Here is a 57,671-nt window from a genome sequence, read left to right on the forward strand (position 1 = left end):
TCGGGGCTGAATGGCAAGCGAACCGTAAGGCATTGTCGGCAATTTTTTCGCAAAGTACAGATGGTGGACAAGCAGGTGTTCGTCTTGATTGGTCGCAATGGTTAAACGACCATTGGCAGTATCAATTGCAATATGACAGTCAGGCTAATATTCCCCTACAAGCAATTGATGCTGGTGAAGATGGACAAGCTTACCGTGCTGCTTTGACATGGCAAAAAGATGAGTCACGTCAAATTGGGGCAAGTTATGGTTTAACCGATATAAGCGACGGTAATAAACAACAAGAATTTTCTACTTTTTGGCGCGAGCGATTATTTGATGCGCCTCACCATATTACTTACGGAACCGTTCGTGGATTTTATGGTAGCAATAGCCAAGATCAGACAGCTTATTTTAGCCCAAGCAATCACTACAGTGCTGAGTTGAATTTAAGCCATGACTGGATCACTTGGCGAGAATACGAGCGCTCATTTAAACAGCATTTTGAAGCTGGAGTCGGGCTTTATAAACAAGCAGATTATTCAGCTCGACCAACATATTCTTTGCAATATCAACATCAATGGCAGCTCTCACGGACTTGGCAACTCAATTATGGAATTGGTTGGCAATACCATCCATACGATGGTCATGATGAACAACATACCTACGGTATTTTCGGATTTGAAGGGCGTTTTTAATGAATAATATGATGTCAAAAATGTTGAGTTGTGTGTTTGCTTCAACGTTATTACCCATACAATTTTCTCATGCCCGAATTGAAACTGAACTACCAAAAAACCATACGGTTTCTTTAACTTTTCATGATGTGCGTGATGACGTACTCAAAGAAGGAGATCGGGATGTTTATGCGATTCAGACCAATAATCTGGCACAGTTTTTAGATTGGCTTAGTCAATCTGACTGGAAGCCGATTCGTTTAAAAGACATTGAAGAGGCGCGTAAGCAAGGTAAAGAATTGCCTCATAATTCTATTCTGCTGACTTTTGATGACGGGGCTTTAAGTAGTTATAGCCGAGTATTTCCATTACTTAAGCAATATCAGATTCCTGCAGTTTTTGCTCTTCCTACTAGTTGGTTAAATGGCAATACACAGGCAGGTTATGAAGCCTATGGTCAAGGTAACTTGGTGAACTGGGCTCAAGTTCGTGAAATGCAAGCCTCTGGTTTAGCAGAGTTTGCAAGTCACAGTGATGATTTACATCATGGCGTATTGGCCAATCCCCAAGGTAATGAAAAACCCGCTGCGACTTCGTATGCATATTTAAAATCTCAATCACGTTATGAAACAGATGCAGAATATCAACAACGTATTTTGAAAGATTTGAAAAAATCTTACTCAGTTTTGAAAAAAGAATTAGGTGTTAATCCTAAAGCAATTATTTGGCCTTATGGCGCCGTGAATGAGCAACTGGAAAAACTGGCGCAGCAGGCAGGGTTTGAGTTTTCATTTAGTTTAGGTCGTGATGGGATGAATCGCGTAAGTGACTCAACTTTTAAGCGTAGCTTAGTTATAAATAACCCTACAGCTGAACAGCTCACTGAAGGCATGTTAAATATTTTAAATTTTGAAGAGTCTGATTTATTTAAACAGCCTCGTCACTTTGTGACTATGGATTTAAAGCAATTAGCAGCCCCACAAAATACCCAAACAGATGAAAAGTTAGGGCAATTATTATCAAAACTGTATAGCTTAAAAAATAATGCCTTAATCTTAAAACCATTGGAAGATAAAGAGGGAGATGGTCACTATGATGTTGCTTATTTTCCTACCGATAAAATGCCTGTTCAACAAGATATTTTAAACCGTACTTTATGGCAGGCTCAAACTCGTGCGGGTCAAGCGGTAATATTAGAGTTGCCCGGTTATCCACAGAAAGATAAACCATTTTTAACTGTAGATTTGGCAAAAGATATTGCACGTTTTAACAGTAATTTAAGTGGTATTCAGCTTAATGCAGGCAATTCTTTAAATTGCGAAATGCAAAAAGTAACTGCGCTAGAAAGTAGTTGCATAGAGCAATCAAAACAGATTGCGCAACTTAGCCAGCTTACTAAAAAAGTGGTAAAGCCCTATTTAAATATGAGTAATCAGGCACAGTTTAGTTTATTACTTACACCTGATTTAGACCATATAGACAATTTACCAGAGCTTTTGACCACGCTTTTATCACAACATGAACTAGTCAATTTGAAGTTCAATGTGATTGGCAAGAAAAAGCAATTTAGTCATTTGTTAGCACTATTAAATACGCTTAATGAAAAAGATAAGCAAAAAGTTATGCTGACTTTAACATTGCCGGAAAACTCTCAAAAGGCCAGTTGGGAAGAAGTACAGCAAGGGCTCTTTTCGATTCAGCGAATAGGTATCCAGAAATTCGGTATTGATGGCTATAGTTTTGAAAAGTCAAAAGATGTCCATCAATATTTATATAATCCGATCAGTCTAAATGCTAGTCCTGTCATGTATCAGCCATTTGCTGGATTGGTAGAGGGGAAAAAGTAATGAGAGTATTACTCGATATTCTATTTGCTTTTGCTTTTTTATATCCCTTACTCATGGCTTGGACATGGATGGTAGGAGGACTTTGGTTCTTCTTTAAAAGGGAATACCGTGAACAAACTCTTCCTGAGCCAACGAGTGAAGCATGCAGTATCATCATTCCATGTTTTAACGAAGAAGCTCAAGTACGACAAACGATTCGTTATGCACTGCAAACGAAATATCCTAATTTCGAAGTGATTGCCGTCAATGACGGAAGTAGTGACAGAACAGCTGAAATTCTCGATGAATTGTCAGCGCAAGATTCACGACTTCGCGTTGTACACTTAGCAGAAAATCAGGGCAAAGCCGTAGCTTTAAGATCGGGCGTATTAGTTAGTAAATACGAATATCTCGTTTGTATTGATGGCGATGCATTGTTACATCCGCATGCCGTACTTTGGTTAATGCAGCCATTTATAAACTTCCCGCGAATTGGTGCTGTAACGGGTAATCCACGAATTCTAAACCGTTCTAGTATTTTAGGAAAATTACAGGTTGGCGAGTTTTCTTCGATTATTGGTTTGATTAAACGTGCGCAGCGTACATATGGTCGTATTTTTACCGTATCTGGTGTGATTGCCGCATTTCGTAAAACAGCACTCGTTCGAGTCGGTTTTTGGTCAGATGATAAAATTACCGAAGATATTGATATTTCATGGAAGTTACAGCTCGACCATTGGGATATTCAGTATATTCCACAAGCGCTTTGCTATATCTATATGCCTGAGACATTCAAAGGTCTATGGAAACAGCGTCTTCGCTGGGCACAAGGTGGGGTAGAGGTCCTTATAGAATATATTCCACAAATGTTCAAACTGCGTGTTCGCAGAATGTGGCCTGTCATGATTGAAGCTCTGGTCAGTATCATCTGGTCTTATGTCATGATTCTAATCTTCACATTATTTTTTGTTGGTTTGTTTATTGAGTTGCCTCAGCAATGGCAGATCAAAACCCTTATGCCACAGTGGTACGGCGTAATATTAGGTGGAACATGTTTAATCCAGTTTTTGGTGAGTTTGTGGATTGATCAGCGTTATGACCGTGGTCGCTTCTTTAAAAACTATTTCTGGGTGATCTGGTACCCGTTATTTTTCTGGTTACTTACTTTATTTACCAGTGTTGTGGCGGTACCAAAAACTTTATTTAACACTAAAAAACGTGCCCGTTGGGTGAGCCCAGACCGGGGATTCCGTGGAGATAACCCATGAAACCTGAGGAAAATAAGGATATAGAGGCTTTAGATATCCCTGAATATATTGACCAGCCGGAATACGTCAAAAATAAAGCAGCAAACTATACATTACAAACTATTGGGTGGTTTTGTTTGATGTGGTTATTGTTTCCACTAGTTTCACTGTTTCTATGGGTTTTTGAAGGGCACTTAATTTACGATTATGTCTGGGTTGACCATATATCAGAAGTTAAAACCTTGCTCCATTTAGCATTACTCATCGGGATTAGTGCCCTCATTTTAATTCTGTGGGCGAGTTATAACTGGATTAGGTTCAGTGGTGAGGACCGGCGGACTAAGGCCCCTAATAGTTCAGTTGAACTGCTCGCAGCCCAATTTTCGGTTAGTCCTGATATGTTAGGTGAATTGCAACAAAAACAACGCATCACTTTACATTACGATGATCATGGTAATTTGCAAAAATATGAGTAAATAATAAAAAAGCATGGCCTAAAAACCATGCTTTTTTTCTTTTTATAGTGTTGTTCTAATAATCACATCGATTGACTGTTCGATACCATCCATGCTGTGAATTGATTTATGGTTAACTTTAACAATGGGCCAAGTTTGTAATTTACAATTGGATTTTTGGAGTGCAGCATAATAACTATCGGACTTAAAAAATACCTTTTTAGTCGTAGCAATATTAGGTGTTAAAAGGCGCTTAAGCCATGTTTCACTAACCTGCGTATCAAGAAAGCGTAAGGCCAAAAGACTTTTAATGCGATTGTTAAATAATCTCCGGTTTTTGATAATAAGAGGGTGAGTAATTAACTTATTTGTGCCCATTTGACTATGAGGCAAAATAAAGTGAGGCGTAATTTGAAATACAGTGACAAATTTTGCTTGTTGGCAAATTTTTTCAAGGTGAGTTACGGTTTCTTGATTTGTACCGATAATCGCGACACATAAACGTGAAAAATCAAACTCTTTAATTGAAGTTGATGGAATAACTTGCCCAGAAAATTCTTCAAAATCTTGAGGCATATTTTGAAAAATTACTGATTTTGAAGCGTTATTTTTAATATTAATACTCATTTTCCAAAAGTCCTTTTGGTTTTTCAATCATGATGTTTTTATCGTTTTAATATAAATAACCAAGCAGGAAGTTGGGGTAAAGTATTTTCAGATAGATGGTCATCCCATACTCGAAATCAATTCAAGTATGGGAACATGGAACAGAGTTTAATGTGCTGTTTTTACGTTCATTAATTGCGTAAAACTTTCTAGACGTTTAGCTGTATCGTATATATCACATGTAAAAATAAACTCATCAACATCGTATGTTGCTAAAAGCTTTTGTAAACCCGAGCGCACAGTTTCAACCGAACCTATTTGTGCCATTGCATAGAAGTTTTCAACAGACAGCTGTTCTGCTGTATTCCATAGTCCCTGCATCGATTCAACTGGAGGTTTTAGCTTTAAGCTTTCCCCACGGATTAAACCTAATACACGTTGGTAGGCGCTGGTTGCTAAAAATTGTGCTTCTTCATCTGTATCTGCTACCACAACAGGTACACCCATTGAAACATAAGGTTTATCTAAGTACTCAGAAGGTTCAAAGTTCTCGCGATAGAGTTGAATGGCTTGGCCTAGCATACGTGGTGCAAAATGTGAGGCAAATGAGTAGGGTAGTCCAAGTTTTGCTGCGAGTTGCGCGCTAAATAGGCTAGATCCAAGTAACCAAACAGGAACATGGGTATTTTGTCCTGGCGTTGCAATAATCTTTTGTCCTGCTTGAGGGGCGTCAAAATATTTTAGAATTTCGACAACATCTTTTGGAAATTGGTCTTCCGTTTCTTGATGCCCACGACGTAAAGCTCGCATGGTAAGTTGGTCTGTACCAGGAGCACGGCCTAAGCCAAGTTCAATACGGTTTGGATATAAAGTGGCAAGCGTTCCAAATTGTTCTGCGACAACTAAAGGAGCATGGTTAGGAAGCATAATGCCGCCTGAACCTAAACGAATATGCTGTGTATGTGCGGCAATAAAACCTAACAATACGGCTGTAGCAGAGCTCGCGATTCCATCCATATTGTGATGTTCTGCAAGCCAGAAACGTTCATAGCCTAGTTTCTCTGCATGCTGTGCTAATTCTAATGCGTGACGTAATGAAAATTCGATGGTTTTATCATTACGAATAGGAGCAAGTTCCAAAATTGAAAACTTGGTATCTTGAAGTGATCGCATGCGATATTCTCGAATAAGGGTATATCGAAATACTACGATATATAAAGATCGATGTATATCGTTTTTTTTCGATATTAAGTTTCATCTCTCAATAAAAAAGCACCCGAAGGTGCTTTTTCATGTATATACAAATTAGCGATTTTTGTACCAGCCGCGGTGTAAACCGTTGTCATGACGGCGATGACCACCTTTACTATAGTAACGACGGTCGCCATCGTCATATCTACGATCATCTCGATCGTAACGACTACCACGATCATAACGATCATCGTAGTTACGATCTTCGGCAACTTTACGACCTAACGCTGAACCACCTGCCGCCACCTACTGCTGCACCGATGTAACCGCCGTTAGTACCGCCCATATTTTTACCGACTGTATAACCAGCACCACCACCTAAAGCACCCCCAATGGCAGCTTCAGTACGATTGCGACGGTCACTAGCTGCTGCTGCACCACCAGCACCACCTAAAGCAGCACCAATTGTTGCGCCTGTCGTACCGCCCATGCTTTTACCAATTGCTGTACCAACAACACTACCTAAAGCAGAAGTTGCAGCAACACGCGTACCATTATCTGCGTGTGCAACCGTCACTACAGACGATGTTGCAAGTAATGCACTAGCTAACCAAATATTCATTTTCATCTTGGAACTCCATGTCCTTTTTTACTGAAAGGACAGTATTTTTATCTTGAGGTAAATGTAATAAAAAATTTCGTGATAATTATGGAGAACCCCGAAGGCGATACGATAGTTTTGTGTCTGTTTGTACTGTTTGTATTAATCTGTGGATAAATCATGAACAAAAGCAAAAAAGCGACTATTTGCTTTCCACAATAAAAAAGCACCCGAAGGTGCTTAGAGTCGTTTCATCAAATTTGATTAGTGATGACGACGGTGTTTTTTCTTCCAGTGTTTAGAAGATCGATCATAATCGCGGTCTTTAGAAATTTTATTACCTAAAGCACCACCACCTGCCGCACCTAAAGCAGCACCGATGTATCCACCATTTGTACCACCCATGCTTTTACCAACAGTATAACCAGCACCACCACCTAAACCACCGCCAATTGCAGATTCTGTACGGTGACGACGGTCACTTGCAACTGCTGCACCACCAGCACCACCTAAAGCAGCACCAATTGTTGCGCCAGATGTACCACCCATGCTTTTACCAATTGCAGTACCAGCGACACTACCTAACGCAGAAGCGGCTGCTACATGTGTTGTATTGTCAGCATGTGCTACAGTAACCATAGAAGTTGCTAAAACAGCGCTACATAACCAAGCATTTAATTTCATTTTTTACTCCGTGTCCCTAGCAGCAGGACCCTAATATCTTTTGTTACGGCAAATGTAACAAAACACGTCTCTTAAAATATGGAGAACCATCAATTCATTATTGTAGTTTAGTGTCTGGTTTGTATGTTTTCTATTAAAATAGAATATTTAATACTCATATAGATAAACATGCGACTCATTTAATTTTAATGAGCTTATTACTGGTGATCTGAACATAGAAAATTGATTAAAGCTCTGGTGGCAGAAGACATATGTTTATGTTGTGCGTACAGTAAAGAAAAGGGACGTGTATGGCCGGCATAAGCCTCAAGTAAAGGTTGTAATTTTCCTTGTCGAATTTTTTCATTAACAATAAAGCTATAACTCTGACATATCCCTAATCCACTTTCGGCAAAAGAAACTACACCTAAAATATCTTCTTTTACCAAAATTCGATTTGTTGGTATCCATTGAATTTCTTCATCTGCATTTTTAAAAAACCAAGGGGTTATCTTGCCACTACTCGGTAATTCAAAAGCAATACATTGGTGATGATTTAATTCTTCTAGGTTTTTTGGAATACCCATACGTTTTAAATAGTGAGGTGAGGCAACGACTTGTAACGGGGCAAGTTCAAGCGGTCTGGCCACAAGCGAGCTATTCGGGAGATGTCCTTGACGAATGGCTAAATCAAAGCCCTCAGCAATTAGATCGACATTTCGGTTAGAGATGCTGACCTCAATTTGAATGTCCGGATATTGCAAAAGAAATTTTTCTAATAAGGGTGGTAAGCGATAGTGTCCATAAGTTGTAGGAACGCTTAATTTGATTTTTCCAGAAATTTGTAGTTGTTCACCTTGAATCACACGTTCTGCATGGTCAATTAACTGAAATGCATGTTGCATTTTTTCGTAATAAAGTTGACCTGCTTCCGTCAAACTTAGATGACGAGTCGTTCTTCTAAAGAACTGGATACCTAATCTTTTCTCTAGCCGTGTAATTGTTCTACTAATAACTGAAGGGGTCGTGGACAAATAAATTGCAGCGGCACTAATAGAAAGCTTTTCAGCCACAATTAAAAACACTTCAACATCGGCAAGATGGTCAAATTGACGAGACATTTTGTCCTCAAACGCAAAAAAGATTTGTAAATGTGGTTGTTTTTCTACCTTACTGGCAAAAATAGAATATATCCATCCCAGTTATAAATCCAGCACAAGGCTGGAATGAAGGTCGAATGATGAAAACACTCAATAAAATAATGCTTGCAGTGATTGCAACTTCAGCAGCATTAAGTGCAAATGCCGCTCATGTATTAGTTGTATTATCTGATGAAGGGCAGCTAGAGCTAAAAAATGGTCATATTTTTAAAACAGGCTTTTATTTAAATGAGTTGATGCAGCCTACAAAAATACTTTTAGATGCAGGGCACACAGTAACTTTCGCTACACCAAAAGGGAAAGCGCCAACATTAGATGAGTCATCAAATAGTGCGATGTACTTTAATCAAGATGAAAAAGCATTAAAGCAATATGCAGGTTTATTGCACGATCTAAAGTTAACGTCTGCGCAAGATTCTCCAGTTTTGAGTCTATCTCGTATTGAGCAAATTGGTATTGATCAGTTTGATGCTATTTATATTCCAGGCGGACATGCGCCTATGCAAGATCTTTTAAAAGATAAACAGCTTGGAAACGTTCTGACTGCTTTTCATAAAGCTGGAAAGCCTACAGCACTGGTTTGTCATGGCCCTATAGCTTTGATGTCAACATTACCGAATGCTTCGGAAGTCGTTAAGCAACTTGAGCAAGGCAAACCTGTAAAAACTGGTGAGTGGATTTATAAAAATTATCGGATGACTGTGATTAGTAATCAAGAAGAAGAGCAAGCGAAGGCTTTATTAAAAGGTGGTGAAATGAAGTTCTATCCCCAAACGGCTTTACAGTCAATTGGAGGTAAATATCAAAGTAATACGAATGCTTGGTCTCCAAATGTAGTAGTGGATCGTGAACTGATTACAGGGCAAAATCCAGCCTCAGCCATTCTTGTTGGTAAAGCATTATTAGAAAAATTAAAGTAAATAGTAAGGGTAAAGAGGTTTTATGAATAAAGCCTCTATTACCAGTTGAGTGAAAAAGGTGACGTATTATTTCCTCTAGAAGAAGCTAAATTATAGGGGAGTAAATAAATCTCATCTGAAAATCATTATATTTATAAGTGGCTAGCTACAGTGAAAGTTGATGAATTGGCTGATTATATATGTCATTTAAGCGGCATAATCTGTAAACTATGCGCTATTTTTACGATTTTGCTTATCTTCTATATTTACATAGCATTCGATAAGCTTTTTGGACTTTTGAGATATTTCCTTTTATGAAAGCGTCACTCCGTTTACGACTTGATCAACTCTGTGATCGACATGAAGAACTTACCGCGTTGCTTGCAGATGTGGAAGTCATCTCCGATAACAAACGTTTCCGTAAATTGTCTCGCGAACATAGTGATTTATCTGAAATTACCGAAGTTTGGGGCAAATACCGTCAAGCAGAAGAAGATATTGAAACTGCTGAAATGATGAAGTCAGACCCTGACTTTAAAGATATGGCAGAAGAAGAAATTCAAGCAAATAAAGATTTGCTTGTAGAGTTAGAAAGCCAGCTCAATATTTTGATGATTCCAAAAGATCCAAATGACTCTAATGCAGCTTATTTAGAAATTCGCGCCGGAACTGGTGGTGATGAGGCTGCAATTTTCTCTGGTGACTTATTTCGCATGTACAGTAAATATGCCGAGACACAAAATTGGCGTATAGAAGTGCTTTCTGAAAATGAAGGTGAACATGGTGGCTTTAAAGAGGTCATTTGCCGTGTAGATGGCGATGGCGTTTATGGTCGCTTGAAGTTTGAAAGTGGTGCGCATCGTGTGCAACGTGTTCCAGCAACTGAATCACAAGGTCGTGTTCATACTTCAGCGTGTACAGTTGCAATCTTGCCTGAAATTGATGTTGATACTAACGTTGAAATTAATCCGGCAGATTTACGTATTGATACTTACCGTGCGTCAGGTGCGGGTGGTCAGCACATTAACAAAACCGATTCGGCCGTGCGTATTACCCACATTCCAACAGGTACAGTAGTTGAGTGCCAAGAAGAACGTTCACAGCATAAAAACAAAGCCAAAGCGATGGCCTTGTTAGTATCACGTTTAGAAAATGCAAAACGTGCGGCAGCCGATGCAGCGACTTCTGAAATGCGCCGTGATTTAGTGGGTTCTGGTGACCGTTCTGAACGTATCCGTACTTATAACTACCCACAAGGGCGTATGACGGACCATCGTATTAACCTCACTTTATATAAGTTAGACGCGATTATGGAAGGTGATTTAACTGAACTACTTGATAGCTTACATCGTGAATATCAGGCAGATCAGCTTGCGATGCTTGCACAGGAAAATGGCGGCTAATGAATATTGCTCAAGCGCTTGCAATTCGTGGTGAGCCTGACAGTTATGAACGGCAAGAAAATGCTTGGTTGCTTGAGCATTTTCTAAAAATCAATTCGCTTGAATTAAAGTTTAGACTTGAGCAAGAGTTAACAGCCCAACAAGAGCAAGACTATGTAGCTGGTCTTGAACGTATCCAAAAAGGTGAGCCTTTAGCTTATGTAACGGGTTCACAACCATTTTGGACGCTCGATTTAAAAGTAACATCTGATACTTTAGTGCCACGTCCGGATACTGAAATTTTAGTTGAAACCGTTTTAAATCTAAATTTGCCAAATACTGCAAATATTGTTGATTTGGGAACGGGGACAGGTGCAATTGCGCTTGCGTTAGCGAGTGAGCGTCCAGATTGGTTCGTCACAGCAACTGATATTTATGCGCCTACTTTAGAAGTCGCAAAAGAAAATGCCCTAGCTCATAATTTGCAACGTGTAAAATTCGCTTGCGGCGCTTGGTTTGAAGCACTAGAGCCACAAAAATTTGATTTAATTGTTTCTAATCCGCCGTACATTGACCCAGAAGATGAACACATGCAAGCTTTGGCAACAGAACCACGCCGTGCATTGGTTGCAGATCGTCAGGGACTGGCTGATATTGAAATTATTATTGCTCAAGGGAAAAACTGGTTAAAACCACAAGGCTGGATTGCACTTGAACACGGTTATGATCAGGGGCAAGCTGTTCGAAATATATTTGCTGAGCATGGTTTTAGTGAGATTAAAACCATTCAAGATTACGGCCAAAATGATCGAGTCACTTTGGCATGCTGGATTTAAGGCTATTTTGAGTGCGTATCGCGCCAGCGTAGGAACCAGTTTTCTAAGAGCTTCATTAAGCCATCGGTCACTTTACCCAAGAGAGCCAATAAAATAATTGCAATGATAACAATATCAGGTCGAGAAGTTTCTCGGCCATCACTAAGTAAATAGCCAATCCCTTGAGTAGCTGCAATCAGTTCAGCTGCAATCATAAACATCCAAGATAAGCTTAAGCTGTTACGTAAACCAGTTAAAATTCCCGGAGATGCTGCCGGTAAAATGATAGATACAATCCGCTGAAAAGCATTAAGCCGATAAACTTTTCCAACCTCAATAAGCTTTCTATCTACATTATGAATTGCTGCAACTGTATTGGTGTAAGTTGGAAAAAATGCTCCAATTGCAATTAATGTAATTTTAGAACCTTCATCAATTCCTAACCAAAGCAGTAATAATGGAATCCATGCAAGACTTGGAATTGATTTAATTGCTGAAAAAGTTGGTTCCAAATAAGCTTCGGCTTCTTTACTTAATCCAACCCAAATCGCAAAAAATAACCCTAAACCACTCCCTATAATGAAACCTACTAAAACACGCCATGTACTAATATAAATATGGGCAAACAGGTCACTATGAGCTAAATCTAAAAAAGATTGCCATAAGCTGCTAGGTGCGGGGAGTAAATAAGCATCGACATAACCATTCCTGACTAAAAACTCACAAGTCGCTAAAAAGATGAATGGAATGAGTAGCGCTTTAAACCACCGTGTAAATTTATTGTTTAGATGCTTTTTCTGCGATTTTAAAGCCTGCTGAGCTAAGAAATGATTTAGCTCAGCTTTGTTAAATGAATCACTCATATACTACTTCTTCACGACTTTTTGAGCAAAACGTGGGTCTAATAACTGATCAACCACTTGGTTGACATTGGTACCTTTTCTGACCAAGTCTTCTTCTGTCAAAATTTTTCCAGAACGTTTTAGGGCTTGTGCTTGAGTTGCCGATGGAATGCTTTGATCAAAGTTGGTTCTGCTCAGTTGTAGTTTAGCTACAGGTAGAGGAAGCTTTGATTCTTGCGCTAAAAGTGCTGCCACTTTATCTGGATTGGCTTTTGCCCATTTTCGAGCTTGTTCGTAGGCTTTAATAACGGCTTCTACCGCTTCAGGACTTTGTTTTGCAAAATCTTCTTTAACACTCAGTACGCTATAGCTATTAAATCCAACATTACGATAAAGCAGTTTTGCACCTGATTGAATTTGAGCTGAAGCCATTAATGGGTCAAGCCCCGCCCAAGCATCTACTTGGCCGCGTTCTAATGCAGTTTTTCCGTCTGGATGTTGTAAATGTACCAGCTGTACATCACGCTTACTTAAGCCGACTGTATCTAGTGCCTGTAGAGTAAATAAGAAAGGATCTGTTCCTTTAGTTGCTGCAATTTTCTTACCTTTTAAGTCTTTTAAACTTTTAATGGGTGAGTTTTTTGCGACAACAAGCGCGGTCCATTCCGGTTGGCTTTGTACATAAACGGTTTTAATTGGACTACCATTCGCTCGGCTTAATACAGCGGCTAAGCCAGCAGTAGATGCAAAATCGACACTGTTACTGTTAAGGTATTCTAATGAGCGGTTACTACCTTGACTAAAAACCCATTTAATTTGAGTATTTGGTAGAGCCTTCTCAAGAAGTTTTTGATCTTTTACGACTAAGCTGGTTGGTGCGTAGTAAGCATAATCAAGTTTAAGTGTGGTCGGAACTGCTGCAAAAGCAGATGAAGAAAATACAAACCCCAATGTTGATGCCAACAAAGTCTTTGATAAAGAAAATTTTGATTTTAAAGACATGATAAAAATAGAACCGGAATAAAATAATAGAGCATCCTTACACGGGTTTGATGCTCTACAAACGTAGTTATTTTGATTTATAAATCAGATTGAAAGATAAAAGTTTGGATAAAATTATAAAACACTGTTTTTATGAATATTATTAAGCTTTAAATGATACATTTATCTGAAATATTGAATTTAAAATACATAAATATCATAAGCTTAATCTCTAACGCCTTAAGCTTCATTCGATGTATATGTTATTGCTTGTGTCCAGTTAAATTATCACGATATGCACCAGGGCTAACGCCAGTCCATTTTTTAAAGGCACGGTGAAATGCACTTGAGTCATGGAAACTTAGATCTTCACTAATATCTTGAATTGAGTCATTCGTTTTACTTAAACGTTCAACCGCAATATCACAGCGGATTTCATTTTTAATTTGTTGGTAACTGACACCTTCATGTTTTAGTCGCCGTTGAACTGTAGCTTCTGAAATACTGAGCTGTTGTGCTACATCTTTGAGCTCGGGCCATTGTGCAGGATGAAGTTTTAATAAATGACGACGAATAAGAAGACTCAATGCATTTTCATTTTTAAAGCGGACTAAAAGATTTTGTGGGGTTTGCCCTAAGAAATCATACAGCGCTTTTTTATCTTTCTTGATTTTAATATTTAAGTAGTGAGCATCGAATTCAACTCGATTGATCTCGGCATTAAATTGAATGTCTTCACAAAAGCGTACCAGATAATCCTGAATATCTTGGGGTTTAGGACAGCGTACTGATATATTGTTTAAACCAATTCGCTGGTCTACTAACCAACACATCAGCCCATGTACTAACATTAAAAAGGTCGCGTAGGTAAACATGCGTTTAGCTTGTTCACGATCATGAATCACTAAATAAGCTTTTTCTTGATCTCGAATTAATTCGCCACGTATATCATCAAAAACAAAGTTAAAAAACTTCAAAATATCGTAGAGGGCCTTTTCTAAAGTTTCGGCCGTACTGACAAGTTTAGTCAGTAATTTATAGCTACCTCGTCGCATGGGATGGCTATCCATACCAAAAAACTCATCGTTCATGGCGTTGGCAAGTTCTATCCATAATTGAGCATATGTCGTGACTCGCACACGGGCCTTTGGAGACAGTAGCAATTCTGTCGGAATACCTGCTTTATTTAGAATTATTTGTGTATTTAACCCTTTGGCATAAGCCGCACTGAGCGCTTCATGTACCAGTGAAATCGAAATTGTGCCTTTACTTAAAGAAGATTGGACAACCATGTCAAAGACTCATATTTTCTTCATATATTTCAATTGAAGTATTTCATATTTAAAATTTGGATTGATCAAAAGCTGCAAACATTTTGAGGCTTTTTGAAATTGTATCGGAAAACAACAACTTTTACTCTCACTACTAAGTTTAAAGAACATTTCTATAGGACATTCCATAATGAAAATTCAAGGGAAACATTTCGTAATTACGGGTGGTGGCTCTGGTTTAGGAGCTGCAACAGCTGAATACTTGGTACAACAAGGTGCTTCAGTCACATTGGTAGACATGAATGTAGAAGCAGGCGAGCAACAAGCGCAACAATTAGGACCAAAGGCTGACTTCATAAAACTTGATGTAACCGATGAAGCTGCTGCGGAACAGTTCTTTAAGGATGTTTTGGTAAAACATGGCAGTTTGCATGGATTAGTTAACTGTGCGGGTATTGGGCCTTCTGCAAAAGTGGTTGGCCGTGACGGAGTACATGATTTAGGGCTATTTTCAAAAACGCTGCAAATTAATGTCACAGGTACATTTAATATGCTACGTTTTGCAGCGGATGCGATGAGTAAAAACACGGTCGAAGCAGGTGAAGAGGACCGTGGAGTAATTGTGAATACCGCATCTGTTGCAGCATTTGATGGCCAAATTGGTCAAGCAGCTTATTCAGCATCTAAAGGTGCTATTGTTGCGATGACTTTACCGATTGCACGTGAGCTTGCACGACATGCCATTCGTATTATGACCATTGCACCGGGAATTATGGAAACCCCAATGCTTAAGGGGATGCCACAAAATGTACAGGATGCTTTGGGACAAATGGTGCCGTATCCGTCTCGTTTAGGAAAACCAGAAGAATTCGCTCGTTTGGTGGCACATATTGCTGAAAACTCTTACTTAAATGGTGAAGTCATTCGTCTAGATGGTGCAATTCGTATGGCAGCAAAATAATAAGAATTTTAAATGATTGCTCGCGAAGTAACCCAAGTTTAAGTATGAGATTTTTAAAAAATGTCGTTAACTGCAAAAAACCGCAATTGTTATGCGGTCTTTTGCCATTGAGCAATTTTCTAGTTTGAATTCGATTCGATGAAATTCAGAAAGTTAAGTAAAGCCAGTTTTTTGTTGATTAAAGCTGAGCTTTGACTTCTTCACCAATTAAATAAAAGGTTCCTCCAGCAATATAATGCAAGCTTCGAAGTTCTTTCGGTGCATCTTGAAAATGCCAGTGCCCATCTCTAAAGACGCGGCTATCTGCCCATGCACCTACAACGGAACCAATAAATAAATCATGAGCAGATTGATTATGCGGCTCAGGAATAAGTTTACAGACAAGCCATGCAATGCAACCTGATACAAGGGGGCTAGGAAGACCTTGTTGATAAAATAGTTCAACACCACAATGCTCAAGTTTTTGTGGATCATCTAGCTTACTAATGGTTCCAAGTTGATGAGTCAGATCGAGCTGTGCATAGCAGGGAACTTGTAGGGTGAAATAACCACTTTGTTCCACAAGTTGACGCGTTTTAGTACTTTTGTCGAGAACAACAGTTACTTTGGCAGGGGTGAGCTCTAAGGCACATGCCCAAGCGGCAGCCATTACATTGCGGTCATCACCATGTTGCGCAGAAACAAGGACAGTTGGACCATGATTTAACAAACGATAAGCGTTTTCTAACTCTACAGGTGCAATATATGATTGCGTCATATTTAGCCTAAGTAATAAAGAAAATAGATATTTCTATTCTTGCAGAAAGCTTGAGAGAAGTAATGTGATACGGTAATAACCGAATAAAAAAGTTGTTTCCATTTTATAGCTTTCATAATGACTAACTTAATCATAAAATCATTTAGCTTCTAAGTGAAAGGATTAACGCGTGACCGAGCTTCAAGATATCGATTTTGTAGAGTTAAGTGATGAAGAAATGCATCTCTATAGCCGTCAGATTTTACTTGATGGATGGGATATTGAAGCTCAGGAAAAACTCAAACTTGCCAATGTGCTGATTGTTGGGGCTGGCGGAATCGGGTGTAGCAGTGCAGAGCTACTAGCGCGAGCCGGGGTTGGAAAAATTACTCTGATTGATGCAGATACTATTGAGATAAGTAACTTACAGCGTCAAATTGCATTTGGTCATGAAGATATTGGTCGTTATAAAGCGGAAATTCTTGCAAAGCGTTTACAGAAAATTAACCCTTATATCTGCGTTGAATACTATAACGAACGTTTAGACGAACATAACATTGATAGACTGGTTGAACATCAAGATGTGGTGTTAGATGGCTGTGATAATTTTGCAACACGCTATTTGGTAAATGCAGCTTGTAAGAAGCATCAGGTCGCTTTAATTAGTGCTTCAGCAATTGGTTTTCAGGCACAAATGTTTATGGTTGAAGGAGATTCAGCGTGTTATGAATGTCTTTTTCCAAAAGAACAGCATGGTAATGAAGGCCTACGCTGTGCAGAATCAGGCGTACTTGCAACTACTCCTGTAATGATAGCGTCATTACAAGCACATCACACTTTGCTGTATTTAGGACTCAATTTGACCCCTTTAAAACAGAAACTATTACTGTGGGATGGTTTAAACATGACACAACGTATTGTTAGTTTTGATAAAGATGTAAATTGCCCACTTTGTCAGGCAAGTTAATCAGTAAATGAAACAAAATTTGCTACACTCAACCTGAATGATTTGGTTTTGAAGAAATATGAAAAAAAATATTTTGTTTGATGGGCTGCGTTCAGTCGCCCGCATTGGTGAAACAGCAGTGGTTGCGGCCAAAGCTGGAATTAAATACGCAACTGAAAAACCAAGTAATGCCAAACTCATGCGAGAGACTTTTGAGTCACTTGGCTCAACTTATATCAAGCTTGGTCAGTTTATTGCGAGCACACCATCGCTTTTCCCTCGTGAATATGTAGAAGAATTTCAAGGCTGTTTAGACCAGACCCCAACGCTGCCATTTAGCTATATTCAAGGCGTACTTGCTTCCGAGTTTGAAGGGCGAGATTTAAATCAGATTTTTAGCTATATTGATGAAAAGCCTTTAGCTTCTGCTTCAATTGCTCAGGTCCATGCGGCCAAACTAACCACGGGTGAAGATGTGGTTATTAAAGTACAAAAGCCTGGTGTGGAAACCATTTTATATACAGACTTAAATGTTGTGCATTGGGCTGCCAAGTTGCTTGAACGTGCAGTACCTAAAATTAAGTTTGCTGCTCTTTCTGATATTGTAGATGAAATTAAAACTCGTATGGTCCGGGAAGTTGACTTCATTGAAGAAGCACAAAACTTAGATGACTTTATAGAATATTTAAATATTTCACAAAACCAAGCTGCCACTGCACCTAAAGTTTATCATCAGTTTTCTACACGCCGTGTTTTAACTATGCAACGCCTATACGGTGTGTCTTTGACAGATTTTAGCGTTGTAAAAAAATACGCCAAAGATCCATCGCAAGTACTGATTACTGCCATGAATACATGGTTCGGTAGCCTCATGCTATGTAAGAGTTTCCATGCAGATTTACATGCCGGAAATCTAATGTTGCTCGAAGATGGTCGAATTGGCTTTATCGATTTCGGTATTGTAGGGCAGCTAAACCCAGAGGTCTGGACAGCATGTATGGCCTTTATGGATGCTTTGCAAAAAACAGATTATCAGGCAATGGCTGAAAACATGCTGAAAATGGGCATGACTCATAATAAAGTTGATGTTGATGTATTGGCACAAGATTTAGAGCGCTTATTTAATGGCGTATTAATGTCTGACCCTCAGCAAATACTTGCTTCAAATCCAGCTGATTTAAACGATATTATGCTGGATATGGTGGGTGTTGGTGAGCGCCACGGTATTAAATTCCCTCGAGATTTTGCCTTATTATTTAAGCAAATGCTTTATTTCGATCGTTTTATGCGCGTACTCGCACCATATACTGATATTTATGCAGACCAGCGTTTGAAAATGGTTCAAAATATGGAACCTGCTTCATTATTAAAGCACTAAGGTCAATTTAAATTTATGGATGCCATTATTATTGAAGGCTTGAAAGTTGAGACAGTGATTGGCTGTTTCAACTGGGAAAGACAAATCATTCAACCTTTAATGTTGGATTTAACCATCCATAATGATTTGAGCCGAGCAGCAGAGTCTGACAAGCTTGAGGACACACTCAACTATGCGCAGATTTGTGAGTTATCGGCTCAAACCATTCAACAAGCCAAGCCTGAATTAATCGAGCATGCAGCACATCTCGTTCTGCAATGTTTGTTTGAAACCTTTCCAACAATTGAAAAAATTACCATAACCATCCGTAAGCCCGCCATCATTGCAGAAGCTAATGCTGTAGGAATTCGTCTTGAACGCACCAGAAACAATTTTTGCGCTCGCCCTAGCGAGTAATTTAGACGCAGATCAGCACTTTACTTTTGCTTATATGCAATTGGCAACTTTGGGGAAAGTGCAGTTTTCATCTGTTTATCAAATTCCATGCCGAGATGGTATTGGAGATGATTACTGGAATTCAGCATGTCTATTAAAAAGCACTTTATCGTGTGACCAAATTGAATCTTTTCTCAAGAAACTCGAATCAGATTCTGGGCGTGTTCGTCCATCGCATCATATTTCTTTAGATGTAGATTTGATTGCATGGGGAAGTGATCTGGACCATATGCAATTTAATTCTAAAAAACTACCTTTGGCACTCGATGTCAAAATCCCTTTATATGAACTCTGGCATTGTGAAACCTTAAAGGCTGATAGCATGATTTATCCAGTCGTTAATTTTAAAGTTTAAAGGCTTTCAAACTAGATTTTACGCAAACTTTACGCGGTCTTTAATTTCCTCAATAGAGAATTTACGGGCATTTTATCCATACTGAAATTCACTAAATTAGTGTTATTTCAGGACAATAAAGATGCTTATAAATTCTCAAATGCGCATCTTGCATCAGTCTGGCATTGTCTTATGCGGACTTAAAACAAATGATATTTCTTCATCTCTCCTTATTTCCAGTTTGGCAAATCAAGCCAAGGGGTATAGAGGAGAATAGCCATGTTAGAACTTATACTTGTTTTATTTATTGCTATTTTTCTAGCATGGTGCCTCGGTAAATATCTATCCAAAGTGATGACAAATCAGCCGATGGTGGGCGATGGATTATTTCGCTGGATTGAAAATCCTGTTTATCGCTTGTTAGGTATATCCCCACAACAACAAATGAACTGGAAACAATATTCTCTAGCATTTGTTGTTAGCTGTGTTGTTCTAGCTGTAGCCGTTTTTGCTATTTTTTTGACACAAGCATGGCTACCATTAAACCCCAATCATGCACCAAATATGAGTTGGGATTTAGCATTACACACGGTTATTTCATTTTTAACTAATACCAATCAACAGCATTATTCTGGACAAGCTCAATTATCTTATTTGTCGCAAATGACAGGTATTGTGGGCTTGCAAGTCATTACTCCAATGATGGGGCTGGCTTTAGTTGTCGCGACCTTAAGAGCTTTCTTTTATCAGCGCCCAAGCCATATTGCAGCCGATGTCGCCGAGCAGCCAGACCAAATTTTAATTGGGAACTATTGGGCAGATGTAATTCGCTCTACAGTCCGATTCTTACTTCCGCTCTGTTTTGTCTGGTCTTTATTGCTCAATAGCCAAGGCGTACCAGCGACTTTCCAAGGCGGGCCAGAAGTACAGCTGATTGATAAAGCCAATACAGTTCAAACCCAAAAAATTCCTTTAGGACCAGTTGCACCAATGGTAGCGATTAAGCAATTGGGGAGTAATGGTGGTGGTTGGTATGGTCCAAATAGTAGTGTGCCTTTAGAAAATCCGACACCACTTTCTAATTTATTAGAAATGATTGCGATATTACTTATTCCACTTACCGTGATTTTTATGGTTGGGCATTTTACCCAGCGTAAAAAGTTTGCTTACTTTGTGTTTGGTAGCATGCTTTTCATGTCGATTATTTCAGGTGCGGCGGCTGTCTGGTCTGAGAGTATGTCATCGACAGCATCTCAACTTGCCGTAATGGAAGGTAAAGAACAACGTTTTGGACCAGCCGCATCAGCAGTTTGGGCAGCGATCACTACGCAGGTGAATAACGGTTCGGTCAATATGATGCATGATTCTTCTGCACCGCTTACCGGTCTGGTTGAACTCATTAACATGCTGATTAATGCGATTTGGGGTGGTGTGGGCTGTGGTCTACAACAGTTTATGATTTATCTATTACTTGCAGTATTTATTGCAGGTTTAATGACAGGCCGTACCCCTGAATTGTTCGGACGCAAGATTGAAGCGGCAGAAATTAAGTTGCTCGCGATTATTATCTTGATTCAACCTTTAGTCATTCTTGCATTTACCGCATTAAGCCTCAGCATTCCAGGCATATCTGGAATTAGTAATCCGGGACCACATGGTATTAGCCAAGTGTTCTACGAATATGTTTCTGCATTTGCCAACAATGGTTCAGGTTTTGAAGGTCTTGGAGACAACACTGTATGGTGGAATGTCACTTGTAGTATCGCTCTACTGTTAGGACGTTTTCCGACCTTAATTTTGCCATTAATGATTGCGACACGTTTAGCAGCAAAAAGAAAAGCACCCGAAACAGCAGGTAGTCTTCAAGTTGAAACTCCAACCTTTGCTTTAACGCTGATTACGATTGTTGTGTTGCTTACCTTATTACAATTTATGCCAGTTCTTGTCCTTGGGCCTATTGCCGATCAACTTTTGTTGGTTAAAGGCTAAGGAGGCGAGTGAAAATGAATACACAAACTCATGTAAATAGCCATAAACAAACCATGGCAGTGCCAAATTTTGAAGTTTGGAAAAATGCATTTGTGAAACTGCTACCGCAGCATGCAATTAAAAATCCTGTGATGGCAATCGTATGGCTTGGAACAGTAGTTACTGCAATGAGTACAGTCTTGGGTTACACCACGCTGTTATTTGGTTTCGCGGTTACAGCAATTCTATTTATTACCATTTTATTTGCCAACTATGCTGAAGCAGTTGCAGAGGCTAGAGGTCGCGGGCAGGCATCTTCATTGCGTGCAGCAAGAGAAAATTTAACGGCTCGAAGACTCAACTCTTTGACAGACCGTCAAACCACCCAAATCGCAGCCACTGAACTTCATTTAAATGATTTTATTGAAGTACATGCAGGTGAGCTTGTTCCAGCCGACGGTGAGATTGTAGAAGGCTTTGCCACTATTAATGAATCAGCTGTTACAGGTGAGTCAGCACCAGTGCTACGTGAAGCTGGAACAGACCGTTCAGGTGTTATTGGTGGAACCAAAGTCCTTACAGATCGCATTGTTGTACAAGTGACTGCTGAATCTGGTCAAAGTTTCTTAGACCGTATGATTGCTTTGGTTGAAGGCTCAAATCGCCAAAAAACACCGAATGAGATTGCGCTTGGCTTCTTATTAATGGTGATGACAATCACGTTTTTAATTGTTGTGATTAGCTTGCCATTTATTGCCAAGTATTTGCATATTGAACTTGATCCAGTTGTGCTCGTGGCGCTGTTAGTCTGCTTGATTCCCACAACCATTGGTGGCTTGTTACCTGCGATTGGTATTGCGGGGATGAACCGTGCACTCAAAGCTAATGTTTTGGCAAAATCAGGTAAAGCGGTAGAAGTTGCGGGTGACATTGATGTGCTTTTACTCGATAAAACAGGAACCATTACTTATGGTGACCGTCAAGCGACTTCTTTTTATCCTTTAACTTCGGTAACCGAGTCTGAGTTGAGAGCTGCTGCTTGGGTGAGTTCACTTGCCGATCCAACGCCAGAGGGGAAATCGATTGTTAAGTTAGCAAAAGAACAAGGTTTAAAACAGCAAGAACCTGAGCAAGCCGAATTTATCTCTTTTAGTGCTTCGACTCGAATTTCCGGTGTGAATTTACCGAATGGTGACCAAATTCGTAAAGGTGCTTTAGATGCAATCTTGAAGTTTGTAGATGAAGATTATTCTCAAGATTTAGAGTTAAAAGCACGTGTTGAACAAGTTGCTAAAAAAGGGGCAACACCATTAGTCGTAGCAAATCAACATCATGTACTAGGTGTGATTGAACTTTCAGATGTGATTAAACACGGCATTAAAGAACGTTTTGCTCGTTTAAGAGAAATGGGTATTAAAACTGTGATGGTCACAGGTGATAACCCATTAACTGCGGCCGCGATTGCTGCTGAAGCTGGTGTAGATGACTATATTGCCGAAGCAAAACCAGAAGACAAATTGGCTTGTATTCGCACCGAACAACAACAAGGTCGTTTAGTTGCGATGGTCGGTGACGGAACCAACGATGCGCCGGCATTAGCACAAGCCGATATCGGTTTAGCCATGAACTCGGGTACACAAGCTGCAAAAGAAGCCGGCAACATGGTTGATTTAGACTCAGATCCAACCAAACTACTCGCTGTCGTTGAGATTGGGAAACAGCAGCTGATTACCCGTGGTGCTTTAACAACATTTTCGTTAGCAAACGACGTCTCTAAATACTTTGCCATCTTGCCTGCATTGTTCGCTGCTGCGATTCCACAAATGCAAGTATTGAATGTAATGCACTTAGCAAGTCCAAACAGCGCGATTTTATCTGCATTAATTTTTAACGCGATTATTATCCCGCTATTAATTCCAATCGCACTCCGAGGCGTGAAATTTAAACCTTCAACGGCAACTCAGTTACTACGTCGAAATATGTTGATTTATGGTGTGGGTGGTGTGGTTCTACCATTCATTGCCATTAAGGCGATTGATGTTGTGATTGTTCAATTATTTGGTTTGTAATCTGGAGTTTGAAATGAAAATTTATGTACAAAATTCAGAAGCAAATTTGGGTCAGACCTTAAAAGCATCTTTGGGACTATTAATTTTTACCTTAGTTGGCTGTGGTGCTATTTATAGTGCGATTACTACAGGTGCGGGACAGGTGCTATTTAACAATCAAGCAAATGGTAGCTTGATTGAAATAGGCCATAAAGTCTTAGGGTCAAAGTTAGTCGCTCAGCCATTTGTTGGAGAGGCTTATTTTCATCCACGTCCTTCAGCAGTTGCTTATAATCCGATGGCGATGGCAGGTACAAACTTAGCTCGTACTAATCCTGAACTGAAAAAGCAAATCGACGCTCAGATTATTGCGGTGAAAAAACAAGATCACACGGGCAATACACCGATTCCAAGCGATTTGGTGACTAAATCTGGTAGTGGTATCGATCCGCATATTAGTCCTGAATCTGCTCAGTTACAGGTTACTCGAGTGGCTCAAGCTCGTCATTTAGACCCTCAGATTGTTGAAGGGCTTTTGCAAAAGCATATTGAACCGAAGCAGTTTGGTGTATTGGGGCAAGCTCGTGTTAATGTATTACAGCTCAATATTGCTTTAGATCAATTACAATCTCCACATTAACTTAAAAATAAAGTTGTTAGTTTACCGGATGATATCAAGTGCAAAGCAATCGCGAAAATCAGGCTGAGGCCTTATTAAATCATGTCAACAGATATCAAGCTGGTCGACTAACGGTCTTTTTAGGTGCGGCACCGGGTGTTGGAAAAACCTATGCCATGCTCTCCCGCGCCAAAGAATTATTTCAACAGGGCATAGATGTTGTTGTGGGTATTGTTGAAACCCATGGAAGAATCGAAACTCTAAAAATTTTGGAAGGCTTACCTGAAATTGCTAGAAGGGAAATGCAATATCAGGGGCATACTTTAGAAGAAATGGACCTGGATGCTATTTTGCTTAGGCATCCAGAAATTGTGTTGGTTGATGAGTTGGCTCATCGCAATATACCCAATAGTCGCCATGAACGACGTTGGCAAGATGTCAATGAATTGCTAGATGCAGGTATTGATGTATTTACGACCATTAATATTCAGCATTTAGAAAGCCTAAATGATGTGGTCTACCAGATTACGGGGATTCGGGTAAATGAAACGGTACCAGATCGGGTATTTGATCGTATTCGAGACATTCGCTTAATTGATTTACCCGTCAGTGAACTCATTGAAAGGTTCCACCAAGGAAAAGTCTATGTGCCAGAGCAAGCAAATTTGGCATTACAAGGCTTTTTTAGCATTTCAAATTTAACAGCATTACGTGAACTCGCAATGCAATGCGTTGCAGAACATGTCGATTCAGATTTAAAAGAGAGCTATGCCTCTAAAGGTTTGAAGTCTATATCGTTGCAAAATGAATTAATGATTGCCATAGATGGACAAGGCTCTTCTGAATATTTAGTACGGGCCGGTTGTCGTTTAGCTGAACGCTATGGAGCAACATGGACTGTAGTGAATGTTGCTAAAAGTTTAGACTTTGGACAGAGTTCAGGAAACTCTTATAAAAAAGAATATATCGAGGTTGATCGGGCGTTTGAGCTAGCTCGGCAACTCGGTGGCCGAACAGAGGTTTTATATGGGCCGCGAGTTGCTTCAGTGTTAATGGATGCCGCGGTTGACCGAGGTATTTCCAATCTGGTCATTGGCAAAAGTATTTCGCCGTGGTGGCTAAAGTTATTTAAGAAAAATTTAGCTCAGCAATTATTAAATCAAGAAAACTCGATTGCTTTAACCATTTTGCATCCAGAACAGGGTACCAAAAAGATTAATCAGCTCGAAAAACCTTCATTTTTATCATTAAAAGAAAGTATTTTTGTTCTAGCTGTGACGTGTGCCAGTATTTTTATCGCTCACTTTGCCGAAGTTCTCTTAGGTATTGAAGACTTTTCCGTCATTTTCATTATTTCAGTTTTAATTGTAGCAACCAAAACGAGAATGCTCGCTGCAGTAGTGGCAGCTCTTATTTGTTTCTTAGCCTATAACTTTTTCTTTATTGCACCACGTTTTACCTTACAAATTTCAGCACACCAAGGTGTGGTTACCGTTGTTGCATTTTTTGCGGCAGCTTTAATTGCTGGGCGTTTGGCCTCTCAATTACGTCAGCAGGTTTTATCTTTAAAAGCAGCAAATGCCTACACCACAGTGATGCAAGACTTAGCGCGTAAACTTTCTAGTGCAGTAAACCTTGAAGAAGTCATGCAAACAGGCCGAATGACTTTAGAAACCCAACTTCAAACTAAGGTGTGGATTTCTATTCGAGACAAGGTAATTTCATCCAACATAGAGTTAAACGATAAAGAAAAAGTAGCCGCAGAATGGTGTTTGAAATACAAGCAGCCGTGTGGGCGTTTTACCGATACACTCAGCCAGTCAAACTGGTGGTTTTTACCTCTTTTAGAGCAGAAAAATAGCCTAGGTATAGTGGGAATTTACTTTAAGGACGATGTGGTTTCTCTAAATTTTGAGCAAAAGAAACTGACGGAAAGTGTAATCGAATATATTGCACAGGCAGCACTTCGCACCCAATTGGTCAATGAACTTGAACAAGCAAAAGTCACCAGTGAAACAGAGCGATTACGTTCTGCTTTATTATCTTCGGTATCGCATGATTTACGTTCACCACTTGCTTCGATTATTGGAGCAGCGGACACACTTGCCGATTTTAAAGCTGATATGTCAGAACAAGATCAGCAAGATTTACTCGAAACCATTCATTTAGAAGGCGAACGCTTAGACCGTTATATTCAAAACCTACTTGATATGACACGTTTGGGGCATGAAGGTCTATCTTTAAAAAGAGACTGGATTGGTGTGGACGAATTAATCGGTTCTGCAACCCGCCGTTTAAAGCGCTATAAACCAGATATTCAAGTGGTCGTTCAATTACCTGAACAAACAATTAGTTTATATGTACACCCAGCACTGGTAGAGCAAGCCATTTTTAATGTTTTAGAAAATGCAGCAAACTTTTCACCTTCAGATGAACCAGTCATGATTCGCGCTTCTCTTTTGTCTGAAGATGAAGTGAAAATAGAAATTGAAGATAGGGGTGCTGGAATCCCTGAAGACGAAAGAAACCGCATTTTTGATATGTTTTACACCATGGAGCGCGGAGACCGTGGAAAATTTGGTACAGGTTTGGGGCTAACGATTGTTAAGGCAATTATTGGTGCTCATATGGGTACAATAGAAGCATTTTCAGGGCGCCAAAATAAAGGTACTTTAATTCAAATCAGATTACCCATTCATCCAGTAAAAGAATAAGTTGTAAAGTCATGTTAACTTCAGAAACATCTCCTGTAGAAACACGTATTGTAATTATTGATGATGAGCCTCAAATCCGTAAATTTTTAGACATCGCCTTAAGAACACAAAAATACAAAACCACGCTCTGTGAGACAGGTTACAAAGGCCTAGAAACATTAGCGACCCAAGGTGCTGATTTGGTTATTCTTGACCTCGGCTTACCTGATTTAGATGGCAAAGAAGTACTCCAAGAATTACGTAGCTGGTCGAATGTGCCGGTTATAGTCCTATCTGTACGTGCTGATGAATATGAAAAAGTTGCTTTGCTAGATGCTGGCGCAAATGATTACATGACCAAGCCTTTTAGTGTTCAAGAACTTTTGGCGCGCATACGTGTCATTCTAAGAAATCAACCGATTCAGCAAGAAGCACATGTGTATGACGATGGCTATCTTAAAGTTGATGTCACACAACGATTAGTTTGGGTTGAGCAACAGCCAATTACTTTAACTCGAAAAGAGTTTCAACTTTTGACACTATTAATGCGCTATAAAGGTCAGCTTTTAACACAGCCACAACTTTTAAAAGAATTATGGGGGCCAACCCATCAGGAAGATACTCACTATTTACGTATTTTGGTGGGTAAGTTGCGAAGCAAACTGGGGGATAATGCGATTCAACCACGCTATATTGCTACTGAACCTGGTGTTGGATTACGTTTTTTAGCTCAACAGAAAAATCATTAGATATAAAAAAACCTTAGGGTATTTCTCCCTAAGGGATTGCAAAGTGGTTTATATCTTTTAGTTTTTTTTTATTTAAATATCCCAATGTTGTTCTGCTTCAGTCATTTGGCTGTAAATATTTTGATATTCAGCCTGTTTCACTGTGTGCCAATGTTCTACAAAGTCGGCCCCTAACTATCTTTTTAAAATAAGACTTCCTTTAAATATTTTTTAGGCTTCTGGTTGGTTGTTGGCTAATAAAATATGCTCGTCTTGAAATTTTCTTCTGATTTTATTTTTTTAATTAAACAATATTAAGAATTACGACCTTTCAATTTGGTGAGATGGTCAAACTGATTTAAACTTAAGACTTATCCAGTGAATCACTTATTTTTGAGGTCTTGAATAGAGCAGGACCTTTTAGGGTGTTTACTGGAATTTTATTTTTGCGTTTTTTTTTAATTTATTTTTTGAGTTCTCTTAATATGAAAAATATCGGTTTAGCCATTTTAGCAATCAGCCTTTCAGGTTGTGCTGCAATGAGCGTAGAAGAATGTAAGACTGCGAATTGGTCATTAGTGGGTGAGAAAGATGGTTCAAAAGGTTCGTCACCACGTTTAGATCAATATTATAAAGCGTGTGGAAAAGCCAATGTTGTTCCAGATCAAAAGTCATATGAACGTGGGTATAAAGAAGGTCTAGGGTATTATTGCCAACCAGCGAATATCTTTTATAACGCTTTAGAGGGTAACGGCAATATCAATGTATGCCCAGTTGAGCAGCGTAATCGTTTAAGACCTTATTATCGAGCTGCCTCAGATTACTACAATGCAAAAAATGAATATGACCGTTATGACGAGAAATTTAAGCAATATTCTGATAATGCTTACAACGAAAAAATGAAGCCTGAAGAGCGTGAACGTTATCGTAAGCTTTTAAGAGAGTTACAAATTGACCGTGACCGTATTAACAGAAACTATTGGAACTCAATTCGAGATGTCGAGCGTTTTAAATACGATCATGGATTAAAATAATATTTGAAAAAGGATTGATCCGAATTAGATCAATCCTTTATTTTTTTAAAGATAATAGCTGGTTTTTGTCATAAGTTTTGAAATGGCTGTCATGGTAATTTTCACAGCATAAGGCAATTCAACACCGCCTGCTTCAAGCGCCGTATGACGATGATGTAACTCATCTTCATTCATTTGCTCTAAAATTTTACGAGAGCGATCATCTTGAGCAGGTAACTGGTTCAAATGGTCTTGCAAATGCATGCTTACCTGACGCTCAGTTTCAGCAACAAAACCTAAGCTATATTTATCACCCGCAATACCAGCAAGAGCACCCATGCCATATGAAAGCCCATACCAAATTGGGTTTAATAAACTGGTATGGCTATTTAATTCTTTTAAACGAACTTCACACCACGCTAAATGATCTTGTTCTTCAATTGCTGCTTGTTGCATTTCCTTGCGTACATTTGGCAACTTCGCCGTTAATGCTTGCCCATGATAAAGGGCTTGTGCACACACTTCACCGCTATGGTTAACACGCATTAAGCCTGCGACATGGCGAGCATCTTCTACGCCTAGTTTTGCTTCAACTGATTCGGCTGGATTTTGGCGCTGTGCTGCTGTTGCACCCGGAACAAGACTACGTAATGCTTGATCAAAAGAATTAATAAGCTGATCAATTCCCGTATAGTGGCGCATAAATTAGTCCTCCAAAGAAAGATGTGCTGTGGCAAGCATTGGTTTTAGACGTGCTAGAAGCCAAATACTAAAGATTGCACTAAGTACAGCTGTAATAATAAATAGTATTTTAATATCAATTTTTAAAACACTTAAGATTAAGATTGAAAAAATTGCAGATGAAACCATAAAAACGGCATTTAAAATGTTATTTGCTGCTACAACACGAGCACGATGTGAACGTGGTGAATAAGCCTGCATCATGGCATAAAGGGGAACAATATAAAAACCGCCACTAATGCCCAGTAAAGTCACAGCAATCATAACGTGATAGTAAACCCAACCCTGAGTAAAAATATCTTTTAAAGTAAGTAATGCGCCAGTTCTTTCAGGAACAAAAGCTAGACTGGCAGCAAGGTAGAGCGCGAAAACGGTAAGGCCAATTGCACCAATTGGCACCATTTTAATATTAATTTCTGAACCACCAATTTTTCGGCAAAGAAGAGATCCGACACCAATACCGACTGAAAAGAAAGTAAGCAACAGACTAACTACATTTTCTGATGCATGAAGATTTTGTTGGGTAAGCTGTGGAATTTGCGTTAAATAAGTTGCGCCATAAAACCAGTACCATGAGTTACCTAACAAAATGGTGAACACTAAAGGCAAGCTTTTGGCATATTTAATGGTTTGAAAACTCGTACGAATGAAATTCCAGTCAATCTTTAAATCAGGAGCAGCAACCTTTTGTGGCAAAATGAAGCGACTACATACATAGCCTATGCCAGCAATAATCACCACAGTAAGACTAATCCACAATAAATTCCCATGTGATGATGCAATTACAGCACCACCTAAAATCATCCCAAATAAAATTGCCATTGAAGTGCCCGACTGAAACAGAGCATTACCTGACATTAACTCATGCGGTTTTAATATTTCAGGCAAAATTGCGTACTTAATGGGACCGAAGAATGTCGAATGTGTACCCATCAAAAATAAAGCAAGAAGAAGTAGCCATAAATGGCCCAACATGAAACCAGCAGTACCGATGAGCATAATGATGATTTCTAAGATTTTAATGCCACGGACCAGTTGAGAACGCTCATATTTATCTGCAATTTGTCCAGCAGTGGCTGAAAAAAAGAAATAGGGCAAAATAAACAAGAGAGCTGCTAAATTATTGAGGGTACTTACTGGGGCAGACTGTTGCTGAATCAAACCATAAGTAATCACTAATAATAAAGATTGCTTAAAAACGTTATCATTTAATGCGCCAAAAAACTGGGTAAAAAACATCGGTACAAACCGACGTGATGTCATCAGGTGCTCATCTTGTTTCATCATGTGCAAACTTCATTGTGTTTTATAAAAAAATGTGACCGAGTGTTAATTTGCATCGAAAACCATGTATGATATTTTTAACGCTTGATTAAATGAAAAATCAATGGTTTTGAGTGAGTTTTACACTTACCTTGGTGCGTTTTATTAAAAAATAAGTCTAGAGTTTTCTATGCCTTCTAAAATTAAGTTTAAACAGTCAACTCTCTCTCATTCTATGCATTTAATTTTAAAAATGCAGGGGATTCCTAAACTTATTTGTAGCAGCTTGTTGTTAACAGTTTGTGTAACGCCAAGTTTTGCTCAAACCTCTGTTGAGAATAATTCATCAACTTTAAACCAGACAGTGTCTGATGCGTCAACTGAACAGTCTGATACGGTGAGTCAACAATACGCAGCTCCAATCACAGATATTGCTACACTTGTGACCCAAGCTCAGCAGCAACAAGATAGCTTGGCTATATTGCAACAACAAGAACAATTTCCAAATCAAATTGATGAATTTAAGCCAATTACGCTTGATAATCTTGAAGATTTGCCAGAATTGCCTGTTGATGAAAACATGGCAAATGAAATTTATAAAGTCGCTGAAGAAGCTAAAAATGAAGCGCAGAATTTCCAAAATGGCACTCAGAAGCTACCAGAGGTTACAGTCAGTGATGCAACTCAGTCTGAATTAAATCAGATTAATCAAGCACCTGTAAATATTGACCAGCTGATGCAAGAGATTAAATCTGACAGTAAGATTGTAGTCGAAGCCAATGAAACTGGAAAAACCTTACCTGAATTAACCCCAGAGGCCGAAGAGCCACCTGAGCAAGTTGGTTTCTTTAAGCGTATTTTAAATAAAGTACGCCCACCGCGTGTGATTCCCATGGAGCAAGTGCCACGTATTAGTGCCGAGGTTAATGGTGCTTCAGATGTGTTGGCTAAAAATATTAAAGGTAAATTATCAACATTTACTCAAGAATCATTTGAAGATTTTAATGCTGCCTTACCTCAGCTTAGAACGCTAAGTAATCAGGCTGCTCAAGCAGTGGGTTACTATAATGCAGAGTTCCGATTTGAAAAGTTAAGCCCAAGCCGGGTCCGTGTCAACGTTACGCCAAATGAACCGGTACGAATTAATGAGCAAAATATCGAATTTACTGGTGCGGGTGAAAAACAACCCCAGTTTCAGGTTATTCGTTTAGTTCCTGAACAGGATGTTGGTGATATCTTTAATCATGGTTTATATGAAACCACGAAAGATCGTATTGTTAATGCAGCCTCTGATAATGGTTATTTTGATGCTTATTGGCGTTTGCATGATGTGAAAGTGAGTCAGCCAGAAAATAAGGCTGATATTAACTTGCGTTATGAAACAGGTGAGCGTTACAAATTAGATAAGGTTGAGTTTCGGATGAGTGATCCATCGAAACCATTACCTTTGAACCAAAATATTTTAGAAAGTATGGCACCTTGGAAAGAGGGTGATGACTATGCATTTTGGCGAGTAAATGTATTAGCAAACAACTTAACCAACTCTCGCTATTTTAATTACACTTTAGTTGATTCAATAAAACCTGATCCAATTGAAAAACCACTTGAGTTAGCACCAGATTTACAAGCTTTGGTCGATGAACAAAATATTGATGTGGATGAGTCTAATTTACTTTCACCCGAAGAAAGACAACTTGCTAAAGCACGTCAATTAGCCACCTCTAATAAAGAAGTTACCCAAAACGTAGTAGATGAAAAACAGTTTGCAGGAACACAAAAAGTAAAAGAGGGAGAACCTCAAACAGCAATGTTACAAAGTGCCCCAGGTCAGCAGGATGAAAAAGAAACTGAACAAGATCGTTTGCAAGCTCAAGCACGTGAAACGAAAAGAATTCCAGTCATTGTGACTTTAAATGCAGATAAATTAAACAGTTTGGAAACTGGTATTGGTTACGGAACCGATACGGGCGCGCGTTTACGTAGTCAGTATCGCCGTTCTATTGTCAATAAATATGGACATTCTTTTGATGCAAACTTAGAAGTTTCTCAAATTCGTCAATCTGTGGATGGCCGATACAGTATTCCCTATAAACATCCGTTAAATGATTACTTTAACATTGTGGGGGGATATGAGCGTGAAACACGTGATGATATTGGCCCAGATGTAAGTTTGTTGACTGAGTCTGCCGTGGTTGGTGGAGAGCGCATAATTAAACGTCCATTAGGGAACTGGCAACATACTTTTGGTGTCCGCTATCGTTTAGACCGTTTGACTCAACAGGGTAATGTTGACATTTCTGAGTTACCAGATGCTTTTAAAACTGCTGCATCAGAGCAAGAAGCACTATTATTTAGTTATGAAACCTCTAAAACCTCGAGCAATACACGTTTAAATCCAACGAAAGCTTTTAAACAAACTTATAAATTAGAATTAGGTAGCGAAAGTTTACTATCCGATGCCAATATGGCAATTGCAAGTGCGGGCTGGAGATTTATTTATTCTCTTGGTGAAAATGATGATCATCAATTCGTGGGAAGATCTGACCTTAGCTACATTTTTACCGATGATTTTGACAAAGTTCCGTACAATCTTAGATTCTTTACGGGTGGGGACCAAACAATTCGTGGATTTGACTATAAGAGTCTTTCCCCAGAAGTAGATGGATATAAAATCGGGGGGCAAGCTTTGGCTATAGGTTCTTTAGAATATAACTATCAGTTTAAGGACGGTTGGCGCGCCGCTGTGTTCTCTGACTTTGGTAATTCCTATGATAAAGACTTTAATAATCCAGCAGCTTATAGCGTTGGGGTTGGTATTCGCTGGAAGTCTCCAATTGGGCCAATCCGTTTAGATGTCGCTTCGGGTATTTCAGATGAAAACCATCCGATTCGTTTACATTTCTTTATAGGCCCACAACTTTAAAAATAAAATTTTATTAGGTTTATTTTATGGCGGATGTAGAACAGCAGCCAAATTCGGCACCTAGCTCTCCTAAGAAGCGGCGCATTTTGCGTAGTGTCTTGCTGACGATATTAATCATATTTTTATTATTAGCGTCTTCATTAGTGATCATGATGTCAACAGATCGCGGAAGTCGTTTTTTATTAGATCGGGTTTTAGAAGCTCAGAAAATAATTAAATATGAATACGAAGGCGGAAACTTACTACGCGGTATTATTCTTAAGAATGTTTTGGTGCAATTAAAGGATGTTGATGTTTCCCTAGATCGAGCTGACGTAGGCTTAGGATGGCGCTCTTTATTATTAGAAAAAGAAGTACATTTGAGCCATGCGGATGTGCGTAATTTACGTATTATTAATAAAACTCCCCCTTCTGGTAAGGCGTTTGAATTTAAACCCATTAAGTTGCCATTTGTTCTACGTGTCGATGAAGCTGATGTGGACCATTTAGAGATTAAGTTAGCGACCTCAGATGTAGATTTTCATGATGTTCATTTACAAGATGCGCTCTGGTCAGAGACCAAACTGGAATTTGAAAAATCTAGTATGGATATGGGTTATCTCTCAGTCCACAACGCAACAGGAAAAATGGACTTTAGTGGTAAATATCCATTAAATGCGACAGCAGATTTAAGAATCCCATCTCTAAAAAGTTTGAATATTCAAAATATTAAAGTTGCAGCTCGCGGAAGTTTAGATACTTTAAAAGCGGGTGTTGCAACTACAACTCCCGATTTATTAACGGGATGGGTGGTGTTGCATCCTGTTCGTGATGAAGTTCCAATGCAGGGTGAGTTATTACTAAAAAATTATCACTTACCTTTGCTGGAGGAACAAAAGCTTTTTGCAAAAAATGGCGTAATCAAGTTTCAAGGGGATATTAAACAACTTAATTTAGCACTTGATACAGATTTAAAGGGTGAGAATTTACCTGAAGGTCAGTACAACGCTTTAATGAATACTGATCTGGTCCATCAACTTAATATTACCGATTTTAACGGCCAAGTCATGAAAGGGGCTGTTAACCTTAAAGGCTTAGTGAACTGGAAAGATCATGTTACTTGGGATGTTAAAGGCCGTTTAGACCATATTAATCCGAAAGACAAAGCAATTCCTCAAGTTGTTCAAGACTTTTTACCGCCAAGTCTAGATGCTGCCGTTGCTTCAACCGGTTCTTTAGAAAAAGGTACTGAAGTATTTGCTAATGTCGATTTTGACCGTTACGAGTCTTGGAAACTCAAGTTTAATCAGGCTCCTGAAAAAAATAATAAACCCCAACCAATGCTTATGAATGTGGCTTGGTCGAAAATAGATCGTGCAATGCCTTATATTGGATGGTTAAGCAGTGACAATGGTCAGGTTGATTTAACATTACGTGAGGGTCAGCAAGATATTAAAGTGGCTACAAAAGTATATCAGCATGAAAAAACTTTATTGCCAGCAGGACAATATCTTGCAAATCTCAATGTTAAAGATAATGTTTTAAATGTTCCAAATTTTAGTTTTGCTGCTGAAAAAGGTAGCTTAACTGGACAGGCTAAAGTGTTGCTTCCTACTGAAAAACGTCAGTTGGTTTGGAACGCATTGTTAAATGCAAAAGATTTCAATCCACAAAGTATTCATGCGGCAGCGCCTGTTAATCTTTTAAATGGTTCGATTAAAGCAAATGGTTTTGCTAAACCAAATCAGCAAATCATTCAATTTGAGAAGATAAATTTAACTGGTCGACTGGCTCAAGCGGGTCAGGAGACTGTAACTTTAGGCGGTAAAAGCACAGCAGCATTATTATTCCATGATGTGAAAGCTGGTGGTGGGTTTAAAGGTTTTGCAGTTAATTATGATGGAACTTTAAAAGCCTTAAAACAGGCAAATGGTTTACTGAAGTTTTCTATAGCAGGTACACCTGATTTTATTCGAATTAACCAGTTACAACACGACGGGGTTGCTGGAAAAATCTATGCGACAGGTTCTGTAAATTTAAAAGATCGCATTGCATGGGATATTAATAGTTCATTAGTACGCTTTAAACCTCAATACTTTACCTCAGCTGTAAAAGGTGAAATTTCAGGAAATCTGAAAACTCAAGGGGTTTGGTCAGATCATTTGAAACGAATTAATATTCAGCAATTGAACCTTGCTGGCTTTATAAATAATAAACCTGTTCGTGGTAAAGGTAATTTATCTTTATTGATGGACTCTAATCAAAATGGCTTTTTACCTCAGCAGTTTGAAGCAAATAATTTATTTTTAGTGTATGGACAGAATCAGCTACAAGCGACAGGTAATGCACAAAATCTAAAAATTAAGCTCAATGCACCAGCACTCTATGAGTTATATCCAGGGTTGCGTGGTCGAGCTTACGGCGACCTGAATGTGCAATCACAACCACGTTTAAAAGCTACAGCAAATATCGCAGTAGATAACTTTGCATTTAATACTTTAGTAAGTGTGAAGCGATTGAGTATTCAGGGGGAGCTTCCAACATCGGAAACAACACCGACTCAATTAACAGCAAAACTAGATAACTTGCGTAGTGGAAATAGACTCATTCAGTCTGCTGAGTTGAATTTAACTGGAACAAGGAAAGCGCATTTATTAAAAGTACTTGGCAATAATAGTATTTCCAAGTTCTATGTTCAGTTGGCAGGCGGATTTAACCAAAACAATGATTGGCTAGGCCAGATCCAGAAAGGAAGTTTTGATTCAAAACGAATTCGTCTGGCACAAAATCAAAATGCTCCGGTGATTTTTTCTTCTGCACGATCTGAGTTATATGTAGGTCAACACTGCTGGCAGAGTGCTCATAGCCAACTCTGTTTTGACCAACCAGTACGGGTAAGTAAAGCACGCGGTAATATTTCGTTCGTTACTCAGAACATGGATTTAAGTGACTTCGCGGCATTTATGCCTGAAGGCTTAGCGATGACTGGGCAATTAAATGGTTATGCCAAGGCATCATGGGTAAATGGAGGAAATCCAAAACTTGATGCACGTTTAATTACGCGCAAAGGTGAAATTGGTTTAGCTGCTGAAGATCCTCAAGATCCTCCAACAACGCTAGCTTATGATGAGCTGGGTGTTATTGCAAAAAGTGTAGCTGAAGGGCTGTTGTTCCGTGTTGATGTTAAAACACCTGATATTGGTACAGGATATGCGAATGTTATTATCAATCCATTCCAGCCATCAATGCCAATGCATGGTGAGGTCGCTTTTAATGATGTTCAATTAAAAGTCTTGAAACCATTTATTCAAGATGTCCGCAAACTGAGTGGGACCTTAGCCTTGGCTGGTAAAGTTAATGGTACATTAACTCAGCCACAATTTACTGGTGAAATGCGTCTGAAAAATGGTGCAATCAGTATGATTTCGCTTCCAGTTAATTTGACCAATGTTCAGGTTTACTCATCAATTCGTCAGGACATGGCAACAATTGATGGGGCATTTAACAGTGGACAAGGTGTTGGTCTTCTTAAAGGCAGTTTTGAATGGAAAGATGCACCACGTCTTCAATTAAACCTTAAAGGTGATAATTTACTTGTACGTCAGGCGCCTTTAATTACTGCAATTGCCAATCCAAACCTTACACTGGATATGTATCCTTTTGATAAGCGTTTAAGTTTAAAGGGATCGGTAGATGTTCCTCGTGCACGTATTTCAATGCCGGAAACAACTGCTCCAGTCATTAATACCTCATCAGATGTGCGTATCGTTCGACAAGGCCAAGACCCACTTGCAATTTTACGTGCAGCTAAACCTTGGGATATCCGAGCTGATATTACTGTTAATATTGGAAAACAAGTGATATTCCAAGGCTTTAACAGTAATATTCCGTTAGTTGGTCGTTTGAATTTAACTCAACGTGGCTATGAAACCGCAATGAGAGCTAATGGGGCAATTGGTGTCAGCCAAAAAGTAAAAATTGAAGCCTATGGACAAAGTCTAGATTTAAATCGAGCAATTGCGCGTTTTAATGGGCCATTGGCAAACCCAACTTTAGATATAGACGCAAATAAAAATGTTCAAGGTAGTATGGTTGGAGTACGTGTTACAGGTACTGCCTCATCGCCAAACATTCAAGTTTATAATGACGCAGGTCTTTCTGAACAAGAAGCATTGAATGCGCTTGTGACTGGACGTATTAATGAGGGGGCAAGCGGTTTAAGTAATGCAGAAGGCTTCAAGTCTGATGTAAATAACACCATTGCTGCCGCTGGGATCAGTATGGGCTTAGGTGGTACACGTGCTTTAACGAATCAGATTGGACGTACTTTTGGTTTGAGTGGCTTAGCTTTGGATGCACAAGGTACGGGTGATGATACTCAGGTAAGTTTAACTGGCTATATCACACCTGATTTATTCATTCGTTACGGTGTCGGAGTATTTACTCCAGTCAACAAATTGACTTTACGTTATCAAATGAACCGCCGTTTATATCTAGAAGCAAGTCAATCTTTAGAACGAGCAATCGATCTTTTCTATAACTGGCGTTTCTAAATAAATGAAATAAAAGCTCACTTCTAGTGGGCTTTTATTTTAATGACATCTTTCCCAGATTTTAAAAGTTGAATATTTATTATATAAAGCATCGATTTTCTAAAAAGGAAGCTGAGCTTCAATAGACTTCTGATTAAAGAAAATTCACTTGAAAATTGCTGTTTTATAAATTAATTTCCAGAATTATTAAATGAAACTAGGCTGATAATACCTTATTGATACATGCAAATAAGGTGGTTTTCTAAGGAAATAACAGTGAAAATAGATACTTATATTGAAATTAAAGATAGCAAGGATAACGATACAAATATTAAATATCGTGGGCTAATTCAAAAAATAACAGCAACATTGTCGATGACGCTTTTGTCATTTGGATGGAACTCCACTGTAAATGCCGCACAACAGCAAATTGCTTTAGTAGGGACATGGACATCGATTCCTAATGCGCCGCTCGCGCAAAAACCAAAACAAGCCAGTGAAGGTTTGTACCAGTTTCAAGTAAATAATGATGGGACTTTAACTCCTGTTAAAGTATTGAAAATGAAAAGTCCTTCATGGATTGTAAAATCGAAAGATGGCCGTTTTGCCTATACCACTAATGAAGAAAATGAAGGGGCAGTGACTGCATTATCGGTTCAAAACGGAAAGGTGGAGGTGTTGAACACAGTCGATAGCCATGGTGGACATCCAACACACGCATCAATCAGTTTAGATGGCAAATTCCTATTTGTATCGAACTATTCGGCATTTGATAAAGGTCGTGGTGGTGTCGCTGTGTTTCCAATTTTGCCAAACGGTCATGTAGGTGAAAAAGTACAAAATATTGTTTTTAAGGAAGGTTCTGGCCATGTCAAAGGTCGACAGGAGAGTGGTCATGCCCATTCGACAACTTTCAGCCCAGATGGTAAATATTTATATGCGAGCGATCTGGGAAATGACAAAGTCTATACTTTTCATTATAACCCGGATAAACCTCAACCACTCGAAGCAGATAACACTCGAGATGTGACTTTTACGCATGGTTCTGGCCCACGCCATATGGTCTTTTCACCAAATGGTAAACATGCATACGTTACCGCAGAAATGCGAAGTGAAATTGTCACGTTTAATGTGCAAGATGGTCATTTGAAAAAAGTGGCTGAGCTAAAACTGATTCACGAAGACAAAACACCTGAATTTAAGAGCGCGAGTGGAATTATCCTTAGTCCAAATGGTAAATATGTGATTGCTGCTAATCGGGGTGCAGACAACAAACTTTTGGTATTTAAAATTCAACAGAATGGATTGCTTGGTAAGCCAGTAGTTTATAAAGCCAATGGAATTGAACCACGTGCTTTCTCATTTGATGCGTCTGGTAAATATCTATATGTAACCAATGTTTATAGTAACAATATTAGTTTATTTCGTTTTGATGCAAAAAATGGCACCTTAAAACCAGCTGGTGATGCAGCAAAAATATCAACACCTACGGATATCAAATTCTTTAATTAATCCGAAACATGAAACTGGCATTTCTAGTGCCTGATATAAACGACCGAGATTTTGCTATCTCGGTTTTTATATCAGTTTTTGCAAAAATGATGATTTTCCGTATGATATGAACAGCAATAATTAGTGTAGTGAAGTGATGAAAAAGATTTTATTGATTGCAATGAGCTTGTTCTTTGTTGGTTGTTCAGAAAAGAAGCCATTAACACCAGAAGAGCAATGGCATGGCTTTTGTACTAGCGTAGGCAACGCAGCTAGAAGTATTGTTTTTGATCGTCAGCAAGCAATTGAAAAAGCTCAAGCAGTTGAGCATGCAAATAAAATTGAAGATGACATTACGAAAAAATTTATTCTTAATATTATTGAAAAAGTTTACGCAATTCCAAAAGAAGAATTAACTAAAGATCAGCAAGCTGTACAAGAAAAAGTTAGAAAGCAAATGATGGAAGAATGTTTGTCAACACCTCATGAAAAAATGCCAAGATATAAACCGTTCTAATTCTGTCTAAGTTTATTGAAATTCTACTAATATTAGGTTCTTTCGCTCAAAAATAACCCAGAATCAGCCATTTTGCTCATTATTTAAACACAGGTATTTAGATACAAAATAATGGGCATCACGGAGAAACACCCCGCGCTCATTAACTTTTACCGTGAACTCTAGTAAACTTTTGTAGTCCATATTACTTGTGAAGCTTTTTCGAAAGCTGGAATTTGCAAGTAATTTTTCAAAAAAAGAGGAATGAACACCGTGCTAGAAGCTTACCGCCAACACGTTGAAGAACGTGCCGCACTCGGAGTCCCACCGAAGCCACTTGATGATGCTCAAACAGCTCAGCTTGTTGAACTATTAAAAAATCCACCAGCAGGCGAAGAAGCGTTCTTGGTTGATTTGCTTGAAAACCGTGTTCCTGCAGGTGTTGACCAAGCAGCTTACGTAAAGGCAGCGTTCTTGGCAGCAATTGCAAAAGGCGAAGCAACTTCACCACTCGTTTCTAAAGAGCGTGCAGTTTACTTACTTGGCACAATGCTTGGTGGTTACAACGTAGCACCACTCGTTGAGCTTCTTGACGATGCTGAACTTGCAAACCTAGCTGCTGAAGCATTAAAGAAAACACTTCTTGTATTTGATGCATTCCACGACGTAGCAGATAAAGCAAAAGCTGGTAACGATGCTGCTAAAGCTGTTTTACAATCTTGGGCAGAAGCAGAATGGTTCACTAGCCGTCCTGATGTTCCAGAAGAAATCAAAATCACTGTATTCAAAGTAACTGGTGAAACAAATACTGATGACTTGTCTCCAGCTCAAGATGCTTGGAGCCGTCCAGATATCCCATTACATGCAAATGCAATGTTAAAAAACGAGCGTGATGGTATCAACCCTGAAAAACCAGGTGAAGTTGGTCCATTAAGCCAAATCAAAGAACTCATCGCGAAAGGCAACCAAGTTGCTTATGTGGGTGACGTTGTTGGTACAGGTTCAAGCCGTAAATCTGCAACTAACTCTGTACTTTGGTTCTTCGGTGACGAACTTCCACACATTCCAAACAAAAAAGATGGTGGTGTGTGCTTAGGTTCTAAAATCGCTCCAATTTTCTTCAACACAATGGAAGACGCAGGTGCATTACCTGTAGAAATCGACGTTGCTAACATGAACATGGGCGACGAAGTTGTATTGAAAATTGATCATGCTGCCGCAAAAGTTACTGCTTTTAAAGATGGCGTACAAATTTCAGAAGCAGAACTTAAAACTCCAGTACTTTTAGACGAAGTACGTGCTGGTGGTCGTATTAACTTGATCATTGGTCGTGGTTTGACAACTAAAGCACGTGAAGAATTAGGACTTCCACCTTCTACATTGTTCCGTACCCCTGTTCAACCTGCTGACACTGGCAAAGGCTTTACACAAGCTCAGAAGATGGTTGGCCGTGCATGTGGTTTACCAGAAGGTCAAGGTATTCGTCCGGGTACTTACTGTGAACCTAAGATGACTACAGTTGGTTCTCAAGATACAACAGGTCCAATGACTCGTGACGAGTTAAAAGACTTAGCTTGCTTGGGCTTCTCTGCTGACTTAGTAATGCAGTCTTTCTGTCACACTGCTGCGTATCCAAAACCAGTTGACGTAACAACTCACCATACATTACCTGACTTCATTATGAACCGTGGTGGTGTATCTTTACGTCCAGGTGACGGTATTATCCACTCTTGGTTAAACCGTATGTTACTTCCAGATACAGTAGGTACTGGTGGTGACTCACATACTCGTTTCCCAATCGGTATTTCATTCCCAGCGGGTTCTGGTCTTGTTGCATTTGCAGCTGCAACTGGTGTTATGCCACTTGATATGCCAGAGTCTGTACTTGTTAAGTTCAAAGGTAAAATGCAACCTGGTATCACTTTACGTGACCTTGTACATGCAATCCCTTACTACGCAATTCAAGCGGGTGACTTAACTGTAGAGAAGAAAGGTAAGAAAAACATCTTCTCTGGTCGTATCCTTGAGATCGATTTGTCAGAAATGGAAAATGACTTGACTGTTGAGCAAGCATTCGAACTTTCTGATGCTTCTGCTGAACGTTCTGCTGCTGGCTGTTCAATCACACTTTCTGAAGAGAAAGTTGCTGAATACTTACGTTCTAACATCACTATGTTGAAGTGGATGATTGCAGAAGGTTATGGCGATGCTCGTACTATGGCGCGCCGTGCAGAAAACATGCAGAAGTGGTTAGACAACCCAAGCTTGTTAAAAGCTGATGCTGATGCTGAATACTTAAAAGTTTACGAAATCGATCTTGCTGACATCAAAGAACCAATTCTTTGCTGCCCGAACGATCCAGACGACGCGAAACTTCTTTCTGACGTTCAAGGCGACAAAATTGATGAAGTATTCATCGGTTCTTGTATGACCAACATCGGTCACTTCCGTGCAGCTGGTCAGTTACTTGATAAAGTACCTGGTGGTTCATTGTCTACTCGTTTATGGTTGGCTCCACCAACTCGTATGGACGAGCACCAATTAATGGAAGAAGGCTTGTATAACATCTATGGCCGTGCTGGTGCGCGTACAGAGATGCCAGGCTGTTCATTATGTATGGGTAACCAAGCACGTGTAGCGCCGAACACAACATGTGTATCGACATCTACTCGTAACTTCCCGAACCGTTTAGGTCAAGGTGCAAACGTTTACTTAGCATCTGCTGAGCTTGCATCTGTAGCTGCGGTTCTTGGTAAATTACCAAGCCCAGAAGAATATCAACAGTACGCGTCGCAAATCGATAGCGCTTCTGCTGACATCTACAAATACTTAAACTTCGACAAGATGAGCGAATATACTAAAGAAGCTGATCAAGTTGATACTAAGAAAATCCAAGCTGCTCAATTGACTTAATACGTCGATTTAGTACAAAAAAGGAGCTGATTATTCAGCTCCTTTTTTATTTAAATGAGACTTTATACATAATTAGTTTTAAAAATAATAAATAGATCAAATTTTATTTAATGAAAATGTAAAAATAAATATTAGTCTAGATATTAAAACGTTTTTTGCTTTAAAATAATTGAACGAACTTAATAATAATTAAAAAAAATATGAGTATTTTATATAGGGAACTTAAGAATGCTAAAGACAATTGTTGAATTTAAATTTGATGATTACCAAATATATGAACAAAAAACATACTCTAACGAAGAAGGTGTTTTAGTTCAAAAAACTGAAGATATTGCACAGTATATTTTTAGTATTTTAAAAAATAGATATCATTTAAATGTAGAGCTATATAGTGAAAAATGGGGGTGGCAAATTGAGATTCCACTCCCTGAAATAACGATGTATCTTGGTATAAGTGTCTATGAAGAATATAGCAACGGTTTCGCAATTTTTATTTCTCCAAACACACCCATTTTAAGAAAGTTTTTATTTAGAAAACTTGATATTACTCATCATATTATGGTGCTGCAAAACTATATAAATATTATCTTAAAATCACATCCGGGCATCTATGATGTGATGTGGTGGAAAGAAAAAGAATTCCGATGTGTAGCGGCGAGCTGAAGTGGGCAGAGTTAGAAAATTTTAAATGCCGAAGTGAGTGAAGGAAAATTTATTAAAGACTATATTGGTGAATAGAGGGCGAGAGCTTACTATATCACCAATATCAAGTGGTCAGATCAATATGCAAAATTCAGCTTGGATGGGATTGCGTAAGTTTTTTTATAATAATCTTCATAATCATGACTATGAAACTACGGTAAGTAGATGTATTAATTATTTTTTAGTCTTTTTAATTGTTGGTAACGTCGCTGCCGTTTTATTAGAAACAGTAAATGATTTGTACTCAAGTTATCATATTTGGTTCGACTATTTTGAAGTTATTTCAATTGGAATTTTTAGTATTGAATATTTATTAAGATTATGGAGTATTGCAGATCGAGATACCACACAATCTGCATGGAAAATCCGCTTGAACTGGATGAAAAGCGGTGAAGCAATTATTGATTTGATGGCAATCTTACCTGCCTATCTCAATTTCTTCGTACGGATTGATCTTCGTATGCTCAGAATCTTACGTTTACTTCGCTTATTAAAATTGACACGGTATTTTATCTCGCTACAGATATTGTTATGCGTGATTAAACGTGAGAAAGGTTCTTTTCAAGCTGTTATCTTTATTTTAATCATTATGATTATTATGACTGCTTCTGGAATTTATGTGGTTGAAAACAAGGCTCAGCCAGAAGCTTTTAGTTCAATACCTAAATCTATGTGGTGGGCTGTAGTGACTTTAACCACGGTGGGATATGGCGATGTCACTCCAGTAACTAGCCTAGGAAAGTTATTAGGCGCGCTTATTACTATTTTGGGTGTTGGTATTGCAGCATTACCGGCTGGTATTTTGGCGTCTGGACTCGCAAATGAACTTAACCAGCGGAATCAAAGGCTAGAGCAAGAATTTCGTGAATTACTTCAAGCACGAGGTATTGATATTTTACATGATGAAGTTGAAATAGAACGGATCCGTCAAAAAGTAGGTCTACCAAAAGAGCAGGCGCATAACCTGATTGTTCAAATTATGCGTGAAAAAGTATTAGAGCAAGAAGAGTCGGTTAGAGAGAAAAAATGTTATTGCCCACACTGTGGTGGAAAGCTAACTGATTAGAAATAATAAGTTAGCATCTTCTTTGATTAAATTTACTTACTGGCTTTTTCAACAGCAAATGCAATAAGTAAAATAATAAGACCACCGAGACTTAAAACAAAACCTACCCAGATTGGCGCGATCCAACCCATTTGGTGGCTGAGTACCCATCCCCCTAAAAATGCACCTAATGCATTGGCCATATTAAAGGCAGAGTGGTTGAGTGACGCTGCTAATGTTTGGGCTTCGCCTGCGACATCCATTAGACGGGTTTGCAAAGCTCCACCTAATCCCATTACCGTAAGACCAATTAAAAATAATGAGGCAATCGCAGTATAGATATTACTCATTAAGAAACTGGCAACAACAAAAGCAATAGCTGAACTAATTAATACACCGACAATCGTTTTGTTGAGGTTTTTATCTGCAAGCCACCCTGCTGCTAAGCCACCGATAACCATACCAGTACCCCAAATAGCTAAAGCGATAGGGACAATTTGGATATTAACCTGAGTATATTCAGTCAAAATTGGTGAAACATAACTATAAACAGAAAACATGCCCCCAAAACCGATAGCGCCTACTGCTAGTGTTAGCCACATGTTGATATTTTTAAGACCAGCTAACTCTGTTTTTATACTGGCAGTAGCTTGGACTGGAATATTAGGTACAAAGAAGCCAACAGCAATTAAAGTAACGAAAGCAATGGTGGCTGAAAACTCAAAACCTGCTCTCCAGCCAAAATTTTGACCTAACCAAGTTGCTAGAGGAACACCAATTACAGTCGCAACTGTAAGCCCCATCATCATTTGAGCAACCGCAGAAGCTCTTCTTGATGGTCCAGCGAGTTCTGCTGCAACTAATGCACCGACTCCAAAATATGCTCCGTGTGGTAAACCTGCAATGAAACGTGAGATTAAAACAGTTTCAGGTGTGTGTGCTAAAGCAGTACAGGCATTAGCTACACCATAAAAAAGCATTAAACCAAGTAATAAAGTTTTTCTCGGAACTTTGGCTCCGAGAATAGCAATGATAGGAGCACCAATAACTACACCCAATGCATAGGCACTAATAAAATGGCCAGCTTCAGGTACTGTAATATTTAAATTATTTGCAATTTCCTGAATCAGTCCCATTGCGACGAATTCGGTGGTTCCAATACAAAAACCACCTACAGCGAGAGAGAAAATTGCTAAAAAGAGAGAATAGTGTTGATGTGTAGAAAGGGGAGATTGTTGGGACGCCATAATAAGTTAAGGGAAGACACAAAAAAGAGAAGTATAAGGGAAAAGAGAACAGAATAATAAAAAACTAAAATATTGAGATAAGGATTAAATATTCAAATGAAGTAAATTTAAATCTTCATGTTTTGAGCTATAAATAATAAAAAATAACGAATGATAATAAGAATTGTTTTTATTTGTGTATATTGTATTCGCTTATATTTTGTTTGATTTTTTAACTTTGTATACAACAGGATTTTCTAATAATGAATAGATTTCTAATGACGTCACTTGCATTGATATGTACAACAGGCTTTGCTCACGAACCTTATGTAGCACCTGTAGCTTATAAAACTGAACAGACTCAAGTACCTGTAATTACTGGTTATGCTGAAGAAGCATTAAATAGTGAATATGCTTTAAAAGATGCCAAGCTTACTGTAATTACACCTAAAAATGAGCTTAAAACCGTCAACTCAGAAGCTATGCATAAGTCTGTAACTGTCTTTGATGTAGATCTACCTGAAGAGGGCACATACATTGTTCAAACTCAGGCGAGTTACCCTTTAAAATATGTATATGACCAAAAAGAATGGCATCTATTTTTTGATATGCCAGCTGATAAAGCTCCACCGAAAGCAGAACGTGAATATTTGATTCCGACTGACCTTAAAACAAAAACAATTAAAACAGAGCAAGTAACACGTGAGTGGATATTGCAGAGTTATCTTTCTAAGGGAAAAGTTTCAGATATTCAGCTTCCTAATACACCGATTAAAGTTAGTTTCTCTGTGCATCCAAACCAAATTAAAGCTGCTCAACCAGTTAAATTAGCTATAACTCAAAAAGGCCAACCTTTAGCTTATGCTGAAGTTAATTTAAGAGAAAAGGGTGCAACTGACAAAAAAGTGCAGCAGTTTAAGGCAGAAAACAACGGTCAGGTTGAGCTTAGCTTTCCAAAAGCTGGAGAGTACCTAGTAGAAGTAACAGCTCCCCTAAATTTGAAATCAAAACCTAAAGATCAGAGTTATACGATTATTAGCTTAAATGTATTAGCACAGTAGTTTTTAGTTTTTTATAAAAATAGACCTAATAAAGGTCTATTTTTGTCTTATGCTTTTTTAACCACTTTAAAAATTTTTATAAAATCGCTTTAATTTTCCTTCTTTTTTGAAAATACCTAAATTCATCCCATGTGAAAATAGTGAAATAAAATTCATGTTGAGACAAACTAACTAATTTTGTGTTAAAGTGAATAAAATTCATTAATAAAGATTTATCGAAAGTTTTATGGAACAGCAAACATGTGCTTTAGCCATTTATAGATAAATCTCTTTTTTAGGCTGGGGCCCATGTTAGAAATACGCCACCTTAAAACCTTAGTTGCCTTACGTGAACACGGTTCATTGGTTTCGGCAGCAAATGATCTTTGTTTGACACCATCTGCAATTTCCCATCAATTAAAAGAATTAGATCATTGGTATGGGGTAGAAGTCGTTAATCGTCGAAGTAGACCTGTTAGTTTTTCTAATGTAGGACAGCGCTTACTTAAGTTAGCCGATGACGTTTTGCCACAAATTCAGATTACTCATAGTGACATCACGCGTATTGTGCATGGACAGACTGGCAGAATTATTTTTTCATCGGAATGCCACAGTTGTTTTGACTGGTTAATGCCTTTATTAAATCAATATCGACAGCAATATCCGGATGTCGATTTAGACTTCGCTTCAGGTTTTGAAGCCAATCCACATGAACTTTTACAAAATGCAGAATTTGATTTACTGATTACAGCTGACCCAATTGCTTTAAAAGGAATTGAGTATTTCCCGATTTTTGAATACGAATCACGTTTGGTCCTATCAAATACTCATCCTTTGGTGCGTGCCGAAAATATTACTGTTCAAGAGTTAGCAGAACAAGTCTTAATTACTTATCCAGTTGATAAGCATCGTTTAGATATTATGTCGAAACTTTTCATTCCTGCGAATATTCAGCCTAAACAAATACGGACAACGGACTTAACCCAAATGCTCATTCAGCTTGTAGCAAGTGGACGAGGGATTGCTGCTTTACCGGATTGGGTAGTAAATGAATATGAACAAAAGGGATGGGTTACTAGTCGCCGTTTAGATTGTGTTTCTCCTACAGGTTTAAGACGAACTTTATATGCGGGCTATCGAACTGAAGAAAAAGAGAAAAGTTATTTCGAAGGGTTTTTAAAGCAATTAGAAAAGTTTTCTTTAAAACGAAATGCCTATTATTCTGGCTAAATAAATAATTTAGCCTAAGTGTTAAAAAGGTGCTTAATTGCACCTTTTCTATATCGACTTCTTATTTACCAATAAATAAAGAGAGTAAGCCGGCTGCAATTAGAGGGCCGACTGGTACACCACGTAGTAAGGCCACACCAGCAACTGTCCCAATGAGTAAGCCTGCAACAACATCAGGCTGGCTTGACATAAGTTTTACTCCGCGTCCACCTAGCCAAGCGACTAACAAACCAATTGCGATAGCAACAAGCGATTTAAAACTAACAAATGATTTTAAAATACTTTCCCCACTAAGCTTTCCACTGGCAATTGGTGTGAGTACGCCAATCGTTAAAATAAGAATTCCTAAATTAAGACCATGTGCTTGAATATAAGGAAAGAACTCATTTAAAGGCGTGATTTTAACGACAATGAGTACACCCGCTGCAATGGTTACAGCCGCATTTTGACTTAATAAACCGCAGACAAGCAGAACGAGTAAAACAACTAAATTAACATCAAATTGGGCAAGCATGAGGAGTAGAAAGGAAAGTAAATAAAATGGAATTGTATAATATTTAAGAGTCGTAATGTGAACGCTTTAAAAGATACAGCCGATTTCAGAACTTATTTTTAATAAAAATTTATTGTATATCTCTCAATGATAAAGAGTTTTAATTTTTGTTTACGCTTGGACACAATGTTATATAAATTAACAAGTTAAAAATTATAGTTTTAAAAAACTGTGATATAAAAATAGTCATTACTCATGAGTACAGGATATTTTTATGGATATTATAGATATTAAAATCAAAGATCAGTTTGACCAGATTCACGATGCAAAAGCCCAGCTAAAGAAAAATTTAGTTGAACATGAAAATGAATCTTTAAAACTAAGCCAGCGTATTGAGCATATTATTGTAGATAATGAAATTATTTTGCCAACTACTGAGTTGTTATTTGAAAGTGAGCAGAATGAAAATATTTATCGAGTCGTTGAAGAGTAAGGGTACGAGCTGTTTGAAGTAAACGAAAACAGTAGCGAGTAGTGTTTAGTAAAAAATGGAAACTACGTTAAAATAACAGCTTAGTTCTAATGAGAAAATTTCATGCTGCTGGAAAAAATTTTACAATCACAAGGGTTTGGTTCACGTAAATATTGTCAGCAGTTAATAAAAAATGGGTCTGTAATTGTTGAGGGAGAGATTGTAGATAATCTTAAAAAGCAATTCTCTCCTGAAAATTTAGAATTTTCTCTTTTTGGACAAACTTATCAATATCGAGAAAAAGTTTATCTGGCTTTAAAAAAGCCAAAAGGTTTTGAATGTTCACATCAGCCGCAACATCATCAAAGCGTTTTTAGTCTTTTACCTGAAATCATGATTCATAGAGGTGTACAGGCTATTGGCCGTTTGGATCAAGATACAACCGGTTTACTCTTACTTACTGATGATGGTAAATATCTTCAAGCTTTAACTCATCCGCGTAAACATGTTCCAAAGGTTTATCATGTTACGACCATAGATCCAGTAACACCTGAGCAAATTGAAATGTTGAGCCAAGGGGTAAGCTTACATCAAGAAAAAGGTGTTTTTGCTGCAACAGATGTAGCTATATTAGAAACTCATCAATTAACGATGACGATTCATCAAGGCGTTTATCACCAAGTCAAAAGAATGATTGCAGCTGTAGGAAATAAGGTAGAAGCATTACATCGCCATCAAGTAGGGCAATTGGTTTTACCTGAACTTGCAGAGGGAGAATGGATTTATTTGTCTGAAAAGCAAAAACATCTCGCCCAAAATATCACTTAAGAAAGCAATGAAATGTTTGGAATTCACTGTCCCGAATAAAGCCCATTTGTTCATATAGCCGATGAGACTCATGGTTGTTACTTTGAGTTTCTAGACTAATACGTAAAGCATTTTGTTGCTTTGCAAATAAAATAGCAGTATCGATTAACTGTTTAGCAGAGCCTTGACGACGAAAAACAGGTGTTACATATACGTCATCTAAAATATAGTAGGTTGAACAAGCAACTGAAGAAAAGCCTAAATAGAGTAGAACGAACCCTGTGATTTTATCGTCTTTAATGTGAATAAAAAATATACTTTCTCTATTCTCAAAACGTTGTTTAAGAAAGTGAAGCGATTCATTAAAATTAGAAGAAGCCCCATAAAACTGACGGTATTCATCAAATAAAACGGCGAGTTGCTCTAAATCTTCAAAAGTCGCTCGTCTAACGATCATTTGGCACTCCTTGTAACTTATCATTATGTTTTTACAAAGAGAGCATAACGAAAAAAAGAGCTTTTTGACGTTAAAACTTGTTTATAAATGCAACAGTGTTAAATTTTGTCGCTTTCACCAAGAAGAGCATTAAGTTCTTCAAATAAATCCTCATGGTCATCATCTTCAGCTAAATTTGATGGATTTTGGCTTAATGAAGATGCTTTTGCTTTTCTCAGCTTTAATAATTGTTCCATATTGATCGTCTGATTTTCAATCGCAAATGGAATAGATTTAGTTAATACGACCTGTTTAAAAAAAAGTCGTACCGCTTGGGCAGGGGTAATACCCAATTGTTTAAAAACAGCAAAAGCCTGCTTTTTCTCTTGGGAGTCTAGTCGAACCTGATAAACTTCTGTTTTTCGCATGAATAACAAAACCAAATGATTTTAATTTTTAGAAATTTATTTTAAACCATCGCAATGTAATTTCAATGCTTTTTGGCATAAAAAATAATCTTTTTGTCATTACGGTTACATTACAATGTCAATTCAAATTCGGAATTGAAAGACATTTCCTCTTTCGTGAGGGGATCTATAAATGAAATATGCTTAGCTAGAAGCTGCAATGGTTCTGAGAAATCGTCCTCTGCCTTATGTTGAACGTTAGGATAAAATGGATCATTTTTAATCGGAATTTCTAAATAATTAAGATGTACACGAAGTTGATGTTGTTTACCTGTTGTGGGGGTTAAGCGATATTTTGCCCACATTTGGTTATGTTCGATAAGCTCAATATAGGTCTCGGTATTTGTTTTTGTATTTGCCACAACTTGCATAGTGTAAAAAGGATTACCTTTATCTAAATGCAATTTTAATGTCTGAGGAAAATTTAAATCTTTTTTATAAGGTGCAACAGCGTGATAAATTTTATTGACTTGGCGCTCTGCAAATAATTGTTGATAAACACCACGCGACTCAACCCGTTTGCAAAATAGAACAACGCCAGCAGTTTCACGGTCTAATCGATGTATGGGCGTTAAAGATTCATTGCTTGTTTGTTTTTTTAGACGAACTAATAATGTTTCTTGTACATATTGTCCAGTTGGACTAATCGTTAAAAAATGCGGTTTATCGACCACCAGTAGATCATCATTTTCAAATAAGATTCGATGTTCGAAAGGAACATGTGGTTCATAGGCAAGAAAGCGATAATAAAAAATATGCGTATTACCTTGATAGGGACTGTCTAATGTTAATTTTTGTCCATTCGCGCCATAAATAAGTCCATCCTGAAATCGTTGTTGCCACTCTTGTACTTTAATATGTTGAAAATGTTGGCATAGATACTCATAAATTGTTTGAGTATTTGTTTGTGCAGGAAGATAGACTTGGCTTGCACTTACACCATTAATCATGGGCGGCAGAAATTCGTTCGGACTAGACATAAAAAAGTGTAAATAAGTAAGAGAATTGATATAAAAAAAGCCAACTTCTAGGGCTTGAGTAGGCTTTTAAGGCAGGGCAATGTTATCATATCGATTATTTCGAATCATGTTATGTGTGCTATGTCGTATTCATTGAAATTGGTCTTAAATCATGAAGAAGATACTGAGCGTTTAGCTCAAGCTTTGGCGCAACATGTCCAGTCGGGTGTAATTTATTTAATTGGGGACCTAGGTGCGGGTAAAACCACACTTACGCGCTATTTCTTGCAGGCTTTGGGCCACAAAGGCTCTGTTAAAAGTCCAACCTATACGCTCGTTGAGCCGTATAAAATCAATGAAAAAGAAATTTTTCATTTTGATTTATATCGTTTGAATGACCCTTATGAACTTGAATTAATGGGAATCCGTGATTATTTAGATATCACAGATGCATTATTTTTATTTGAATGGCCATCAAAAGGTGGCGATGAAATTCCAGAGGCCGATATCATTATTGATATTCAGAAATCAGATGATGAGTTGAGCCGTTTAGTAACGTTAACTTTACCTACAGAACATTTGTATCAGACTTTGCAGGAACAGCTTCATGACTGATGAAAAGCTAGCACGACGTCGTATCCATACATTAGACGCAGCGTTAGCCAACCAGATTGCTGCGGGTGAGGTGATTGAGCGTCCTTCATCTGTTGTTAAAGAATTATTAGAAAACTCAATTGATGCCGGTGCAACTGAGCTGATTGTGCGAATTGCTCAAGGTGGTTCGACCCTAATAGAAATTATTGATAATGGGCATGGCATTCATTCTGAAGATTTAGCATTAGCTGTTATGCGTCATGCCACAAGTAAAATTAAAACGGCAGAAGATTTACACGCTATTGTAAGTTTAGGATTTCGCGGGGAGGCGCTTGCTTCGATTGCCGCTGTTTCAAGATTGACATTAACGAGTAGCCAAGATGAAAGTGGAATCGGCCATCGAGTTGAAGTAAATGGTACAGCCTTTGATCACCAAGAAGTACAAGCCGTTGCTGCTCAAAAGGGAACCCATATACGTGTTCAGGACTTATTTTTTAATGTTCCTGCGCGCCGTAAATTTTTAAAGAAACCAACGACTGAATTTGGTCATATTGAAGAAATTGTTCGCCGTCTAGCTTTAACACATTTCGATATACGTTTTGTGCTTGAACATAATGATAATATTAGAATTAATTTACCTATAGCAGATAGCGGCGAGCTGCGTTTTCAGCGGGTACAGCAATTATTAGGTTCGCAATTTGTACAAAATGCATATTGGATGGATGCCGAAAGTATTAGCATGCGTTTATCGGGTTGGCTTGGTCATCCTTCAGATGCACGTGCGCAAGCTGATATGCAATATGTCTATGTAAATGGTCGTATTGTTAAAGATAAAACAATTTCGCATGCGTTACGCATGGCCTATGACGGTATTTTACATGGCCATCAGCATTCATCATATTTACTTTTTTTAGAAGTCGACCCTGAAAATATTGATGTGAATGTTCATCCTACAAAACATGAAATTCGATTTTTAAATCAAAGAGAAGTGCACGAGTTTGTAAGGCATTATGCAAAAGAAATTCTATCGCAATTTCAGACAGCGAGTGCTGATTTAGCTCAAGCGATGAAAGTAGATGAACAATCAGATTATTCAGTACAGCCGCAGCCTAAATATCAAGAACAATTTTCATTGCACAGAGCAAATGAAACTTTAAATGCAGATAGTGAGCCACAGCCACAGCAAGCACCAACAGAGTTATTAACCGATTTTAACGCTAGTCGTCCTCAAGCCATTCACTATGCAGATCAAACACCAAAATATAATGGTTCTCCTCAGTTAAATAATGCGTTAAAGACTTACTTAGCGCCTCTTCGTGACCAGTCTACTAATTTTTCAGTAAATGAAAATATTGAGCCAGTAACTAAAGTCGATGAGTTTCCTTTAGGTATCGCAATTGCTCAACTTCATGGAATTTATATTTTAGCGCAAAATACTGAAGGGCTTATTATTGTCGATATGCATGCAGCGCATGAGCGTATTTTATTACAGCAAATGAAAAATGCTTGGGATAAACCTGAATTTTGGACATCTCAGCAGTTGCTTATACCTAAAGTCATTTCTATTAGTCGTATGCAGGCAGTGCGGGTAGAAGAGTTAAAACCTCAACTGGAGCGTTTAGGGCTGGAAATTGATTTATATGGGGATGAGCAAGTTATTGTTCGGGGAGTGCCAGCCATATTACAAAAAGCTGACTTTGAAAATCTTATTCCCGAACTTTTAAATGATTTAGACCCAAATGATGAAGCCCAAGGATTACTTCAAAAAAGAGATGAGTTATTAGCTGGAATGGCATGTCATGGAGCCGTACGTGCACATCGACAACTCAGTCTTTCTGAAATGAATGCTTTACTTCGCCAAATGGAACAAACCGAATTTGCAAGTCAATGTAACCACGGAAGGCCAACTTGGCGCGCATTTCCACTAGCCCAATTAGATAAATTATTTGCTCGAGGAGAGTAGTTGTACATGTCAAATCAATTGCCCGTCATCAATTTAATGGGGCCAACTGCAAGTGGAAAAACCGCTTTGGCATGTGAATTATACGAGCGTGGAAATTTTGAATTGATTTCTGTTGATTCTGCACTTGTTTATAAAGATATGGATATTGGTACTGCTAAGCCAACACGTGAAGAACAAGCGCTCTATCCTCATCATCTCATTGATATTATTACACCTCTTGAAGTTTATTCAGCAGCTCAGTTTGTCGAAGATGCGTGTAAGTTAATTGATGACATGCATTCGCGTGGGAAAACTCCTATCTTGGTAGGAGGTACAATGTTGTACTTTAAAGCATTGTTAGAAGGCCTATCGAGTAATTTGCCGAGTGCAGATGCCCAAGTTCGCGCAGCAATTGAAGAAAAAGGTTTAAATGAAGGGTGGCAGGCTGTTTATGATGAGTTAGTTTCTGTAGATCCTGCCGCGGCTATAAAATTTAATGTGACTGATAAGCAAAGGATTATTCGAGCCTTAGAAGTTTATAAGCTTACGGGTGAACCAATTACTAAATTACAGGCAGAACAACCAAAAAACGTACCATATCGATACATATTTCATAATTATGCTTTACTTCCAGATCGGGTAGAATTACATCAACGCATTGAGCAAAGATTAAGCAAAATGTGGGATATCGGTTTTTTGAGTGAAGTTGAAGCTCTAATTGAAAAATACGATTTAGATGAAAATTTACCCTCAATGCGTTCAGTGGGTTATCGACAAGCACTAGAATTTCTATTAAAAAGTGACTTAAGTCTCAAAAGTAAACGTGAAATGGAGGATAAAGCTTTATTTGCGACACGACAACTTGCCAAACGTCAATATACGTGGTTACGTTCTTTGCAAGAAATACACGATTTTAAAACTTACTTGACGATAAAGCAGGCGAAAGAAGACTTGCGAAACTCTTATGGATAAAGCAAAATTTGCACACTGTCTTTTTATAATTTTTAGTTGAAAAATAAAGATAGTTTTTTTGCGCTGATTTAAAAATTTTTTTTTGGAGTTAAAAATGTCTAAAGGTCAAACTTTACAAGATCCGTTCTTAAATTCTCTCCGTAAAGAACGTATTCCTGTTTCTATTTTCCTTGTGAACGGTATTAAATTACAGGGTCATATTGAATCATTTGACCAATATGTTGTTTTATTAAAAAATACAGTAAGTCAAATGGTTTACAAACACGCGATTTCAACTGTTGTTCCAGCACGTAACCCACGCCCAGCAGGCGCGCAAGGTACAGGCTTCCCAGCACAAGGTGGTACACAAGGCGGTTTTGGTGGTCAAGCTAGTGGTGGCTTCGGTGGCGCTCAAGGCGGCTTCGGTGGCGCTCAAGGTGGCTTCGGTGGCGCTCAAGGCGGCTTCGGTGGTCAAGGCGGCTTTGGTGGTGGTCAAGGTGGCGGCTTCGGCGGTCAAGGTGGCTTCGGTGGTCAAGGTGGTGGTTTCGGTGGTCAAGGCGGCTTCGGTGGTCATCAAGGTGGTTTTGACAACGACACTAAATTTGAAGATGGTCAAGAAGACGAAAATAATCGTTAATTGAAATCTAAAAAAGAAACCAGTCAGATAATGACTGGTTTTTTTATGTTTATTTATAAGTTAATTCAAAATATTTAATTCATTGAAGTCCATGATTTGACCATGATGAATAATATTTTAAATAGAGTTCTAATCGATGCTATTAATATTAGCTGCTGCTTTAAGCAGTGTTTTGGTATCTATCCTATTAAAAAATTTAAAGAAAAAAGGTTACCAGCCGCTACAAATGATTGCATGGAACTATGCAAGCGCGAGTATTCTTTGCTTTTGCTGGTTTCAGCCTGATATTCAACATATTTCAATACAAAAAACGCCTTGGTGGCTAATTGTTGCATTAGGTTTGATTTTGCCGAGTATTTTTCTGTGTTTAGCCAAATCATTAGAATATGCCGGGATTGTTAAGACTGAGGTGGCACAGCGTCTTTCCGTGGTACTTTCTTTACTGGCAGCTTATTTCTTTTTTCATGAACAATTTAATTCATTAAAACTCTGGGGAATAGGTTTAGGAATTTCTGCTGTTTTACTTGTCCTCTTTGGACAAATGGATTCTTCCTCGAATCATCAATCTCGAAAAGCAATTTTTGCTTTATTAAGCGTTTGGTGTGGATACGCCGCAGTAGATATTCTCTTAAAATATACGAGTAGTTTAGGCCTTCAATTTACACTCACGTTGAATCTTATTTTTATTACCGCTTTTATATTATCAATTTCATATTTATTGGTGCAGAGTACACAAAAATGGCAGTTTAAAAGTGCTATAGCTGGGTTGATATTAGGTTTACTTAATTTTTCAAATATTACTTTATATGTGAAGGCTCATATACTTTTAAAAGATTCACCTGCAATTGTTTTTGCAAGTATGAATATTCTTGTGGTGTTATTAGGAGTTGCAAGTGGCATTATTTTATATAAAGAGAAATTAAAATGGCCTACCACTTTGGGTATTTTATTCGGAATAAGTGGCGTGCTTTGTTTGGCTATGGCAATGTCTTCATAGTTCAAGAGAACTAAATCTCTTGAACTATTTAAATTTTATAAATAGGTAAAAATAACTTCATCTGGTAGGCGTGATTTAGGTAGTTTGGCGTTAAAATCGTTTTCACTGCGATAGCCGAGAGAAACGATGACTGAACTACGTAGGCCTTTTTCAGTTAAACCTAACTCTGTATTTAAAATCTCTTCATCAAAACCGCCCATTGGTGTTGCATCAATTCCTTCTAAACCTGCAGCGAACAGTAGTTGTCCTAGAGCAATAAATGTTTGATTTTCCATCCATCCAAATAAATTTTTCTGTTCATTTCGATAGAATTCAACATAACCATGGCGAGTATCTTTTTGGCCTAATTTAGCTTTTTCATCTTTAAAACGCCCACTTAAATCATCTTGTTCAAGTAATTGATTTAAGTATTCATCTGAAATATCTGTTCTTGTGCAAAATATAAGTGTATGTGATGACTCAAGCACTTTAGGTGCATTATAAGCATACTTGCCTGTTAAGGCTTTTGCGATTCTTTCTTTAGCGGCAAGGTTGTCTGCAACTAAAAAGTGCCAAGGCTGTATATTCACCGAAGAAGGTGAAAAACGTAAAATTTCTAATAATTTATTAATTTTTTCTTGAGGGATTTTCTTTTCAGGATCATACGCTTTTGTTGTGTAGCGGCTTTTAACAGAATTCAATAGGTCCATAGGTGTGCTCCATATCAATCTTATGGCAATTGAGAGAATTTAATCTTTGCCATCATACGCTATTTTATTCAAAAACATTTCCTATGTAATTTGATAAAGAAATATAATGCTCTTATATAAAGTTTTAGTAATTTATTGAAAATGATTGATTTAATGCCAACAGATGCAAAGAGTAAGCTGCGAGAAATTAGA

At 38.3% G+C, this 57,671-nt stretch carries 50 protein-coding genes and 3 pseudogenes (2 of these 53 cut by a window edge); 35 read left to right on the forward strand and 18 right to left on the reverse strand.

All coding sequences use genetic code 11. The features are described 5' to 3' along the window. The 4 genes in view from pgaA to pgaD are tightly spaced (each overlapping or abutting the next) and all read left to right on the forward strand, a layout consistent with a single transcriptional unit that may run on beyond the window. Window positions 1-677: the final stretch of a poly-beta-1,6 N-acetyl-D-glucosamine export porin PgaA gene (gene pgaA, locus ACINWC141_RS12540; RefSeq protein ID WP_009391823.1), read on the forward strand. 1,762 nt of this gene lie to the left of the window's left edge; the window shows 677 of its 2,439 coding nt (coding positions 1,763-2,439); its start codon lies beyond the left edge, outside the window; the stop codon is at window positions 675-677. Then, window positions 677-2,503, forward strand: a complete 1,827-nt coding sequence (gene pgaB, locus ACINWC141_RS12545) for a poly-beta-1,6-N-acetyl-D-glucosamine N-deacetylase PgaB (protein WP_034678545.1) — start codon at window positions 677-679, stop codon at window positions 2,501-2,503. The genes pgaA and pgaB overlap by 1 nt, the downstream gene beginning before the upstream one ends. After that, complete coding sequence (pgaC, locus tag ACINWC141_RS12550) at window positions 2,503-3,750, forward strand: poly-beta-1,6-N-acetyl-D-glucosamine synthase (RefSeq protein WP_009391671.1); 1,248 nt, start codon at window positions 2,503-2,505, stop codon at window positions 3,748-3,750. Before pgaB ends, pgaC begins: the two co-directional genes overlap by 1 nt. After that, window positions 3,747-4,205 (forward strand): poly-beta-1,6-N-acetyl-D-glucosamine biosynthesis protein PgaD, encoded by a 459-nt coding sequence (pgaD, locus tag ACINWC141_RS12555; protein WP_009391700.1) that lies wholly within the window; start codon window positions 3,747-3,749, stop codon window positions 4,203-4,205. Before pgaC ends, pgaD begins: the two co-directional genes overlap by 4 nt. A gap of 42 nt (window positions 4,206-4,247) precedes the next feature. On the opposite strand, the gene ACINWC141_RS12560 is transcribed toward pgaD, so the two are convergent. The 5 genes and pseudogenes from ACINWC141_RS12560 to ACINWC141_RS12580 all read right to left on the reverse strand — a co-directional run bounded on the left by ACINWC141_RS12560 (window position 4,248) and on the right by ACINWC141_RS12580 (window position 8,366). Beyond that, window positions 4,248-4,811, reverse strand: a complete 564-nt coding sequence (locus ACINWC141_RS12560) for an NAD(P)/FAD-dependent oxidoreductase (RefSeq protein ID WP_009391776.1) — start codon at window positions 4,809-4,811, stop codon at window positions 4,248-4,250. Window positions 4,812-4,958: 147 nt separating this feature from the next. After that, window positions 4,959-5,963 carry an LLM class flavin-dependent oxidoreductase gene (locus ACINWC141_RS12565; RefSeq protein ID WP_009391703.1) on the reverse strand — a complete coding sequence of 335 codons (1,005 nt, stop codon included), beginning with the start codon at window positions 5,961-5,963 and terminating at the stop codon, window positions 4,959-4,961. 132 nt (window positions 5,964-6,095) lie between these two features. Beyond that, window positions 6,096-6,609, reverse strand: a pseudogene (locus ACINWC141_RS12570) (hypothetical protein). Window positions 6,610-6,846: 237 nt separating this feature from the next. Further along, window positions 6,847-7,266 carry a glycine zipper domain-containing protein gene (locus tag ACINWC141_RS12575; protein WP_004791486.1) on the reverse strand — a complete coding sequence of 140 codons (420 nt, stop codon included), beginning with the start codon at window positions 7,264-7,266 and terminating at the stop codon, window positions 6,847-6,849. 197 nt (window positions 7,267-7,463) lie between these two features. Beyond that, window positions 7,464-8,366 carry a LysR family transcriptional regulator gene (locus tag ACINWC141_RS12580; RefSeq protein ID WP_009391690.1) on the reverse strand — a complete coding sequence of 301 codons (903 nt, stop codon included), beginning with the start codon at window positions 8,364-8,366 and terminating at the stop codon, window positions 7,464-7,466. Between the two features lie 119 nt (window positions 8,367-8,485). Between ACINWC141_RS12580 and ACINWC141_RS12585 the strand changes: the two genes are divergently transcribed. The 3 genes from ACINWC141_RS12585 to prmC all read left to right on the forward strand — a co-directional run bounded on the left by ACINWC141_RS12585 (window position 8,486) and on the right by prmC (window position 11,522). After that, window positions 8,486-9,325, forward strand: coding sequence for a type 1 glutamine amidotransferase domain-containing protein (locus ACINWC141_RS12585; protein WP_009391707.1), 840 nt, complete (start codon window positions 8,486-8,488; stop codon window positions 9,323-9,325). 293 nt (window positions 9,326-9,618) lie between these two features. After that, entirely contained in the window at window positions 9,619-10,707 is a 1,089-nt protein-coding gene (gene prfA / locus ACINWC141_RS12590) for a peptide chain release factor 1 (RefSeq protein ID WP_005306718.1), read from the forward strand. Further along, entirely contained in the window at window positions 10,707-11,522 is an 816-nt protein-coding gene (gene prmC / locus ACINWC141_RS12595; RefSeq protein WP_009391748.1) for a peptide chain release factor N(5)-glutamine methyltransferase, read from the forward strand. The genes prfA and prmC overlap by 1 nt, the downstream gene beginning before the upstream one ends. Before the next feature lie 2 nt (window positions 11,523-11,524). Here the strand turns inward: prmC and ACINWC141_RS12600 are convergent, their stop codons facing one another. From ACINWC141_RS12600 to ACINWC141_RS12610, 3 genes are all read right to left on the reverse strand, one after another. Then, window positions 11,525-12,364 carry an ABC transporter permease gene (locus ACINWC141_RS12600; RefSeq protein ID WP_009391774.1) on the reverse strand — a complete coding sequence of 280 codons (840 nt, stop codon included), beginning with the start codon at window positions 12,362-12,364 and terminating at the stop codon, window positions 11,525-11,527. Window positions 12,365-12,367: 3 nt separating this feature from the next. Further along, a complete protein-coding gene (locus ACINWC141_RS12605; protein WP_034678546.1) occupies window positions 12,368-13,345 on the reverse strand; it encodes an aliphatic sulfonate ABC transporter substrate-binding protein in 978 nt (325 codons plus the stop codon). 242 nt (window positions 13,346-13,587) lie between these two features. After that, the gene (locus ACINWC141_RS12610) at window positions 13,588-14,616 is read right to left on the reverse strand and encodes an AraC family transcriptional regulator (protein ID WP_009391836.1); all 1,029 of its coding nucleotides are present in this window, start codon (window positions 14,614-14,616) and stop codon (window positions 13,588-13,590) included. A gap of 169 nt (window positions 14,617-14,785) precedes the next feature. Between ACINWC141_RS12610 and ACINWC141_RS12615 the strand changes: the two genes are divergently transcribed. Beyond that, window positions 14,786-15,556, forward strand: a complete 771-nt coding sequence (locus tag ACINWC141_RS12615) for a 3-hydroxyacyl-CoA dehydrogenase (RefSeq protein WP_009391806.1) — start codon at window positions 14,786-14,788, stop codon at window positions 15,554-15,556. Between the two features lie 178 nt (window positions 15,557-15,734). On the opposite strand, the gene ACINWC141_RS12620 is transcribed toward ACINWC141_RS12615, so the two are convergent. Beyond that, window positions 15,735-16,313, reverse strand: a complete 579-nt coding sequence (locus ACINWC141_RS12620) for a flavin reductase family protein (RefSeq protein ID WP_009391834.1) — start codon at window positions 16,311-16,313, stop codon at window positions 15,735-15,737. Window positions 16,314-16,482: 169 nt separating this feature from the next. Between ACINWC141_RS12620 and ACINWC141_RS12625 the strand changes: the two genes are divergently transcribed. From ACINWC141_RS12625 to ACINWC141_RS12665, 9 genes are all read left to right on the forward strand, one after another. Next, complete coding sequence (locus ACINWC141_RS12625; RefSeq protein ID WP_009391743.1) at window positions 16,483-17,259, forward strand: HesA/MoeB/ThiF family protein; 777 nt, start codon at window positions 16,483-16,485, stop codon at window positions 17,257-17,259. A gap of 58 nt (window positions 17,260-17,317) precedes the next feature. Further along, entirely contained in the window at window positions 17,318-18,616 is a 1,299-nt protein-coding gene (locus tag ACINWC141_RS12630) for an ABC1 kinase family protein (RefSeq protein ID WP_009391798.1), read from the forward strand. 15 nt (window positions 18,617-18,631) lie between these two features. Further along, a complete protein-coding gene (gene folB / locus ACINWC141_RS12635) occupies window positions 18,632-19,012 on the forward strand; it encodes a dihydroneopterin aldolase (protein ID WP_009391809.1) in 381 nt (126 codons plus the stop codon). Beyond that, the gene (locus ACINWC141_RS12640) at window positions 18,969-19,406 is read left to right on the forward strand and encodes a 2-amino-4-hydroxy-6-hydroxymethyldihydropteridine diphosphokinase (RefSeq protein ID WP_009391677.1); all 438 of its coding nucleotides are present in this window, start codon (window positions 18,969-18,971) and stop codon (window positions 19,404-19,406) included. The genes folB and ACINWC141_RS12640 overlap by 44 nt, the downstream gene beginning before the upstream one ends. A gap of 258 nt (window positions 19,407-19,664) precedes the next feature. Continuing rightward, window positions 19,665-21,374: a potassium-transporting ATPase subunit KdpA gene (gene kdpA / locus ACINWC141_RS12645; RefSeq protein ID WP_009391779.1), complete on the forward strand. Its 1,710-nt coding sequence runs from the start codon at window positions 19,665-19,667 to the stop codon at window positions 21,372-21,374. 8 nt (window positions 21,375-21,382) lie between these two features. Beyond that, window positions 21,383-23,422, forward strand: a complete 2,040-nt coding sequence (kdpB, locus tag ACINWC141_RS12650) for a potassium-transporting ATPase subunit KdpB (protein ID WP_081400137.1) — start codon at window positions 21,383-21,385, stop codon at window positions 23,420-23,422. Window positions 23,423-23,435: 13 nt separating this feature from the next. Beyond that, window positions 23,436-24,041 (forward strand): potassium-transporting ATPase subunit KdpC, encoded by a 606-nt coding sequence (gene kdpC / locus ACINWC141_RS12655; protein ID WP_009391767.1) that lies wholly within the window; start codon window positions 23,436-23,438, stop codon window positions 24,039-24,041. Between the two features lie 38 nt (window positions 24,042-24,079). Continuing rightward, on the forward strand, window positions 24,080-26,734 hold the full coding sequence (locus ACINWC141_RS12660) for an ATP-binding protein (RefSeq protein WP_009391759.1): 2,655 nt from the start codon (window positions 24,080-24,082) through the stop codon (window positions 26,732-26,734). An 11-nt stretch (window positions 26,735-26,745) separates the two neighbouring features. Next, complete coding sequence (locus ACINWC141_RS12665) at window positions 26,746-27,462, forward strand: response regulator (RefSeq protein ID WP_009391830.1); 717 nt, start codon at window positions 26,746-26,748, stop codon at window positions 27,460-27,462. 72 nt (window positions 27,463-27,534) lie between these two features. Here ACINWC141_RS12665 and ACINWC141_RS19685 read toward each other — a convergent pair. Continuing rightward, window positions 27,535-27,723, reverse strand: a pseudogene (locus ACINWC141_RS19685) (glutamine synthetase family protein); the annotation flags it as partial. A 203-nt stretch (window positions 27,724-27,926) separates the two neighbouring features. Here ACINWC141_RS19685 and ACINWC141_RS12670 point away from each other — a divergent pair. Next, the gene (locus tag ACINWC141_RS12670) at window positions 27,927-28,475 is read left to right on the forward strand and encodes a DUF2799 domain-containing protein (RefSeq protein ID WP_009391792.1); all 549 of its coding nucleotides are present in this window, start codon (window positions 27,927-27,929) and stop codon (window positions 28,473-28,475) included. A gap of 45 nt (window positions 28,476-28,520) precedes the next feature. Here the strand turns inward: ACINWC141_RS12670 and coq7 are convergent, their stop codons facing one another. Beyond that, the gene (gene coq7 / locus ACINWC141_RS12675; protein WP_009391838.1) at window positions 28,521-29,156 is read right to left on the reverse strand and encodes a 2-polyprenyl-3-methyl-6-methoxy-1,4-benzoquinone monooxygenase; all 636 of its coding nucleotides are present in this window, start codon (window positions 29,154-29,156) and stop codon (window positions 28,521-28,523) included. A gap of 3 nt (window positions 29,157-29,159) precedes the next feature. Beyond that, on the reverse strand, window positions 29,160-30,482 hold the full coding sequence (locus ACINWC141_RS12680) for an MFS transporter (RefSeq protein ID WP_009391705.1): 1,323 nt from the start codon (window positions 30,480-30,482) through the stop codon (window positions 29,160-29,162). 391 nt (window positions 30,483-30,873) lie between these two features. Between ACINWC141_RS12680 and ACINWC141_RS12685 the strand changes: the two are divergent. The 7 genes and pseudogenes from ACINWC141_RS12685 to ACINWC141_RS12715 all read left to right on the forward strand — a co-directional run. Then, window positions 30,874-33,381, forward strand: a pseudogene (locus tag ACINWC141_RS12685) (autotransporter assembly complex protein TamA); the annotation flags it as partial. Window positions 33,382-33,407: 26 nt separating this feature from the next. After that, window positions 33,408-37,913, forward strand: coding sequence for a translocation/assembly module TamB domain-containing protein (locus ACINWC141_RS12690; protein WP_034678550.1), 4,506 nt, complete (start codon window positions 33,408-33,410; stop codon window positions 37,911-37,913). 255 nt (window positions 37,914-38,168) lie between these two features. Then, window positions 38,169-39,404 carry a lactonase family protein gene (locus tag ACINWC141_RS12695; protein ID WP_009391832.1) on the forward strand — a complete coding sequence of 412 codons (1,236 nt, stop codon included), beginning with the start codon at window positions 38,169-38,171 and terminating at the stop codon, window positions 39,402-39,404. A 133-nt stretch (window positions 39,405-39,537) separates the two neighbouring features. Beyond that, a complete protein-coding gene (locus ACINWC141_RS12700; RefSeq protein ID WP_081400138.1) occupies window positions 39,538-39,900 on the forward strand; it encodes a hypothetical protein in 363 nt (120 codons plus the stop codon). 252 nt (window positions 39,901-40,152) lie between these two features. Continuing rightward, entirely contained in the window at window positions 40,153-42,792 is a 2,640-nt protein-coding gene (locus tag ACINWC141_RS12705; RefSeq protein WP_009391688.1) for a bifunctional aconitate hydratase 2/2-methylisocitrate dehydratase, read from the forward strand. 228 nt (window positions 42,793-43,020) lie between these two features. Next, on the forward strand, window positions 43,021-43,455 hold the full coding sequence (locus ACINWC141_RS12710) for a hypothetical protein (RefSeq protein WP_009391668.1): 435 nt from the start codon (window positions 43,021-43,023) through the stop codon (window positions 43,453-43,455). A gap of 121 nt (window positions 43,456-43,576) precedes the next feature. Next, entirely contained in the window at window positions 43,577-44,560 is a 984-nt protein-coding gene (locus tag ACINWC141_RS12715) for an ion transporter (protein ID WP_009391734.1), read from the forward strand. Between the two features lie 32 nt (window positions 44,561-44,592). Here the strand turns inward: ACINWC141_RS12715 and ACINWC141_RS12720 are convergent, their stop codons facing one another. Next, window positions 44,593-45,786 (reverse strand): MFS transporter, encoded by a 1,194-nt coding sequence (locus ACINWC141_RS12720; protein ID WP_009391739.1) that lies wholly within the window; start codon window positions 45,784-45,786, stop codon window positions 44,593-44,595. Between the two features lie 242 nt (window positions 45,787-46,028). Here ACINWC141_RS12720 and ACINWC141_RS12725 point away from each other — a divergent pair, with 242 nt between their 5' ends. Together ACINWC141_RS12725 and ACINWC141_RS12730 are read left to right on the forward strand one after the other, a co-directional pair. Then, window positions 46,029-46,826 carry a DUF4198 domain-containing protein gene (locus ACINWC141_RS12725; protein ID WP_034678552.1) on the forward strand — a complete coding sequence of 266 codons (798 nt, stop codon included), beginning with the start codon at window positions 46,029-46,031 and terminating at the stop codon, window positions 46,824-46,826. Between the two features lie 288 nt (window positions 46,827-47,114). After that, on the forward strand, window positions 47,115-48,035 hold the full coding sequence (locus tag ACINWC141_RS12730; protein WP_009391746.1) for a LysR family transcriptional regulator: 921 nt from the start codon (window positions 47,115-47,117) through the stop codon (window positions 48,033-48,035). A gap of 61 nt (window positions 48,036-48,096) precedes the next feature. Here the strand turns inward: ACINWC141_RS12730 and ACINWC141_RS12735 are convergent, their stop codons facing one another. Further along, window positions 48,097-48,549, reverse strand: coding sequence for a DUF441 domain-containing protein (locus tag ACINWC141_RS12735; RefSeq protein WP_009391736.1), 453 nt, complete (start codon window positions 48,547-48,549; stop codon window positions 48,097-48,099). A gap of 253 nt (window positions 48,550-48,802) precedes the next feature. On the opposite strand from ACINWC141_RS12735, the gene ACINWC141_RS12740 reads away from it, so the two are divergent. Both ACINWC141_RS12740 and ACINWC141_RS12745 read left to right on the forward strand, forming a co-directional pair. Then, entirely contained in the window at window positions 48,803-49,021 is a 219-nt protein-coding gene (locus ACINWC141_RS12740) for a hypothetical protein (RefSeq protein ID WP_004791556.1), read from the forward strand. Window positions 49,022-49,123: 102 nt separating this feature from the next. Continuing rightward, window positions 49,124-49,828 (forward strand): pseudouridine synthase, encoded by a 705-nt coding sequence (locus ACINWC141_RS12745; RefSeq protein WP_009391821.1) that lies wholly within the window; start codon window positions 49,124-49,126, stop codon window positions 49,826-49,828. Here ACINWC141_RS12745 and ACINWC141_RS12750 read toward each other — a convergent pair. The 3 genes from ACINWC141_RS12750 to ACINWC141_RS12760 form a co-directional block, all read right to left on the reverse strand. Continuing rightward, on the reverse strand, window positions 49,821-50,264 hold the full coding sequence (locus tag ACINWC141_RS12750) for a GNAT family N-acetyltransferase (RefSeq protein WP_009391755.1): 444 nt from the start codon (window positions 50,262-50,264) through the stop codon (window positions 49,821-49,823). The two genes, ACINWC141_RS12745 and ACINWC141_RS12750, sit on opposite strands and share 8 nt — an antisense overlap. Window positions 50,265-50,362: 98 nt before the next feature. Next, a complete protein-coding gene (locus ACINWC141_RS12755) occupies window positions 50,363-50,671 on the reverse strand; it encodes a type II toxin-antitoxin system RelB/DinJ family antitoxin (RefSeq protein WP_009391751.1) in 309 nt (102 codons plus the stop codon). Window positions 50,672-50,781: 110 nt separating this feature from the next. After that, a complete protein-coding gene (locus ACINWC141_RS12760; RefSeq protein WP_034678554.1) occupies window positions 50,782-51,690 on the reverse strand; it encodes a pseudouridine synthase in 909 nt (302 codons plus the stop codon). Between the two features lie 120 nt (window positions 51,691-51,810). Between ACINWC141_RS12760 and tsaE the strand changes: the two genes are divergently transcribed. The 5 genes from tsaE (at window position 51,811) to ACINWC141_RS12785 (ending at window position 56,790) form a co-directional block, all read left to right on the forward strand. Continuing rightward, window positions 51,811-52,284: a tRNA (adenosine(37)-N6)-threonylcarbamoyltransferase complex ATPase subunit type 1 TsaE gene (gene tsaE, locus ACINWC141_RS12765; RefSeq protein WP_009391742.1), complete on the forward strand. Its 474-nt coding sequence runs from the start codon at window positions 51,811-51,813 to the stop codon at window positions 52,282-52,284. Continuing rightward, window positions 52,277-54,226 (forward strand): DNA mismatch repair endonuclease MutL, encoded by a 1,950-nt coding sequence (gene mutL, locus ACINWC141_RS12770; protein ID WP_009391698.1) that lies wholly within the window; start codon window positions 52,277-52,279, stop codon window positions 54,224-54,226. Before tsaE ends, mutL begins: the two co-directional genes overlap by 8 nt. 6 nt (window positions 54,227-54,232) lie before the next feature. Further along, on the forward strand, window positions 54,233-55,177 hold the full coding sequence (gene miaA / locus ACINWC141_RS12775) for a tRNA (adenosine(37)-N6)-dimethylallyltransferase MiaA (protein ID WP_009391682.1): 945 nt from the start codon (window positions 54,233-54,235) through the stop codon (window positions 55,175-55,177). Window positions 55,178-55,271: 94 nt separating this feature from the next. Beyond that, window positions 55,272-55,793 (forward strand): RNA chaperone Hfq, encoded by a 522-nt coding sequence (hfq, locus tag ACINWC141_RS12780; protein WP_009391731.1) that lies wholly within the window; start codon window positions 55,272-55,274, stop codon window positions 55,791-55,793. Between the two features lie 136 nt (window positions 55,794-55,929). After that, a complete protein-coding gene (locus ACINWC141_RS12785) occupies window positions 55,930-56,790 on the forward strand; it encodes an EamA family transporter (protein WP_009391758.1) in 861 nt (286 codons plus the stop codon). 35 nt (window positions 56,791-56,825) lie between these two features. Here ACINWC141_RS12785 and nfsB read toward each other — a convergent pair whose 3' ends face one another. Further along, window positions 56,826-57,479, reverse strand: a complete 654-nt coding sequence (gene nfsB / locus ACINWC141_RS12790; RefSeq protein WP_009391727.1) for an oxygen-insensitive NAD(P)H nitroreductase — start codon at window positions 57,477-57,479, stop codon at window positions 56,826-56,828. Between the two features lie 141 nt (window positions 57,480-57,620). On the opposite strand from nfsB, the gene ACINWC141_RS12795 reads away from it, so the two are divergent. Further along, window positions 57,621-57,671, forward strand: the 5' end (the start) of a protein-coding gene (locus ACINWC141_RS12795; RefSeq protein ID WP_009391738.1) for a hypothetical protein. Its footprint extends 180 nt past the window's final position; 51 of the gene's 231 nt are visible here — the first part of the coding sequence; the start codon lies at window positions 57,621-57,623; the stop codon falls past the right edge of the window.

Source organism: Acinetobacter sp. WC-141 (assembly GCF_000313935.1).
In the GTDB taxonomy this organism is placed as follows: domain Bacteria; phylum Pseudomonadota; class Gammaproteobacteria; order Pseudomonadales; family Moraxellaceae; genus Acinetobacter.

Coding starts and splice junctions, on each gene's coding strand:
- pgaB (WP_034678545.1), top strand. CDS start 677: ATGAATAATATGATGTCAAAAATGTTGAGTTGTGTGTTTGCTTCAACG.
- pgaC (WP_009391671.1), top strand. CDS start 2,503: ATGAGAGTATTACTCGATATTCTATTTGCTTTTGCTTTTTTATATCCC.
- pgaD (WP_009391700.1), top strand. CDS start 3,747: ATGAAACCTGAGGAAAATAAGGATATAGAGGCTTTAGATATCCCTGAA.
- ACINWC141_RS12560 (WP_009391776.1), bottom strand. CDS start 4,811: ATGAGTATTAATATTAAAAATAACGCTTCAAAATCAGTAATTTTTCAA.
- ACINWC141_RS12565 (WP_009391703.1), bottom strand. CDS start 5,963: ATGCGATCACTTCAAGATACCAAGTTTTCAATTTTGGAACTTGCTCCT.
- ACINWC141_RS12575 (WP_004791486.1), bottom strand. CDS start 7,266: ATGAAATTAAATGCTTGGTTATGTAGCGCTGTTTTAGCAACTTCTATG.
- ACINWC141_RS12580 (WP_009391690.1), bottom strand. CDS start 8,366: ATGTCTCGTCAATTTGACCATCTTGCCGATGTTGAAGTGTTTTTAATT.
- ACINWC141_RS12585 (WP_009391707.1), top strand. CDS start 8,486: ATGAAAACACTCAATAAAATAATGCTTGCAGTGATTGCAACTTCAGCA.
- prfA (WP_005306718.1), top strand. CDS start 9,619: ATGAAAGCGTCACTCCGTTTACGACTTGATCAACTCTGTGATCGACAT.
- prmC (WP_009391748.1), top strand. CDS start 10,707: ATGAATATTGCTCAAGCGCTTGCAATTCGTGGTGAGCCTGACAGTTAT.
- ACINWC141_RS12600 (WP_009391774.1), bottom strand. CDS start 12,364: ATGAGTGATTCATTTAACAAAGCTGAGCTAAATCATTTCTTAGCTCAG.
- ACINWC141_RS12605 (WP_034678546.1), bottom strand. CDS start 13,345: ATGTCTTTAAAATCAAAATTTTCTTTATCAAAGACTTTGTTGGCATCA.
- ACINWC141_RS12610 (WP_009391836.1), bottom strand. CDS start 14,616: ATGGTTGTCCAATCTTCTTTAAGTAAAGGCACAATTTCGATTTCACTG.
- ACINWC141_RS12615 (WP_009391806.1), top strand. CDS start 14,786: ATGAAAATTCAAGGGAAACATTTCGTAATTACGGGTGGTGGCTCTGGT.
- ACINWC141_RS12620 (WP_009391834.1), bottom strand. CDS start 16,313: ATGACGCAATCATATATTGCACCTGTAGAGTTAGAAAACGCTTATCGT.
- ACINWC141_RS12630 (WP_009391798.1), top strand. CDS start 17,318: ATGAAAAAAAATATTTTGTTTGATGGGCTGCGTTCAGTCGCCCGCATT.
- folB (WP_009391809.1), top strand. CDS start 18,632: ATGGATGCCATTATTATTGAAGGCTTGAAAGTTGAGACAGTGATTGGC.
- kdpA (WP_009391779.1), top strand. CDS start 19,665: ATGTTAGAACTTATACTTGTTTTATTTATTGCTATTTTTCTAGCATGG.
- kdpC (WP_009391767.1), top strand. CDS start 23,436: ATGAAAATTTATGTACAAAATTCAGAAGCAAATTTGGGTCAGACCTTA.
- ACINWC141_RS12665 (WP_009391830.1), top strand. CDS start 26,746: ATGTTAACTTCAGAAACATCTCCTGTAGAAACACGTATTGTAATTATT.
- ACINWC141_RS12670 (WP_009391792.1), top strand. CDS start 27,927: ATGAAAAATATCGGTTTAGCCATTTTAGCAATCAGCCTTTCAGGTTGT.
- coq7 (WP_009391838.1), bottom strand. CDS start 29,156: ATGCGCCACTATACGGGAATTGATCAGCTTATTAATTCTTTTGATCAA.
- ACINWC141_RS12680 (WP_009391705.1), bottom strand. CDS start 30,482: ATGATGAAACAAGATGAGCACCTGATGACATCACGTCGGTTTGTACCG.
- ACINWC141_RS12690 (WP_034678550.1), top strand. CDS start 33,408: ATGGCGGATGTAGAACAGCAGCCAAATTCGGCACCTAGCTCTCCTAAG.
- ACINWC141_RS12710 (WP_009391668.1), top strand. CDS start 43,021: ATGCTAAAGACAATTGTTGAATTTAAATTTGATGATTACCAAATATAT.
- ACINWC141_RS12715 (WP_009391734.1), top strand. CDS start 43,577: ATGCAAAATTCAGCTTGGATGGGATTGCGTAAGTTTTTTTATAATAAT.
- ACINWC141_RS12720 (WP_009391739.1), bottom strand. CDS start 45,786: ATGGCGTCCCAACAATCTCCCCTTTCTACACATCAACACTATTCTCTC.
- ACINWC141_RS12725 (WP_034678552.1), top strand. CDS start 46,029: ATGAATAGATTTCTAATGACGTCACTTGCATTGATATGTACAACAGGC.
- ACINWC141_RS12730 (WP_009391746.1), top strand. CDS start 47,115: ATGTTAGAAATACGCCACCTTAAAACCTTAGTTGCCTTACGTGAACAC.
- ACINWC141_RS12735 (WP_009391736.1), bottom strand. CDS start 48,549: ATGCTTGCCCAATTTGATGTTAATTTAGTTGTTTTACTCGTTCTGCTT.
- ACINWC141_RS12740 (WP_004791556.1), top strand. CDS start 48,803: ATGGATATTATAGATATTAAAATCAAAGATCAGTTTGACCAGATTCAC.
- ACINWC141_RS12745 (WP_009391821.1), top strand. CDS start 49,124: ATGCTGCTGGAAAAAATTTTACAATCACAAGGGTTTGGTTCACGTAAA.
- ACINWC141_RS12750 (WP_009391755.1), bottom strand. CDS start 50,264: ATGATCGTTAGACGAGCGACTTTTGAAGATTTAGAGCAACTCGCCGTT.
- ACINWC141_RS12755 (WP_009391751.1), bottom strand. CDS start 50,671: ATGCGAAAAACAGAAGTTTATCAGGTTCGACTAGACTCCCAAGAGAAA.
- ACINWC141_RS12760 (WP_034678554.1), bottom strand. CDS start 51,690: ATGTCTAGTCCGAACGAATTTCTGCCGCCCATGATTAATGGTGTAAGT.
- tsaE (WP_009391742.1), top strand. CDS start 51,811: ATGTCGTATTCATTGAAATTGGTCTTAAATCATGAAGAAGATACTGAG.
- mutL (WP_009391698.1), top strand. CDS start 52,277: ATGACTGATGAAAAGCTAGCACGACGTCGTATCCATACATTAGACGCA.
- miaA (WP_009391682.1), top strand. CDS start 54,233: ATGTCAAATCAATTGCCCGTCATCAATTTAATGGGGCCAACTGCAAGT.
- hfq (WP_009391731.1), top strand. CDS start 55,272: ATGTCTAAAGGTCAAACTTTACAAGATCCGTTCTTAAATTCTCTCCGT.
- ACINWC141_RS12785 (WP_009391758.1), top strand. CDS start 55,930: ATGCTATTAATATTAGCTGCTGCTTTAAGCAGTGTTTTGGTATCTATC.
- nfsB (WP_009391727.1), bottom strand. CDS start 57,479: ATGGACCTATTGAATTCTGTTAAAAGCCGCTACACAACAAAAGCGTAT.